Source organism: Mesorhizobium sp. AR10 (assembly GCF_024746795.1).
Lineage (GTDB): Bacteria > Pseudomonadota > Alphaproteobacteria > Rhizobiales > Rhizobiaceae > Mesorhizobium.
In genome coordinates this window covers 172,529-230,199 of the sequence record NZ_CP080524.1, presented here as the reverse complement: position 1 = coordinate 230,199, position 57,671 = coordinate 172,529, and the positions used below count along the sequence as shown (strand labels likewise).

At 62.4% G+C, this 57,671-nt stretch carries 45 protein-coding genes (2 of these 45 running past the window's edge); 23 read left to right on the top strand and 22 right to left on the bottom strand.

Translation table 11 applies throughout. The features are described 5' to 3' along the window. A protein-coding gene (locus LHFGNBLO_RS04570) for a DUF6460 domain-containing protein (protein WP_258604741.1) crosses the window boundary here: on the top strand, positions 1 to 30 show its 3' end. 234 nt of this gene lie to the left of the window's left edge; the window shows 30 of its 264 coding nt (coding positions 235–264); the start codon falls outside the window, past its left edge; it ends in the stop codon at positions 28 to 30. A gap of 1 nt (position 31) precedes the next feature. Here the strand turns inward: LHFGNBLO_RS04570 and LHFGNBLO_RS04565 are convergent, their stop codons facing one another. Then, the gene (locus tag LHFGNBLO_RS04565) at positions 32 to 937 is read right to left on the bottom strand and encodes a histone deacetylase (protein WP_258604739.1); all 906 of its coding nucleotides are present in this window, start codon (positions 935 to 937) and stop codon (positions 32 to 34) included. Between the two features lie 120 nt (positions 938 to 1,057). On the opposite strand from LHFGNBLO_RS04565, the gene LHFGNBLO_RS04560 reads away from it, so the two are divergent. After that, complete coding sequence (locus LHFGNBLO_RS04560; RefSeq protein ID WP_258604737.1) at positions 1,058 to 2,395, top strand: MATE family efflux transporter; 1,338 nt, start codon at positions 1,058 to 1,060, stop codon at positions 2,393 to 2,395. On the opposite strand, the gene LHFGNBLO_RS04555 is transcribed toward LHFGNBLO_RS04560, so the two are convergent. Together LHFGNBLO_RS04555 and LHFGNBLO_RS04550 are read right to left on the bottom strand one after the other, a co-directional pair. Beyond that, positions 2,392 to 3,468, bottom strand: coding sequence for a quinone-dependent dihydroorotate dehydrogenase (locus LHFGNBLO_RS04555; RefSeq protein ID WP_258604735.1), 1,077 nt, complete (start codon positions 3,466 to 3,468; stop codon positions 2,392 to 2,394). The genes LHFGNBLO_RS04560 and LHFGNBLO_RS04555 overlap by 4 nt on opposite strands. Then, a complete protein-coding gene (locus tag LHFGNBLO_RS04550) occupies positions 3,465 to 3,815 on the bottom strand; it encodes a DUF952 domain-containing protein (protein WP_258604733.1) in 351 nt (116 codons plus the stop codon). The genes LHFGNBLO_RS04555 and LHFGNBLO_RS04550 overlap by 4 nt, the downstream gene beginning before the upstream one ends. A gap of 110 nt (positions 3,816 to 3,925) precedes the next feature. Between LHFGNBLO_RS04550 and LHFGNBLO_RS04545 the strand changes: the two genes are divergently transcribed. Together LHFGNBLO_RS04545 and LHFGNBLO_RS04540 are read left to right on the top strand one after the other, a co-directional pair. Then, a complete protein-coding gene (locus tag LHFGNBLO_RS04545) occupies positions 3,926 to 4,363 on the top strand; it encodes a hypothetical protein (RefSeq protein ID WP_258604732.1) in 438 nt (145 codons plus the stop codon). 165 nt (positions 4,364 to 4,528) lie between these two features. Further along, positions 4,529 to 5,188, top strand: a complete 660-nt coding sequence (locus LHFGNBLO_RS04540) for a response regulator transcription factor (RefSeq protein ID WP_258604730.1) — start codon at positions 4,529 to 4,531, stop codon at positions 5,186 to 5,188. A gap of 40 nt (positions 5,189 to 5,228) precedes the next feature. Here LHFGNBLO_RS04540 and LHFGNBLO_RS04535 read toward each other — a convergent pair whose 3' ends face one another. After that, a complete protein-coding gene (locus tag LHFGNBLO_RS04535) occupies positions 5,229 to 8,717 on the bottom strand; it encodes a PAS domain-containing hybrid sensor histidine kinase/response regulator (RefSeq protein ID WP_258604728.1) in 3,489 nt (1,162 codons plus the stop codon). 251 nt (positions 8,718 to 8,968) lie between these two features. Here LHFGNBLO_RS04535 and mscL point away from each other — a divergent pair, with 251 nt between their 5' ends. Both mscL and LHFGNBLO_RS04525 read left to right on the top strand, forming a co-directional pair. Then, positions 8,969 to 9,391 (top strand): large conductance mechanosensitive channel protein MscL, encoded by a 423-nt coding sequence (gene mscL, locus LHFGNBLO_RS04530; RefSeq protein ID WP_258604726.1) that lies wholly within the window; start codon positions 8,969 to 8,971, stop codon positions 9,389 to 9,391. Between the two features lie 109 nt (positions 9,392 to 9,500). Beyond that, positions 9,501 to 10,667 (top strand): pyridoxal phosphate-dependent aminotransferase, encoded by a 1,167-nt coding sequence (locus LHFGNBLO_RS04525; RefSeq protein WP_258604724.1) that lies wholly within the window; start codon positions 9,501 to 9,503, stop codon positions 10,665 to 10,667. A gap of 150 nt (positions 10,668 to 10,817) precedes the next feature. On the opposite strand, the gene hemA is transcribed toward LHFGNBLO_RS04525, so the two are convergent. Further along, a complete protein-coding gene (gene hemA / locus LHFGNBLO_RS04520) occupies positions 10,818 to 12,095 on the bottom strand; it encodes a 5-aminolevulinate synthase (protein WP_258604723.1) in 1,278 nt (425 codons plus the stop codon). A gap of 278 nt (positions 12,096 to 12,373) precedes the next feature. Between hemA and galE the strand changes: the two genes are divergently transcribed. From galE to LHFGNBLO_RS04505, 3 genes are all read left to right on the top strand, one after another. Continuing rightward, complete coding sequence (gene galE, locus LHFGNBLO_RS04515; RefSeq protein WP_258604722.1) at positions 12,374 to 13,369, top strand: UDP-glucose 4-epimerase GalE; 996 nt, start codon at positions 12,374 to 12,376, stop codon at positions 13,367 to 13,369. Positions 13,370 to 13,482: 113 nt separating this feature from the next. Then, entirely contained in the window at positions 13,483 to 14,733 is a 1,251-nt protein-coding gene (locus LHFGNBLO_RS04510; RefSeq protein WP_258604720.1) for a D-amino acid dehydrogenase, read from the top strand. Positions 14,734 to 14,736: 3 nt separating this feature from the next. After that, a complete protein-coding gene (locus tag LHFGNBLO_RS04505) occupies positions 14,737 to 16,563 on the top strand; it encodes an alanine racemase (RefSeq protein ID WP_258604718.1) in 1,827 nt (608 codons plus the stop codon). Between the two features lies 1 nt (position 16,564). On the opposite strand, the gene LHFGNBLO_RS04500 is transcribed toward LHFGNBLO_RS04505, so the two are convergent. The 7 genes from LHFGNBLO_RS04500 to LHFGNBLO_RS04470 form a co-directional block, all read right to left on the bottom strand. Then, positions 16,565 to 17,941: an FGGY-family carbohydrate kinase gene (locus tag LHFGNBLO_RS04500; protein ID WP_258604716.1), complete on the bottom strand. Its 1,377-nt coding sequence runs from the start codon at positions 17,939 to 17,941 to the stop codon at positions 16,565 to 16,567. Continuing rightward, positions 17,938 to 18,255, bottom strand: a complete 318-nt coding sequence (gene rhaM, locus LHFGNBLO_RS04495; RefSeq protein ID WP_258604715.1) for an L-rhamnose mutarotase — start codon at positions 18,253 to 18,255, stop codon at positions 17,938 to 17,940. The genes LHFGNBLO_RS04500 and rhaM overlap by 4 nt, the downstream gene beginning before the upstream one ends. After that, on the bottom strand, positions 18,255 to 19,256 hold the full coding sequence (locus tag LHFGNBLO_RS04490) for an ABC transporter permease (RefSeq protein WP_258604714.1): 1,002 nt from the start codon (positions 19,254 to 19,256) through the stop codon (positions 18,255 to 18,257). Before LHFGNBLO_RS04490 ends, rhaM begins: the two co-directional genes overlap by 1 nt. Next, complete coding sequence (locus LHFGNBLO_RS04485; RefSeq protein WP_258604712.1) at positions 19,253 to 20,230, bottom strand: ABC transporter permease; 978 nt, start codon at positions 20,228 to 20,230, stop codon at positions 19,253 to 19,255. The genes LHFGNBLO_RS04490 and LHFGNBLO_RS04485 overlap by 4 nt, the downstream gene beginning before the upstream one ends. Beyond that, positions 20,227 to 21,768, bottom strand: a complete 1,542-nt coding sequence (locus LHFGNBLO_RS04480) for a sugar ABC transporter ATP-binding protein (protein ID WP_258604711.1) — start codon at positions 21,766 to 21,768, stop codon at positions 20,227 to 20,229. The genes LHFGNBLO_RS04485 and LHFGNBLO_RS04480 overlap by 4 nt, the downstream gene beginning before the upstream one ends. A gap of 83 nt (positions 21,769 to 21,851) precedes the next feature. Continuing rightward, the gene (gene rhaS / locus LHFGNBLO_RS04475) at positions 21,852 to 22,847 is read right to left on the bottom strand and encodes a rhamnose ABC transporter substrate-binding protein (RefSeq protein ID WP_258604709.1); all 996 of its coding nucleotides are present in this window, start codon (positions 22,845 to 22,847) and stop codon (positions 21,852 to 21,854) included. A 53-nt stretch (positions 22,848 to 22,900) separates the two neighbouring features. Next, the gene (locus LHFGNBLO_RS04470; protein WP_258604708.1) at positions 22,901 to 23,710 is read right to left on the bottom strand and encodes a DeoR/GlpR family DNA-binding transcription regulator; all 810 of its coding nucleotides are present in this window, start codon (positions 23,708 to 23,710) and stop codon (positions 22,901 to 22,903) included. A gap of 187 nt (positions 23,711 to 23,897) precedes the next feature. Here LHFGNBLO_RS04470 and LHFGNBLO_RS04465 point away from each other — a divergent pair, with 187 nt between their 5' ends. The 3 genes from LHFGNBLO_RS04465 (at position 23,898) to ggt (ending at position 29,137) form a co-directional block, all read left to right on the top strand. Further along, positions 23,898 to 26,000, top strand: a complete 2,103-nt coding sequence (locus tag LHFGNBLO_RS04465) for a bifunctional rhamnulose-1-phosphate aldolase/short-chain dehydrogenase (protein WP_258604706.1) — start codon at positions 23,898 to 23,900, stop codon at positions 25,998 to 26,000. Between the two features lie 11 nt (positions 26,001 to 26,011). Then, positions 26,012 to 27,301: an L-rhamnose catabolism isomerase gene (gene rhaI, locus LHFGNBLO_RS04460; protein WP_258604704.1), complete on the top strand. Its 1,290-nt coding sequence runs from the start codon at positions 26,012 to 26,014 to the stop codon at positions 27,299 to 27,301. Positions 27,302 to 27,397: 96 nt separating this feature from the next. Continuing rightward, positions 27,398 to 29,137 carry a gamma-glutamyltransferase gene (gene ggt, locus LHFGNBLO_RS04455; protein WP_258604703.1) on the top strand — a complete coding sequence of 580 codons (1,740 nt, stop codon included), beginning with the start codon at positions 27,398 to 27,400 and terminating at the stop codon, positions 29,135 to 29,137. Positions 29,138 to 29,153: 16 nt separating this feature from the next. Here ggt and LHFGNBLO_RS04450 read toward each other — a convergent pair whose 3' ends face one another. The 3 genes from LHFGNBLO_RS04450 to LHFGNBLO_RS04440 form a co-directional block, all read right to left on the bottom strand. Then, the gene (locus tag LHFGNBLO_RS04450) at positions 29,154 to 29,498 is read right to left on the bottom strand and encodes a hypothetical protein (RefSeq protein WP_319944210.1); all 345 of its coding nucleotides are present in this window, start codon (positions 29,496 to 29,498) and stop codon (positions 29,154 to 29,156) included. A 169-nt stretch (positions 29,499 to 29,667) separates the two neighbouring features. Beyond that, a complete protein-coding gene (locus LHFGNBLO_RS04445) occupies positions 29,668 to 31,023 on the bottom strand; it encodes a sigma-54-dependent transcriptional regulator (protein WP_258604700.1) in 1,356 nt (451 codons plus the stop codon). Further along, a complete protein-coding gene (locus LHFGNBLO_RS04440) occupies positions 31,020 to 32,879 on the bottom strand; it encodes a sensor histidine kinase (RefSeq protein ID WP_258604697.1) in 1,860 nt (619 codons plus the stop codon). The genes LHFGNBLO_RS04445 and LHFGNBLO_RS04440 overlap by 4 nt, the downstream gene beginning before the upstream one ends. A gap of 230 nt (positions 32,880 to 33,109) precedes the next feature. On the opposite strand from LHFGNBLO_RS04440, the gene LHFGNBLO_RS04435 reads away from it, so the two are divergent. Beyond that, the gene (locus tag LHFGNBLO_RS04435; protein WP_258604695.1) at positions 33,110 to 34,441 is read left to right on the top strand and encodes a dicarboxylate/amino acid:cation symporter; all 1,332 of its coding nucleotides are present in this window, start codon (positions 33,110 to 33,112) and stop codon (positions 34,439 to 34,441) included. 150 nt (positions 34,442 to 34,591) lie between these two features. Further along, complete coding sequence (locus tag LHFGNBLO_RS04430) at positions 34,592 to 35,167, top strand: histidine phosphatase family protein (RefSeq protein WP_258604694.1); 576 nt, start codon at positions 34,592 to 34,594, stop codon at positions 35,165 to 35,167. A 23-nt stretch (positions 35,168 to 35,190) separates the two neighbouring features. Here LHFGNBLO_RS04430 and LHFGNBLO_RS04425 read toward each other — a convergent pair whose 3' ends face one another. After that, positions 35,191 to 35,943, bottom strand: coding sequence for a pseudouridine synthase (locus LHFGNBLO_RS04425; protein WP_258604692.1), 753 nt, complete (start codon positions 35,941 to 35,943; stop codon positions 35,191 to 35,193). Between the two features lie 1,692 nt (positions 35,944 to 37,635). Further along, complete coding sequence (locus LHFGNBLO_RS04420; protein ID WP_258604690.1) at positions 37,636 to 38,622, bottom strand: aldo/keto reductase; 987 nt, start codon at positions 38,620 to 38,622, stop codon at positions 37,636 to 37,638. A 310-nt stretch (positions 38,623 to 38,932) separates the two neighbouring features. Between LHFGNBLO_RS04420 and LHFGNBLO_RS04415 the strand changes: the two genes are divergently transcribed. From LHFGNBLO_RS04415 to LHFGNBLO_RS04395, 5 genes are all read left to right on the top strand, one after another. Next, the gene (locus tag LHFGNBLO_RS04415) at positions 38,933 to 39,955 is read left to right on the top strand and encodes a substrate-binding domain-containing protein (RefSeq protein WP_258604689.1); all 1,023 of its coding nucleotides are present in this window, start codon (positions 38,933 to 38,935) and stop codon (positions 39,953 to 39,955) included. A gap of 139 nt (positions 39,956 to 40,094) precedes the next feature. Then, positions 40,095 to 41,633, top strand: coding sequence for a sugar ABC transporter ATP-binding protein (locus LHFGNBLO_RS04410; RefSeq protein WP_258604688.1), 1,539 nt, complete (start codon positions 40,095 to 40,097; stop codon positions 41,631 to 41,633). Next, positions 41,630 to 42,619, top strand: coding sequence for an ABC transporter permease (locus LHFGNBLO_RS04405; protein ID WP_258604687.1), 990 nt, complete (start codon positions 41,630 to 41,632; stop codon positions 42,617 to 42,619). Before LHFGNBLO_RS04410 ends, LHFGNBLO_RS04405 begins: the two co-directional genes overlap by 4 nt. Then, a complete protein-coding gene (locus tag LHFGNBLO_RS04400; RefSeq protein WP_258604686.1) occupies positions 42,616 to 43,593 on the top strand; it encodes an ABC transporter permease in 978 nt (325 codons plus the stop codon). The genes LHFGNBLO_RS04405 and LHFGNBLO_RS04400 overlap by 4 nt, the downstream gene beginning before the upstream one ends. Before the next feature lie 11 nt (positions 43,594 to 43,604). Then, positions 43,605 to 44,624: an aldo/keto reductase gene (locus LHFGNBLO_RS04395; RefSeq protein ID WP_258604684.1), complete on the top strand. Its 1,020-nt coding sequence runs from the start codon at positions 43,605 to 43,607 to the stop codon at positions 44,622 to 44,624. On the opposite strand, the gene LHFGNBLO_RS04390 is transcribed toward LHFGNBLO_RS04395, so the two are convergent. The 5 genes from LHFGNBLO_RS04390 to LHFGNBLO_RS04370 form a co-directional block, all read right to left on the bottom strand. Beyond that, positions 44,617 to 45,648, bottom strand: a complete 1,032-nt coding sequence (locus LHFGNBLO_RS04390) for an L-idonate 5-dehydrogenase (RefSeq protein ID WP_258604682.1) — start codon at positions 45,646 to 45,648, stop codon at positions 44,617 to 44,619. The genes LHFGNBLO_RS04395 and LHFGNBLO_RS04390 overlap by 8 nt on opposite strands. A 10-nt stretch (positions 45,649 to 45,658) precedes the next feature. Continuing rightward, entirely contained in the window at positions 45,659 to 46,606 is a 948-nt protein-coding gene (locus LHFGNBLO_RS04385) for a 2-hydroxyacid dehydrogenase (protein ID WP_258604681.1), read from the bottom strand. Positions 46,607 to 46,622: 16 nt separating this feature from the next. Continuing rightward, the gene (locus LHFGNBLO_RS04380; protein WP_258604680.1) at positions 46,623 to 47,195 is read right to left on the bottom strand and encodes a gluconokinase; all 573 of its coding nucleotides are present in this window, start codon (positions 47,193 to 47,195) and stop codon (positions 46,623 to 46,625) included. Next, on the bottom strand, positions 47,164 to 47,931 hold the full coding sequence (locus LHFGNBLO_RS04375; RefSeq protein WP_258604678.1) for an SDR family oxidoreductase: 768 nt from the start codon (positions 47,929 to 47,931) through the stop codon (positions 47,164 to 47,166). Before LHFGNBLO_RS04375 ends, LHFGNBLO_RS04380 begins: the two co-directional genes overlap by 32 nt. An 89-nt stretch (positions 47,932 to 48,020) precedes the next feature. Continuing rightward, positions 48,021 to 49,013: a LacI family DNA-binding transcriptional regulator gene (locus LHFGNBLO_RS04370; RefSeq protein WP_258604676.1), complete on the bottom strand. Its 993-nt coding sequence runs from the start codon at positions 49,011 to 49,013 to the stop codon at positions 48,021 to 48,023. A 1,533-nt stretch (positions 49,014 to 50,546) separates the two neighbouring features. Here LHFGNBLO_RS04370 and LHFGNBLO_RS04365 point away from each other — a divergent pair. The 4 genes from LHFGNBLO_RS04365 to LHFGNBLO_RS04350 form a co-directional block, all read left to right on the top strand. Beyond that, entirely contained in the window at positions 50,547 to 50,816 is a 270-nt protein-coding gene (locus LHFGNBLO_RS04365; protein ID WP_258604674.1) for a DUF680 domain-containing protein, read from the top strand. A 201-nt stretch (positions 50,817 to 51,017) separates the two neighbouring features. Beyond that, the gene (locus LHFGNBLO_RS04360; protein WP_413774664.1) at positions 51,018 to 52,073 is read left to right on the top strand and encodes a DMT family transporter; all 1,056 of its coding nucleotides are present in this window, start codon (positions 51,018 to 51,020) and stop codon (positions 52,071 to 52,073) included. Further along, positions 52,036 to 52,719 (top strand): DUF1194 domain-containing protein, encoded by a 684-nt coding sequence (locus LHFGNBLO_RS04355; protein ID WP_319944209.1) that lies wholly within the window; start codon positions 52,036 to 52,038, stop codon positions 52,717 to 52,719. The genes LHFGNBLO_RS04360 and LHFGNBLO_RS04355 overlap by 38 nt, the downstream gene beginning before the upstream one ends. A gap of 507 nt (positions 52,720 to 53,226) precedes the next feature. After that, positions 53,227 to 57,671, top strand: the 5' portion of a protein-coding gene (locus tag LHFGNBLO_RS04350; RefSeq protein ID WP_258604670.1) for an AAA family ATPase. The gene runs 1,918 nt beyond the window's last position; only the first 4,445 of its 6,363 coding nucleotides appear in the window; it begins with the start codon at positions 53,227 to 53,229; its stop codon lies beyond the right edge, outside the window.

Here is a 57,671-nt window from a genome sequence, read left to right as displayed (position 1 = left end):
CTGCTGAGGATCGCCAGCTACCGGAAATGAGCTATCGGGCGTAACCGGCGGCGATCTCGAACAGGATGGCGTGGCGCGCGGCAAGTGCCGCCACATCCGTCGAATAGCCGCCGCCGATGACGCCGCACAGCGGGATGCCGAGCGCCCGGAAATGACGGATAACCATCTCGTCGCGGGCGCGCAGACCATCATCCGACAGCGACAGTCGGCCGAGCCGGTCCTCGGCATGGACGTCGACCCCGGCATTGTAGAAAACCAGGTCCCAGTGAGCCCTGGCACCGAGGTCCGGCAAGATGTCGCCCAACCGCTCGAGATAGGCCGCATCGCCGGTGCCGTCAGGCAGCGCGACATCGAGGTCGGACGCGATCTTGCGCACGGGGTAGTTGCGGTCGCCATGCATGGAAAAGGTGAACACGCGCGGCTCGTCCCTCAGTATGTCCGCCGTGCCGTCGCCCTGATGCACATCGAGATCGACGACCAGGATGTTTTGGACTGCGCCCTCGGCAAGCAGCACCAGCGAGGCGACGGCCACGTCGTTGAAGGTGCAGAAGCCCGCACCTTGCGCGCGCCGCGCATGATGGCTGCCGCCGGCACTGTTGCAAGCAATGCCGTTGAGCAGAGCCAGCCGGGCCGCCAGCACCGTGCCGGCGGTGGCAAGCTGCGCCCTAAGCGAAACGCGTGGGCTGATGGGAAAACCAATCTCGCGCTCGATCTTTTCGGGCACCGCGCAGGCGATCACCTGATCGACATAGTCGGCCGCATGGGCAAGCTTCAGCCATGATGCCGGCGCCGGCTCAGGGAGGTTGAGCGCATCGCGCCGGGCCAGTCCGCGTGCGCTCAAAGCCTCCATCAGCAAGGGATACTTGCTCATCGGGAAGCGATGATTGACCGCAAAACCGGCGTCATAGTCGGGATGATGGACGATCTGCAGGGGCATGAGAGTTCGCGCCACGGTCAGCAATTCGATTGGCCGTCATGGGATGAATGATTGCGCGGCGTCCAGAAAATGGGGCACATCGGGTGCTCGATCAAGCCGCAATCAGCAAGGCAGCAATCCTTGGACACGGGTGCATCCCCAGCCGACGCCAGATCCTTCGTCGTCACCAACCGCTCGGTGCTGGCCATCGCGGTTCCGATGACGCTTGCCTATCTGACGACGCCGCTGCTCGGCATTGTCGACACGGCCGTGGTCGGCCAGTTGGGCGATGCAGCCCTGCTCGGCGGCCTGGCGGCTGGCGCGTTGATATTCGACGTCGTCTTCACAACTTTCAATTTCCTGCGCTCCGGCACCACCGGCCTCGTCGCCCAGGCTTTCGGGCGCGGCGACGAACTGGAGGAACAGGCGGTGTTCTGGCGCGCCGTGCTGATCGCGGTCGTCGCCGGTATCGTGTTTGCAGCCCTCGCACCCTTGATCGCCATTGCCGGCCAATGGTTCATGGGCGCCGAACCGCGCGTCAGCGAAGCGATGGGCGTCTACATCCGTATCAGACTGCTGGCCGCACCCTTCTCGCTGATCAACTACGCCATCCTCGGCTATGTCCTGGGGCGCGGCGAGGGCGGGCTGGGGCTGATGCTGCAGCTGGTGCTCAACGGCATCAACATCGCGCTCTGTATCCTGCTGGGCCTGGAGCTCGGCTGGGGCGTTGCCGGCGTCGCCTGGGCAACCGTCACCGGCGAGTTCGTCGCCATGCTGCTTGGCCTGGCGATCGTCGGTCGGCGGTTTTGGAAAGCGCCCCGGCTGCCGCGCCATCGCGTCCTCGACCTGCCGGCATTCCTGCGCATGATGTCCCTCAACCGCGACATCATGATCCGGTCGTTCTCGCTGCTTGCCGCCTTCGCCCTGTTCACCCGACAAGGCGCGCAGTTCGGCATGGTGACGCTGGCCGCCAACGCCGTGCTGATGAACTTCTTCCTCGTCGCCGGCTATTTCCTCGATGGCTTCGCCACCGCCGCCGAACAGCTCGTCGGACGCGCTGTCGGTGCGCGCGCCGCAGCACCGTTCAGGCAGGCGGTGCGACTGACCCTGTTCTGGGGTTTTGGGCTGGCAGGTGCTGCCACGCTCATCCTGTTGCTCGGCGGCGCCGATCTGGTCGCCGTGATAACGACCTCACAGGACGTTCGCGATGTGGCCGACATCTATCTGCCCTGGGCAGCCTTCACCGCGCTGAGCGGCGTGCTGGCCTTCCAGATGGACGGCGTCTTCATCGGCGCAACCTGGTCGCGCGATATGCGCAACATGATGCTGTTGTCATTCCTCGCCTTTAGCGCCGCGCTGCTGATCCTGGCGCCCGCCTTCGGCAATCACGGCCTGTGGGCGTCGCTGCATGTCTTCCTGCTGGTGCGCGGCTTCAGCCTGCTGGCGATTCTGCGGCTCAGGGTGCGGACTGCTTTTTAAAGCGGCTTCGCTGCCCATTTGTCGAGGCTGACATCGCGCAACTCCCGCAGCGACGTAAGCCGCTCCTTTTCCACGAAACGGACCATGCCTTCGAGAATGCGGCCCGGCAGCGCCGGTCCGGCATAGATCATGCCGGTATAGAACTGGACGAGATCGGCGCCGGCGCGGATCTTTTCCAGCGCTGTCTCGGTGGAATCGACGCCGCCGACGCCAATGATGGCGCGGTCGGGGCCGAGCAGTTTGCGCATCTTGGCCAGCACGATGGTCGAACGCTCGAACAGCGGCTTTCCTGACAGCCCGCCGGTCTCCGTGGCAACGTCGGCGCTGCGCAGGCCCAGCCGCGCGATGGTGGTGTTGGAGACGATGACGCCGTCTATCTGCTTCTCGGTCACTTCGGCGGCGATATCCGCCAGCTCGGCCTCGACCAGATCCGGCGCGATCTTGAGGAAGATCGGCGGCTGTGCCGATGCTGCCGCGCGCGCAGCGATGACGCGGGACAGCAGTTCGCCGAGCTGTTCGCGCGCCTGCATGTTGCGCAGGCCGGGCGTGTTCGGTGACGAAATGTTGACCGTCAGATAGCTGGCGTATGGCGCAAACCGGATGATGCCGCGTTCATAATCGCCGATGCGGTCGGCAGTATCCTTGTTGGCGCCGATATTGACGCCGACGATGCCGGCGCGGCCCTTGCGGGCGGCAAGCCGCTTTTCGGCGGCGTCGTGGCCCTCATTGTTGAAGCCGAGGCGATTGATTACCGCTTCGTCCTGGATCAGCCGGAAGATGCGCGGCTTCGGGTTGCCCGCCTGCGGCAGCGGCGTGATCGTGCCGACCTCGGCAAAGCCGAAACCGAGGCCAAGCAGCGCATCCGGCACCTCGGCGTTCTTGTCGTAGCCGGCGGCCATGCCGAGCGGATTGGGGAAGGTGATGCCGCAGACGCTGACCTTCAGCCTCGCGTCGCGCGGTGGACGCCCGGCGACCGGTAGCCCACATTTCAGCGCGGCGATCGACAGGCCGTGTGCGGTCTCCGGATCGAATGTGAACAGGACTTTCTGGCCGAGGGTGTCGAGCAGGCTCATTCGGCCTCCAGCGCGGGAAATTCATGGCTGCCATCGGCACCGAGTGGTAACGGACGCACCCACAGCACGGCCTTGAGATCGAGCGGCCCGTAGAGATGCGGGAACAGCGCCCCGCCGCGCGAGACCTCATATTTCAGCGCGTTGCCCAGGTCGGCGCCGTCGATGGCGACCAGCAGCAGCCCGGTCTGGCCGGAAAAGTGTTTGGCGGCCGTTTCCCGGACTTGCCCGGCAGTGGAAAAATGGATGAAGCCGTCGGCGACATCGATCGGCGCGCCGGTGAAACGGCCGTTTCCTTCGGCCTCGCGCCACAGCGCTTCAGGGGCTATCTTGTAGATAATCTGAGACATTGTTGCGCTATAGTCCGAACCAACCAAGCGGGGAAGGGTGCTCCCAAACTCTTCCCCATTTCCGGCGCAAACATGTGATAAATTGCGCCAACTGGCCCATGGAGGACAACATGCGTCTGCAGCACGTCTTGATCCCCGCAGCACTGGTCTCGCTGGTTGCGGCATCCGCCTTTTCCGAAGAGACCGATCGCTACCGGCTGGAAAAATCGGCCAACGGCTATGTCCGCCTGGACACGCAAACCGGTGCGATGTCGATTTGCGAGGAACGCTCCGGCCAGCTCGTCTGCAAGATGGCGGCCGATGAACGGGCCGCCTTCCAGGACGAGGTCGACCGTCTTCAGAGCTCGATGAAGGCTATGGATGAACGCGTCGCCAAGCTGGAAAACTCGCTGTCCGCGCGCCTCGAATCGAAGCTGCCGAGCGAAGAGGATTTCAACAAGACGATGACCTACATGGAGCGTTTCCTGCGTGGCTTCATGGGCATCGTCAAGGATATGGACAAGGAAAACGGCGGCGACGGCGCCCAGCTCAATTCGCAAAAGACCTGAGTGCCGCCTATAGCGCCGCGCGTCCGATTCCGTTTTCGGGGTCATGCGCGGGGGAAAAATCCGTGCATGGTCTTTCCTGCCTTGAAAACAGCTGGCAACGCCGCATAATTGTTCGACTGATCCCGTAAAAGCAGAAAATCAGCAAAGGGATTCGGGGAGGGATATTTGCCGTCGGGTTACACGTTCGTCATCGCCGACGACCATCCGCTTTTCCGTGGCGCCTTGAGAGAGGCGCTTGCCGGCATCGGCAACGTTGCCGCCATTCATGAGGCCGGCGATTTCGAGGGCGCCAAGGCGTTGGTCGTGGCCAACGAGGATGTCGATCTGGTGCTGCTCGATCTCTCGATGCCGGGCGCGAGCGGGCTTTCCGGCCTGATTTCGCTGCGCGGCATCCACCCGGCGGTGCCGATGGTGGTGGTGTCGGCGCATGACGACCCGGTGACCATCCGGCGCGCTCTCGATCTCGGCGCCTCGGGTTTCATCTCCAAGTCGGCCAGCATGGAGGAAATCCGCAGCGCCGTGCAGTCGGTTCTTGCCGGCGACATCGCCGCACCCATCGGCATCGATCTCGGTGTCGAGCGCGATCCCGAAATTTCCGACCTGATCAAGCGCCTGCAGACGCTGACGCCGCAACAGACGCGCGTGCTTGGCATGCTGGCGGAAGGGCTGCTCAACAAGCAGATCGCCTACGAACTCGGCGTGTCCGAAGCGACGATCAAGGCCCATGTCTCGGCGATCCTGCAGAAACTTGGCGTCGACAGCCGTACCCAGGCGGTGATCCTGCTGTCCAAGATCGGCAGCGATCCGCTGCCGGCAGCCAGTTGACCTTCAGTTCGCAATCAGGGTCAAAATAAAGAACTGACCATTACTCGGCCGCTGACGCGAGCGGCCTGACCCTGGCCATCATCGAGCGCAGCATTGCCGGCTTCAGCGGCTTGTTGATCACCGGAACGTCGAGCCTTCCGGCAGCGGCGCGCACCTCGCTGGAACGGTCGGCGGTAACCAGCACGGCCGGCATGTCCTGACCATGGATCGCACGCAGTTTCACGATCACGTCGAGGCCTGTCTCGCCGTCGAGATGGTAGTCGGCAAGAACGATGTCCGGACGGCGCATCCCGGATCTCTCGAAATCCTCCGAGCCGGAAAGAATGTCGACGCTGCAGCCCCAGCCTTCGAGCAAGAGCCGCATGCCATCGAGGATGCGGGCGTCGTTGTCGATGCACAGCACGTGCAGGCCGGCAAGCGAAGCGGCGGCGCGGGCAGGCGCCTTGGTTTCGATCTCGCGCTGCGGCGCTTGCACCGCCACCACCGGCAGCAGGACGGAAAAGCGCGTGCCCTTGCCGAGGTTCGAAAAGATCCGGATTTCAAGCCGCAGGACCCGCGCGATGCGGTCGACGATGGAGAGGCCAAGGCCGAGGCCCTCGGCCTCCCGCGCGCCTTCGTCGAGCCGGGTGAACTCGTGAAACACCGTGTTCAGCTTGTCGCCGGCGATGCCGATGCCGGTGTCGATCACCTGTATCTCGGCCAGCTCGCCGCGCCGCCGCACGCCGACCAGGATGCGGCCGTGACGCGTGTACTTGATGGCATTGGAGACCAGATTCTGGATCAGTCGGCGCAGCAGATTGCGATCGGTCATCACGCTGAGCGACGACGGCATGATTGTCAGCTCGAGCTTCTTTTCGGCGGCAAGCGGCTGGAAGTCGTTGCCGATCTGGCGCAGCAGTCCGTCCAGGCGGAAGGCGGTATCGTCAGGCCTCATCGCGCCGGCGTCGAGACGGGAAATGTCGAGCACCGCGCCCAAAATGGTCTCGACCGATTCCAGCGAGGATTCGATGTTGATCGCGGCCTTGCCGGCGGGTCCCTTGCCGGCCTTTTCGATCAGCGACGAGCAATAGAGCCGGGCAGCGTTCAAGGGTTGCAGAATGTCGTGGCCGGCGGCGGCGAGAAAGCGCGTCTTGCCGAGATTGGCCTCCTCGGCCAGCATCTGCGCCTGCGCCAGTTCTTCGTTGACGCGGGTCAGTTCGACGGTGCGGTGCTTGACGCGCTGCTCCAGCGATTCATTGGCGCGCTTCAGCGCCAGATCCTGCTCGACGCGCCCGGAAATGTCGGCGTAGGTGGCGACGATGCCGCCGTCGGGCATCGGGTTGGAGCGCAATTCCAGAATGCGGCCGCTGGTCTTCAGCTCCATCTGCCACGGGCTGACGAAACTGGTGAGCCGGTTGAGCATCGCCACGCGCTGGTCCGCCGGAATGTCGCCGCGCTCGGCAAGGTGGTGCAGGATGCGGTCGAGCGAGACGCCGACCTGGCCCATCTCGTCGGGCAGGTCGAACAGCGCCCGGTACTGGCGGTTCCAGCAAATCAGGCGGAAATCCCGGTCGAAGACGGTGATGCCCTGTTCCATCTGGTCGAGCGCGATCTGCAGCAGGTCGCGGTTGTGCTGCAGCGCCTCGGTGGCGTCGTCAAGCAGGCGAAAGGCATCCTTGGATTCGCGGTCGTTGCGGCGCAACAGCAGCGACAGGATCAATCGCGCCGAGGAGGAGCCGACCGCGCTGGCCAACAGCTGTTCGGAAAAGCGGATGACATCCATGCTGGCCTGCTCGTTGCCATGCAGCGCCGCACCATTGTCCTTTTCGAACGACTGGAAGGAGCGTTCGGTGCGTTCGACGCCGAGATAGCGCGAGATGGTGTCCTTGAGGTCGTTGACGGTGATGGCGGTGCGGAAGCGGCGCAGGCTCGGCATCGGACCGGCCTCACGGGGCACGAAGATCGATGCCTGGATGCGTTCCAGCGGAACCGACGCGCGTGACAGCGAGCCAAGCACGAAAAACAGCGTGTTGATGGACAGGCTCCACAGCACGCCATGGTTCAACGGCTCGGCGCTGGTGCCGAACAGCGCTTGCGGCCGCAACGCCTCGAAGCCGAACACGCCATGGACCAGGATGCCGGTATCGGGTGCGGCGAGCGAAGGCAAAAGCAGCGTATAGCTCCAGACGACGATGCCGGCGACCATGCCGAGTGCAGCGCCCCTGCCGTTGGCGCCGCGCCAGATCAGCCCGCCGATCAAGGCCGGTGCGAATTGGGCGATTGCCGCGAAGGACATCAGGCCGATGGAGGAGAGCCGCGCACTGTTGGTGCTTTCGCGATAGTAGAGGAAGGCGATGAACAGCAGGATGAAGATCGCCGCCCGCCGCACATTGAGGATGAGCGTCGACCAGTCTTCGTTCTCGGAGGTCGTGGTCTTGAGTAGCCGGCGCACGAACAGCGGGATGACGAGGTCGTTGGAGATCATGATCGACAGCGCAACGCTTTCGACGATCACCATCGCGGTTGCCGCCGAAAGGCCGCCGATGAAGGCCGCCATGGCCAGCACGTCATGGCCGCTGAACAAGGGCAGCGACAACACATAGAGGTCGCTGCTGGTCCTGGTGCCGACCAGCGACAGGCCGGCGAGGGCAATCGGCAGCACGAACAGGTTGATGGCCACCAGATAGAGCGGGAACACCCATGTCGCGGTGCGCAATTCGGCCTCGCCGCGGTTCTCGACGATGGTGACGTAGAACTGGCGCGGCAGCATGATGATAGCAAAGCCGCTCAGGCCGGTCAGCACCAGCCAGGTGGCGAGCGACGTCGAGTAGCCCATCGCTTGCTGCACTTGGCGGTTCTCCGCCAGCTTGTCGACCATATCGCCCGGCCCGCCGAAGAGCAGGAATGTGACCATCAGGCCGATCGCCAGGAAGGCCGCGAGCTTGACCACGGTTTCGACCGCCACGGCCAGCACCAGCCCGTCCTGGTGCTCGGTGGCGTCGGCGTGGCGGGTGCCGAACAGCACCGCAAACAGCGCCAGCAGCATGGCGACGACCAGCGAGATGTCGCTGACGAACGGATCGAACGAGGGTGGCGAGCCGGTATAGTGTTCGACCATCAGGCTGACCGAGCCGGAGATCGCCTTCAACTGCAGCGCGATATAGGGCACCGCGCCTATCGTCGCGATCAGCGTGGCGATAGCCGAGACGGTGAAGCTCTTGCCATAGCGGGCGCCGAGGAAGTCGGCGATCGAGGTGATCTTCTCGGTCTTGGCCAGCTTGACGATGCGCTGAAGCAGCGGAAAGCCGAACACGAACACCAGCACCGGGCCGATATAGATGCCGAGGAACTCGAGGCCGCGCTCGGAGGAGAGCCCGACCGAACCGAAAAAGGTCCATGAGGTGCAGTAGATGGCGAGGCTGAGCGCGTAGATGAAGGGGCGGGCGCGGTCAGGCCCCGATGTCGCCGAACGTCGGTCGCCAAGGCTGGCGATGGCGAACAGCAACGTCACATAGGCAATCGCAATAATGACGATGAACCAGCCTTGCACGCCCGAAAGAATCCTCCCTGCGCCGGTTTTCCGTCCGGCCTACCCTGACGCAATCACAGCTTGGGGACCAAGTCCATCGCGGCTTTCGGCGCATGCTGGCTGTGGCCTCGGGCAACCTTGGCCGGTGGAGACTGTTTGTTTTCTGCCTTTTGCGCCTGTTGCAACCGGGGGTTTTTGTTATGTTGCCTGCGGGCCGGCGCCGAAAGAGGCGGTTGGGACGGCTGCCCGGCACGTCATGACAGGAGGGTCGAATGCTGAAAGAATTCCAGGAATTCATTTCCAGGGGCAATGTGATGGACTTGGCCGTCGGCGTCATCATCGGCGCTGCCTTCGGCAAGATCGTCACTTCGCTGGTCGACGACGTCATCATGCCGATCGTCGGAGCGATCTTCGGCGGACTGGATTTCAACAACTATTTCATAGGGCTTTCCTCGGTCGTCAACGCCCCGACACTGGACGCTGCCAAAGGGCAGGGCGCGGTCCTGGCCTATGGCAGCTTCATCACCGCTGGGCTGAACTTCCTCATCCTTGCCTTCATCATCTTTCTGATGGTCAAGGCGGTGAACAATCTGCGCAAGCGGTTGGAGCGCGAGAAACCCGCAGCGCCCGCGGCGCCGCCACCGGCCGACGTCGCACTGCTCACAGAAATTCGCGATCTCCTCGCCAGGAAATAGCGCAAGACAGATTCCTGGACCAAAACCCCGGCCGTTCGCGGCCGGGGTTTTCTGTTTTCGCCTGTCGCAAAACACGCTAGCACTCGCCGAGACGAAAACGGACTTATCCATGACCATGATCGAGAGTTTGCGCGCCGAGGCTCTGGCCGCGCCCGAAAGCGGCATTGTCGCCGTCGTCAACCACGGCCGCCTGCGCGACGGACTGATCCCGCTCTGGGCCGGCGAGGGTGACTTGCCGACGCCTGCCTTCATCAGCGATGCCGCCGCCCGGGGACTGGCCGCAGGCGAGACCTTCTACACCTGGCAGAAGGGCATTCCGGACTTGAGACAAGCGCTGGCCCGCTACTATGCCAGGCATTTCGGCAAGACATTTGCCGAGGAAGAATTCATCGTCACCGCTTCGGGCATGCATGCCATCCAGCTGGCGCTCGACGCGGTTGCCGGCCCGGGCGACGAGGTCGTCTACCTGTCGCCGGCCTGGCCGAACTTCGCCGCCGCCGCCGGTGTGGCGGGCGCCGTGCCGGTTGCGGTCAAGCTCGACCAGTCCGGCAACGGCTGGTCGTGCGATGTCGACAAGATCGCGGCCGCGATCACACCCAGGACAAAGGCGCTGTTCGTCAACACGCCGTCCAACCCGACCGGCTGGACCGCCGATCACGAGACGCAGCAGGCGATCCTCGACCTCGCCCGCGAAAGGAACCTGTGGATCATCGCCGACGAGATCTATTCGCATTTCCACTACGGCCATGGCCGTGCGCCGTCTTTCCTCGACATCGCAACGGGGGAAGACCGCATCCTGTTCGTCAACAGCTTCTCCAAGAACTGGGCGATGACCGGTTGGCGCGTTGGCTGGATCAAGACCCATCCCGCCTTGCAGCAGGTGTTCGAAAACCTGATCCAGTATTCGACGTCAGGCGTTGCCCAGTTCATGCAGCGCGGCGCCGTCGCGGCGCTGGACGAAGGCGATGCTTTCATCATCGAGCAGGTGGAACGGGCGCGAGCGGCGCGTGACCTCGTCTGCGACATCCTTGGCGCAACCGGCAAGGCGCGGTTTACTGTGCCGCAGGGCGCATTCTATCTGTTCTTCACCGTCGACGGCATCACCGATTCCCGCACTGCCGCCTTCGACATCGTCGATCGCGCCAATGTCGGCCTGGCGCCCGGCACCGCCTTCGGTCCCGGTGGCGAAGCCTTCCTCAGACTGTGCTTCCACCGCCGCCTCGATCAGCTCGAGGAAGCCGCGCACCGGTTGGCTAAGTGGATGAAAACTGTCTGAGCTGCCGCGAAGCCCGAGTTGAAAATCGCTCCGGCGAGTCAGCTGGCGCGGATTTCGAGAACCGGAGCGCAGCGGACATTTGGGTCCGTGAGCACCGGAAGCGCAGAAAGCTGCGTCAGATGGCCGTCGGAGTAGAGTTTCAAACGGGCTTCAGCCGCCGGACTTGGGCACTAGCAACGGAATGATGCGGTCGCTCTTGGCGACCGAGGGACGTCCTGCCGAACCATAGGGGATGCCAAGCGCATCCCAGGTCTCGACCAGCGCATCCTGCAGCGACGCGATCAATGCATCGGAATGGAACGGCGTCGGCGTGATGCGCAGCCGCTCGGTGCCGCGCGGCACGGTCGGATAGTTGATCGGCTGGATGTAGATGCCGTGGACGCCGAGCAGGCGGTCGCTGGCCATCTTGCACAGCTCCGGGTCGCCGACCAGCAGCGGAACGATATGGGTGGGGGATTCCAGCACCGGCAGGCCGGCCGCAGTGAGAACCTCCTTGGTCCGAGTCGCCTGGCGCAATTGCGCATCGCGCTCGGCCTGCGAGCGCTTCAGATGGCGGATGGAGGTGGTGGCGGCAGCAGCGACGGCCGGCGGCAGCGCCGTGGTGAAGATGAAGCCCGGCGCGTAGGAGCGCACTGCGTCAATCACCGCGCTGGTGCCGGTGATGTAGCCGCCAAGCGTGCCGAACGCCTTGGCCAGCGTGCCTTCGATGATGTCGATGCGGTCGGCCAGCCCCTCGCGCTCGGTGATGCCGCCACCGCGCGGTCCGTACATGCCGACGGCATGGACCTCATCGATATAGGTCATGGCGTTGTGGCGCTCGGCCAGCTCGACGATCTGCCTGATCGGCGCAATGTCGCCATCCATCGAATAGACGCTCTCGAAAACGATAAGCTTGGCGCGCTCGCGGCCCGCTGCCTGCAGCAGGCTCTCGAGGTGGGCGACGTCATTGTGGCGAAAAATCTTCTTCTCGGCGCCCGAGCGTCGAACGCCCTCGATCATCGAGGCATGGTTCAGCTCGTCCGAGATGATCAGGCAGTTGGGCAAAAGCCGCGCAATGGTCGAGATCGACGCCTCGTTGGAGACGAAGCCGGAGGTGAAGACCAGTGCGGCCTCCTTGTCGTGCAGGTCGGCCAGTTCAAGTTCCAGTTCGACCAGCGGGTTGCTGGTGCCGGAAATGTTGCGGGTGCCGCCGGCGCCCGATCCCATCTTGCCGGCCGCGTTCTGGAACGCGGCAATGACGTCGGGATGTTGGCCCATGCCGAGGTAGTCGTTGGAGCACCAGACGGTGATTTCCTCGGCGCGGCCATTGGCACGCCAGATGGCGCGCGGAAATTTTCCGACGATGCGCTCGAGGTCGGCGAAGACGCGGTAGCGACGCTCGGCATGGAGCTGGTCGATCGCTTCCTCGAAGAACCGCTGATAATTCATGTCGACTTTCCAATTTTGGGCGGGATCATAATCATTGCCTCATTCGGCGTCCACCGGACCTTTTTGGTCAAAATGCCACGCCCTCGGCCTGTTCCTAACGATCCCGGATCGTGGCCTATTCCCTTGATGTGGATCAATTTTGTTTCAGTACGATGCCGCAGGCCGGTGAGACTGTTACGGATTTAACATTCAGGAGTTTCTAATGGCCTTGCCGCAGGCTTTCCAGTAAGGCGGTCGTTGAGACAGTTTCCGATAAATCACGAGTAAAGAGGACGCGGATGACGGTTTTGGTAACGGGCGGCGCCGGCTATATCGGCAGCCATATGGTCTGGGAATTGCTGGATGCGGGTGAGAGCGTCGTCGTTCTCGACCGGCTTTCGACAGGTTTTGAATGGGCGGTGGCGCCCGAGGCCAAGCTCGTCGTCGGCGATGTCGCCGACAGGGAGCTGGTCGGCGGGATCATCCGCGACAACAAGGTCGACGCAATCATCCATTTCGCCGGCTCGATCGTGGTTCCCGAATCGGTTGCCGACCCGCTTGGCTACTACGAGAACAACACCTGCAAGACGCGCACGCTGATCGAGACGGCGGTGCGCGAGGGCGTGCCCAATTTCATCTTTTCCTCGACGGCCGCCGTCTATGGCGGCGCCGGGCTGGAACCGGTGCGCGAGGACGCCCGTCTTGCGCCCGAATCGCCCTACGGCCTGTCCAAGCTGATGAGCGAATGGATGCTGCGCGACGCCGCCATAGCCCATGGGCTGCGTTACACGGCGCTGCGTTACTTCAACGTTGCCGGCGCCGATCCAAAGGGCCGCACCGGCCAGTCGACGCCGGGCGCCACGCATCTGATCAAGGTCGCTTGCGAGACGGCGCTCGGCAAGCGCCCGTTCATGCAGGTGTTCGGCACCGACTATCCGACGCCGGACGGCACCTGCATGCGCGACTACATCCATGTCAGCGACCTGGCCGCGGCGCATCGGCTGGCGCTGGAGCGGCTGCGAGCCGGAGGGGCAAGCATGGTCGCCAATTGCGGCTACAGCCACGGCTATTCGGTGCTCGAAGTCATCGACAGCGTGCGCCGCGCCTTCGGCCATGATTTCGAGGTGCGCATGGGCGATCGCCGCCCGGGCGACGCCGCCGCGGTGGTCGCCAATTCCGAGCTGGCGCGCAGCGAATTCGGCTGGACCCCACAGCGCGACGATCTCGACCAGATCGTCGCCGACGCGCTGGCCTGGGAGCGCATCCTGACCAGCAAGAATTCCGCACGGGGCTGACGACAGGTACTTTCATCCAAGGGCTCGTCGGCTGAGCGCTTAAGCGCTATTGAAGGAGCGTCGCGGCGAAGCGTGGAGGCGCTTCCGCCGTATCTGGTCTTTTGGGGGATGGCATGAAGATCGTGGTGCTTGGGGCCGGTGTTGTCGGCACGGCAGCGGCCTACTATCTGGCCAGCGATGGCCACGAGGTGACCGTCATCGAGCGCCATCCGGCGGCGGCGCGCGGCACCAGCCAGTCGAATGCCGGCCTGGTATCGCCAGGGGACGCCACCGCCTGGGCCTCGCCCGCTGCGCTCAAGACATTCCTGCGTGCGCTCTACAACCATGATCTCGGCATCAAGGTGCGGCTGCGCTTCGATCCCTATTTTCTCGCCTGGAGCCTGCGCTTCCTCAGGCAGTGCACAAAGGCTCGCCTGCGTGCAAACAGCCAGGTCAAGTTGCGCTTGGCGCTGTATTCCCGCGATTGCATCAACGCCATCTCGGCCGACGCCGGCATTCACTATGACGAACGCAAGAAGGGCATTCTCTATTTCTTCCGCTCGCAGCACAGTCTCGATACCGGCACCGACAACTACCGCTTTCTCGCCGAGCATGGCCTGCCGATCGAGATCGTTGGCCGCGACCGGCTGATCGAGATCGAACCGGGTCTCGCCGGTGTGAAAGACAAGATCGCCGGCGGCGTCTATTCGCCGATCGATCAGACCGGCGACTCCAGCCAGTTCACGCAGAATCTCGCCGCCTACGCCGCCGACAAACGCGGCGTGAAGTTTCTCTATGGCACGACGGTCGAAGGCCTCGACATCGAGGGCGACCGCGTGCGCGCGGTGATGACCTCGGCCGGCCCGATCACCGGCGACGCGGTGGTGATTTCGATGGGGCCGGAAAGCGGCCTGCTCGGCCGCCGCTACGGCATCGACCTGCCCGTCTATCCGGTGAAGGGCTACACCGCGACGATCCCGCTGGAAGACGAAAGCAAGGGGCCGACCATGGGCGGCGCCGACGAGGACCAATTGATCGGCTACTCCAGGCTCGGCAACCGGCTGCGGCTTGCCTCGACTGCCGAATTCACCGGCTTCGACCGCACCCATAAGCCAAGCGATTTCGCCACTATGTTCAGAACCGGAAAGGATCTTTTCCCCGGCGCCTTCGACGAGAAGAAGGCCGTGCTCTGGGCTGGACTCAGGCCGATGATGCCGAACTCGGTGCCGGTCATTGGCCGGGCGCGCTACACGAACCTCTACCTCGACACCGGCCATGGCCATGTCGGCTGGACCATGGCCTGCGGTTCGGGAAAATTCCTTGCCGATCTGGTCGCCGGTCGCAAGCCGGAGATCGACCCGCAAGGGCTGGTCTACAGGAACTGAACGATGTCGGGACCGCAAGTCGCCATCGACCTTGGCCGTATCGAACGCAACGCGCGCACCATCGTCGAACGCTGCTCGCTGTCCGGCATCAAGATCTTCGGCGTCACCAAGGGCACTTGCGGCATGCCGCAGGTGGCGCGCGCCATGCTGCGTGGTGGCGTCGCTGGCATCGCCGAATCGCGCTTCGAAAACATCCGCCGGCTGCGTGACAGCGGCATCAATGCCCCGATCATGCTGCTGCGCAGCCCGCCCATGGCACGCATCGAGGAGGTGGTGAGAACCGTCGACGTCAGCCTGCAATCCGAACTCACCACCATCCGCGAACTGTCGCGCATCGCCGAGCGCATGGGCCGTGTCCACGACATCATGCTGATGATCGATCTCGGCGATCTCAGGGAAGGCATCTGGCCGAAGGATCTGGTGCCGACGGTCGAGCAGATCCTCGCACTCAAGGGCGTGCGCATCGCCGGCATCGGCACCAATCTCGGCTGTTTCGGCGCCATCATGCCGACCGAGGAAAATCTCGGGCAACTCGTCGCCCATGCCTACAAGGCCGAGCGCCTTGCCGGCGGTCGCCTCGACTGGATTTCCGGCGGGGCGTCATCGTCGCTGACGCTGCTGCTCGAAGGCAAATTGCCCGCCGGCATCAACAATCTGCGTGTCGGCGAGGCGATCCTGCAAGGCGGCGTCGAAACCTTCCGCGACACGCCGTGGGCCGAGCTCGAACCCGATGCGTGCCGCCTGACCTGCGACATCATCGAGGTCAAGCTGAAGCCGTCGCGGCCGATCGGCCAATCCGGCTACGACGCTTTCGGCAACCAGCCGGTGTTTCCCGACGAGGGCGACAGGCTGCGCGCCATCGCCAATATCGGCCGCGAGGACGTGTTGATCGAAGGGCTGACGCCGATCGCCAAGGGGGTGCGGGTGCTCGGCGCCTCCAGCGATCATCTGCTTCTCGACGTGGCCGATGCAGATCCGCCACCGGCTGTCGGCGATCGCGTCGCCTTCCGCATGAGCTATGGCGCCATGCTGATGGCGATGACCTCGGAATATGTCGAAAAGGCCCCGATGCACGATGTCGAGGATTTTTCCGGCCGCAAGATGGTGTCGATATCAGCCGAACCGGCCGCCGGCGGCATCCTGGCCAGGGAAGCGACCGGTGCACGGCTGGAGGCGATGAACTTCGATGTCGTCGAGTTGGCCGATGTCGAGCGGCCGCCTTCCGGGCTAATCCGGCTCACCGCCGGCAGTGACCGCCGCATCGCCCACAAGGCACTGACCACGACCGCGCGGGCGACCCATTCGTTCGGTTTGATCTGGATCGATTCCATCGCCGCACTGATGCCCGAAGACGAGGACGGTATCGACCTGCCGGAGGCTTCGGTGCTGGCGCGGACGCTCGGCCTCGATCACAAGCCCGGGGCGCTGCAGCCGCAGCTGTCGCCGGAAAATGTCGTCATCGTCGGTCTGCGTCATGCCGACCCGGCCGAGGCGCGGGTGCTGAAGGATTCGCGCGTGTCGGCCTTCACCATGACCGATATCGACGCCATGGGCATGCGCGACCTGATGCATGAGGCGATCCGCATCGCCACCTCCGGCACGCAAGGCTTCCACGTCAGCTATTCGCCTGATGTCACCGAATTCGCTGGCTGGGGGCCAGGCTCCGGCGGCCTCACCGTGCGCGAAACGCATCAGGCGATGGAGGCGATCTCACTATCCGGTGGGCTGTTGTCGATGGACGTTTCCGGCCTGACCGCGGAGCTCGAGTCGCGGATCGCTACTGATACGGTCAACTTCGTCATGTCGGCTTTCGGCAAGCGGATTCTGTAGATCAGCCCTGCGCGTCGACTGCGATACGCCAGGAGCGCACGTAATTCGCCCAGGCTGGATCGGTTGGCGGTTCGGTCTTCTCGCCTTTGCCCTGGGTCATTCCCTGATCGGATGCCAGCAACGCGGCGCCGATGCTGGTACCGGTCGCGGCCTCCGACGCAATCACGGCACGCACCGTCGCCGCCGCCAGCATGCTGACAAACAGCCGGTTGCGGGCGAAGGGACCTTCGACGGTGGTCGGACCGTCTGCGCCGATCAGCTCGAGGCAGGTCGCGGTCATCAGCGCCAGATAGAACGAGATCGCGGCAAAGCGCTGACCAGCGTTGATGCCTTCGGCATCGAGCCATGTGGCGGCCTGATGCGGAAACGGCCCCGAGCCCTGCTGGGTCGAGGGCAGCAGGAATGCCTTTCGCGCCAGCACCGCGGCAATATCGGCTTCGGTCCAGTCTTCCGACTGGCCTTCCGTCAGAACAGAAAATTCGCGGCCGCCCATGAAGCGGGCCGACAGCACAGGATTGCCGAGTGCGTTGACATTGACCAGCGTGTCGCGCGCCGGGTCGAGCGTGACCTGCCTGCCGCCGACCGCCATCGACACCACCCAGGTGCCGGTCGACACGACCGAGAAAGGCGGCGTGTCTGATAGAAGATGTGGCAGCAGCGAGGCGTTGGAATCGTGCAGGCCGCAGAGAACCGGCATTTGCGGATCGAGCCCGCTTTGCCGGGCAAGGGCGGGCAGGATCGGGCCTAGCTGGTCCTTTGCCAACCGCACTGGCGCCATCAGGTGACGCCAACCCAATCTGTCGACCATTGATGAAAAGTCGGCCTTCCACGGGTTCCAAAGGTCCGTGTGGCAGCCGAGCGAAGTCACCTCATTGGCGGCGACGCCGGTCAGGCGCAAGGCCCAATATTGCGGATACATCAGCATCGCGGCGGCCTTGGCAAACTCAGCCGGAAAGCGCCTCTGCTGCCAGAAGTACTGCGCACCGAGATTGAGACCGATCGGCAGGCGCGGCGTGCCGGTTTCGACAAAGGCCGAGCGGATCGCGTCATAGTCCGCAGCCAGGGTGTCCGGGCCGGTGAACTCATAGTCGAGCACCGGTAGCGCCAGCTCGCCCGACGCGTCGACCAGAACTCCCGTCGCACCATGCGTGGTGATCGATATCGCATCGATGCGCTGCTCGCGATTGATCCCGGCGAGGCTGTCGAGGATGAACGACCACAACCGTTCGACATCGTGGTGCGGGTAGGGGCCGTCGGTCGCGGGCGCATTTGCCATGCGGCGCAGCGCGACTTCGCTCAATGAAGCAAGGTCGACCAGCGCCACCTTGGCGTTGGTCTTGCCGATATCGATGACGGCGATATGGCGACGCATCGTCATTCCATATGGAACACGGTTTCCAGCGGCACTGCCACCGGCTCATTGTCCGGCCTGGTCTCCATGATGTCGGCCATGTGTGCCCACCAGCGCTGCATCACCGGATGCTTCGGCAGGTCGGCCATGCCGTGATCGTCTCGCCGCCACAGCACACCGAACAAGGTGTTGGTCTCCTCGTCGAGATGGATCGAATAATCGGAAACGCCGGCCTGCTTGAGCAGCGCGACAAGCGACGGCCAGATCTCGTCGTGGCGCTTCTTGTACTCGGCCTTCATGCCCGGCTTGAGCTTCATCTTGAACGCGGATTTCTCAGCCATCAGGCGAAGCGCTCCGGGCGCAGCCGCCGCCAGACGATCGGCAGCGCGATGACGACGATCAGCAGCAGGCCGATGAAGATCGACATGACGATGCCGGGCACGTTGAGCAGGCCAAGGCCGAAGGTCACCAGACCCATGATGAAGGCGGCCAGCACGACACCCGCGATGCTGCCGGCACCGCCGAGGATGCTGACGCCGCCGAGCACCACCATGGTGATGACCTCCAATTCGTAGCCTTGCGCGATCGACGGCCGCGTCGAGCCGAGCCGCGAGGTGATCAGCACCGAGGCAATACCCGCCATCAGCCCGGTCAGGCAAAACAGGATGAATTTGATACGGCCGACGCGCACGCCGGAAAACTGTGCGGCGACCGGGTTGTTGCCGATGGCAAAGACGCGGCGGCCGAAACTCGTCCGGTGCAGGAGGAACCAGTAGATAACAGCCGCAACGAGGAAGAGCACCAGTTCAAACGACACCACCCACCAGACATAGCCCTGGCCGAAGAAGGCAAAGCTCGGCGGGTAGCCCTTGTAGGCCTGGTCGCCGAGGATGATGAAGGCAATGCCGCGAAACAGGCTCATCGTGCCGATGGTGACGACGATTGAGGGGAGTCCGAGCCTTGTGACGAGCAATCCGTTGAAGGCGCCGCAGCCGAGCCCGACCACAATGCCGATCACCACCAGCACCGGCGTGCCGGCGCCGGCCTGCACGGCCATGCCCATCATGGTCGAGGCGAGTGCCACAATGGCGGCGACCGACAGGTCGATCTCGCCGGAAATGATCAGCAGCGCCATGGCCAGCGCAATCAGCGCCTTTTCGGTGAAGTTGAAGGTCAGGTCCGACAGCGACCACGGGTCGAGGAAATAGGGCGAGGCGAAGCTGTTGACGGCAAAGATGGCGACCGCGACCACGATCAGCAGAGCCTCCCAGGAGAAGATTGCCGAACGCAGCGGCTTGTCGAGCCGGTTGGGGATGTGGCGCGGGGCAGAGGTATCGGTCATGCCGCTTCCGCCTTTCTGAGGATGATGCGGCCCTGCCGGCGTTCGCCACGCGCGTTGAGCACCACGGCCAGGATGATGGCACTGCCCGAAATCGCCATCTGCCAGAAGGGCGAGATATTGATGACCGGCAGGGCGTTGGAGATGATGCCGAGGAACAGCGCACCGAGCACGGCGCCGCCGACCGAGCCGATGCCGCCGGCAATCGAGATGCCGCCGATGACGCAGGCGGCGATGATGTTGAGCTCATAGCCATTGGCGACCTCGACCGACGCGATGACGTAACGCGAGATCCAGAGGTAGCCGCAGAGACCACCGATCATCCCCGAGATGCAGAAGACGATGAATTTCGTGCGGCCGACATCGATGCCGGCGTAGACGGAGGCCGTCGGGTTGACGCCGATGGCATAGATCGAGCGGCCGAGCGCGGTGCGCGTCATCAAGAGGAAGAACAGGGCAATGACCAGGATGGCGATCCACGACAGCACCGGAATACCCAAGAACGCCGCGCGCTGCAGGCCGATGAATTCCGGGCTCATCTGGTCGGCATTGACCCAGGCGCCGCCTGATATAACGAAGGTGGCGCCGCGATAGATGGTCAGTGTGCCGAGCGTCACCACAATCGAAGGGATGTTCAGCTTCCATACCAGGAAGCCATTGATCGCGCCGAGCACCAGCCCGACAAGTAGGGCAATCGCAATCAAGAACGGGATCGGGATCGCCGGATGCGCGGCGTTCAGCATCGCCACCACCATGCCGGTGAAGCACAGGTTCGAGGCCATCGACAGGTCGATTGAGCGGGTCAGGATCACCACCATCTGACCCAGCGCCAGGATCATCAGGATAGAGGTGTCGTTGAACACCTGGCGCAGATTGGTCGGGTCGGCAAAGCCTGGAAAGCGCGTCGAGATCAGCCCGATCAGCACCACTATTGCCGCCAGCAGCCAGACCTCGCGATATTTGAGAAAAGACTTCATGCCGCAATCCCCGCTGCCGTCTTGACCAGCGTCTCGGCGTCAAGCCCCTTGTTGTCGTAGACCGATGCGATGCGGCCCTCGCGCATGACCACGACCCGGTCCGACATGCCGAGGATTTCAGGCAGTTCGGAAGACACCATGATCACCGACAGGCCCTGCGCGACGAGCTCGGCCATGAAGCCGTGCACCGCGGCCTTGGAGCCGATGTCGATGCCCTTGGTCGGTTCGTCGAGGATGATCACCTTGGGCGCGGTCGCTAGCCATTTGGCGATGACGATCTTCTGCTGGTTCCCGCCCGATAGCGTGCCGACATCCTGGCTGAGCGAAGAGGCGCGCAGGTCGAGCCGCTCGGTGTAGGAGCGGGCCAGCGCAAACTCCTCCGCCAGCCGCAACATGCCGGACTTGGACGTGCGCTTGAGCGACGGCAGCGAGACATTCTGGAAGATCGGCAGACCGATCACCACACCTTGCTTGCCGCGCTCTTCCGGCACGTAGACGATGCCGGCGTCAATCGAGTCCGCCGCCGATTTCGGCGTGATGGCCTTGCCTTCCAGCGTGATCGTGCCGCTTCTGGTGCGAGTGATGCCGGCAATCGCCTGCATCACCTCGCTGCGCCCGGCGCCGACAAGGCCGTAGAAGCCGAGGATTTCGCGTCGGTGCAATTCGAAGCCGATGTCGTCGAATTCGGTCGGATGCGACAGGCCGGAGACAGCGAGCACCGGCGCGCCGATTTCGGCCTTTCGCTGCGGAAAGATGTGGTCGACGGAGCGGCCGACCATCATGCGCACGATCTGGCTCTGGCCGGCGTCCTTGATCAGGCCTTCGCCGATCATCTCACCGTCGCGGAACACCGTATAGCGATCGGCAATGCGGTAGATCTCGTCGAACTTATGGCTGATGAACAGGATCGCCTTGCCTTCGCTCTTGAGGAATTCGATCAGCAAGAAAAGCTCTTCGATCTCCTTCAGCGAAAGTGCCGCGGTCGGCTCGTCCATGATGACGATCTGCGCGTCGATCGACATGGCGCGGGCGACGGCAACCAGGTGCTTGTTGGCGATGCCGAGATCCTTCAGCCGCGCGTCGGCGTCGATATGGCTGGCGCCCATTGTGCCGAGCACTTCCATGGCGTTCTTGCGCATCGTGCGCCAGTCGATGGTGCGCAAGCGCGTGCGCGGCGCGTGGCCGAGAAAGATGTTTTCGGCAACCGTCAAGTCGTCGAACAGCACGGTTTCCTGATGGATGGCAGTGATGCCATGCCCGAAAGCGGCGTGGGCGCTGGGCAAGGTGACGGTCTGGCCGTCGATGCTGATGGTGCCCGCATCCGGCTGGTAGATGCCGGTCATGATCTTAACCAGCGTCGACTTGCCGGCGCCGTTCTCGCCGATCAGCGCGGTGACCTGTCCGGGGTAAAGCGACAGGCTGACATCGTGCAGCGCGCGCACGCCGGGAAAGCTCTTCGAGATGCCGGCCAGCGTCAACCGCGGGCCGGAAGGCAAAGGCCGTTCCTTTGCCAAGTCGTGCTGGGCTGTCGTGTCCATATCCGTATCAAGCCCTGAAATAAGGTCCGTTTAAAGCCGCGGCGGGATTTTGGTCCCGCCGCGCCAGGCCGAATGCGCCAGGATCAATAGATCTTGGAGAACTTTTCGATGTTGCTCTTGTCGAACTGGAAGGGCGGAGCCATCGCAGCCGAGTTGGTGTCGTCGAGCGTGACCTTGCCGACGCGGCCGATCGACAGCGTTGCGCCCGGCTTGGCTTCTTCCTTCTTCACCGCCAGGTCATGGGCGAGATAGACGGCCGAGTAGCCGAGGTCGATCGGGTTCCACAGCGCGACCGCTTGGCTGGAACCGTTGTCGATGAACTTCTTGAACTCGGACGGCAGCGCCAGGCCGGTGACATTGACCTTGCCGATCAGGCCTTCGTCGGTCACCACCTGGGCAGCGGCAACGACGCCGACGGTGGTCGGTGCGATAATCGCCTTGAGGTTCGGATAGGACTTCAAGAGGCCCTTGGCTTCGTCCGTGCTCTTGGCCGAGTCGTCATCGCCATAGACAGTGGCGACGAGTTTGATCTTGGGGAATTTCTCCGGCAGGATTTTCTTCGCCGCATCGATCCAGGCGTTCTGGTTGGTCGCGGTGGACGAAGCCGACAGGATGGCGACTTCGCCGCCTTCCGGCAGGTAGTCTGCGGCAAGCTTGATGATGGTCTCGCCGATCAGGCCGGTGTCGGACGGGTTGAGGTGGAGCTGGCGGCCTTCCGGGGCGACGCCCGAATCCCACGAGATGACAGTGATGCCGCGTTCCATGGCCTTCTTCAGCGCGGGAACCAGCGCGTCGGCGTCATTGGCCGAAATGGCGATGGCGTTGACCTTCTGGGCGATCAGCGAATTGACCACCTCGATCTGCGCTTCGGCGGTGGCCTTGGTCGGGCCGGTGTAGATGATGTCGACATCGCCGAGTTCCTTGGCCGCCTCTTCGGCGCCCTTGTTGGCGGCGTCGAAGAAGCCATTGCCGAGCGACTTGACCACCAGTGCGATCTTGACGTTCTCGGCATAGGCGGCATTCACGAACATGGCGGCCGAAAACGCCGCCGTAACCATCAGTTTTTTCAGAAAGCTCATCGAATATCCTCCCTTGAGCGTTGCATTCCATCGCCGCTGCGGCGTGAGTTGTCTCAGGCCTGCAGTGAAGATTCTTCCTTGTTGCTAGTCTGTTTGCTGGCGACGATCAGCGTCACGCCTGCGGTCTCCAACATCTTGGCTTCCCGGTCCTCGATGCCGTCATCGGTGATGACGGTGGCGATGCGCGACAGGCCGCACAGGATCAGGCTGGAGCGTTTGCGGAATTTCGAGGAGTCGACCAGCACCACCAACTCGTCGGCCTGGTCGATCAGTTTCTGCTCGGCCTGAATCAGCAGCGGGTCGCCTTCCATCAGGCCGAGTGGTCCGAGCCCTTGTGCACCCATGAACATGCGGCGTGCGTAGAAATTGCGCGTCACGTCATTGTCGAAGGGCGACAGGATGATGTTCTGCTCGCGGTAGATGGTGCCGCCCGACAGCATCACCGTGTTTTTGGAGTGCTTGAGCAGGTGCTCTGCGATCGGGAAGGAATTGGTGAAGATCGGCATGCGGCGTCCCGTCAGGAAATGCACCATCTGGAAGGTGGTGGTGCCGCCATTGATGATGATCGGCTCGCCGTCCTTGCACAATTCCACCGCTTCCCGCGCGATCGCCCGCTTCTGCGAGGCGTTCAGCGTCTCGTTGACGGAGAATGGCCGGCCGGCAAGGCCGATGAACTGCGGCGGCGAGATTGCCTCGGCGCCGCCACGCACGCGGCGCAGCCGCTTTTGCACATGCAAGGCCGCGATGTCACGCCGGATCGTCGCTTCGGACGAGTCCGTCAGGTCGACCATCTCCTGCACCGTCACCACAGGCTTTTCCTGGACGGCGGACAGAATGATCCTGTGGCGTTCTTTCTCGTGCATGGTTCCTCCCTGCCTGCACATCTAGGCACCCAAAACGCGCAGTGTCAATCATTTCCAATCATATAATTTCATTGTGCAGTGCAATATGATCGATATTGATCGTTTGTGATTGACAAATCGGACGCTTCCGTGGACATTCAGCCTAAATTGGCGGCATCGTTTGCGCGTCTCACGGGAGGATTCATCAATGCTCGACAAGCGCTCCGGCACGCGCCTCGCCAATTTGTGGGATGACGCCAAGGCAGCTCCGATGAGCGAGCCGGAACGCCTCGTCTATCGCTCGAATGTGCTTGGTTCCGACAAGCGCGTCACCAATTACGGTGGCGGCAACACCTCCTCCAAGATCTGGCAAAAGGACCCGCTCTCCGGCGAGAGCGTGGAGGTGCTGTGGGTGAAAGGCTCGGGTGGCGACAGCGCCTCGATCAAGCTTGACGGTTTTGCCACGCTCTACATGGACAAGCTGCGCGCCCTGAAGGGTCTTTATCGCGGCGTCGAGCATGAGGACGAGATGGTAGGCTATCTGCCTCACTGCACCTTCAACCTCAATCCGCGCGCGGCCTCTATCGACACGCCGTTGCACGCCTTCGTGCCGAGACCCTATGTCGACCACATGCACCCCGACGCCATCATCGCCATTGCCGCGGCCAAGGATTCGAAGGCGCTGACCAAGGAGATCTTCGGCGAGGCCATCGGTTGGCTGCCGTGGAAGCGTCCGGGCTTCGAACTCGGCCTGTGGCTGGAAAAATTCTGCCTCGAACATCCCACCGCCAAGGGCGTCATTCTTGAAAGCCACGGCCTGTTCACCTGGGGCGACACCCCTAAGGAGTGCTACGAAACGACGATCTCGGTGATCAACCAGGCGATCGAATGGTTCGAGCGCCGGTCCGATGGCGTGGCGATCTTCGGTGGCGAAGTGGTCAAATCGCTTGATGCGCCGACACGTCGCGCCGTGGCAGCAAAACTGATGCCGAGGATTCGCGGCCTGATCTCGGAAAAGAGCCACAAGCTCGGCCATTTCGACGATTCGCCCGCCGTGCTCGAATTCGTCAATTCCAGGGATTTGCGCCCGCTGGCAGCACTTGGCACGTCCTGCCCGGACCATTTCCTGCGCACCAAGATCCGGCCGCTGGTCATCGAATTCGATCCCGCCAAGCCGGACGTCGATGCCGCCATCGCCCGTCTCCCTGACGATGTCGCCGCCTATCGCGTTGGCTACCAAGCCTACTACGACAGCTGCAAGCATGCGGATTCGCCCGCCATCCGCGACCCGAATGCCGTGGTCTACCTGATGCCCGGCGTCGGCATGTTCACTTTCGCCGGCGACAGGGCGACGGCGCGCATTTCGGCCGAGTTCTATGTCAATGCCATCAATGTCATGCGCGGCGCCTCGACCGTCTCGTCCTATGTCGGCCTGCCCGCACAGGAGGCCTTCGACATCGAATACTGGCTGCTCGAGGATCTGAAGCTGCAGCGCATGCCCAAGCCAAAGGCGCTGGCCGGCCGAATCGCGCTGGTCACCGGCGGCGCCGGTGGCATCGGCCGGGCGACGGCCAACCGGCTGCTGCGCGAAGGCGCCTGCGTGGTGCTGGCCGACATCGATGAGACCGCACTCGCCAGCGCCAATGACGAGCTGGCCAAGGCCTATGGCAAGGATTTCGTGCGCCCGGTGCTGATCAACGTCACATCGGAGGACCAGGTCATCTCTGGCTTCGCCGAGACGGCGGTCGAATTCGGCGGCATCGACATCCTGGTGTCCAACGCCGGCCTGGCCTCATCCGCTCCCATCGAGGAAACCACGCTGGCGCTGTGGAACAAGAACATGGACATCCTGTCGACCGGTTATTTCCTGGTGTCGCGGGAAGCCTTCCGGCTGTTTCGCGCGCAGAAGATCGGCGGCAACGTCATTTTCGTCGCTTCCAAGAACGGGCTTGCCGCATCGCCCAACGCCGCTGCCTATTGCACCGCCAAAGCAGCCGAAATCCATCTGGCGCGCTGCCTGGCGCTGGAAGGCGCGGAAGCGCAGATCAGGGTCAACGTCGTCAATCCCGACGCCGTTTTGCGCGGCTCGAAGATATGGACCGGCGAGTGGAAGGAACAGCGCGCTGCCGCCTACAAGATGTCGACCGACGATCTCGAGGAGCACTATCGCGCGCGCTCGATGCTGAAGCGCTCGGTCTTTCCGGAAGACATCGCCGAGGCGATCTATTTCTTCGCCTCCGACATGTCGGCCAAGTCCACCGGCAACATCATCAATGTCGACGCGGGCAACGCCCAGTCGTTCACGCGCTGAGCGGGGTCGCCATGGAACGGATCATCTCGGCCGATGTCGTGGACAAGGACAATGCCGCCCGCAAGGCCGACCTTGAGCGCGACTACCATTCGCTTGGCGAGCGGCTCGACCGCCGCGGCATCGCCATCGACGCTATCAGGGACAAGGTCGAAAAATTCGCCGTGGCCATCCCCTCCTGGGGCGTTGGCACCGGGGGCACGCGTTTTGCCCGCTTTCCCGGTGCCGGTGAGCCGCGCGATATCTTCGACAAGATCGAGGATTGCGCCGTTATCCGGCAATTGACGCAGGCGACGCCGACCGTCTCGCTGCACATTCCCTGGGACAAGGCCGATCCGAACCGGCTGAAACAGGCGGCGTCGCGCTTCGGCCTCGGCTTTGATGCCATGAACTCCAACACCTTCTCCGACGCCAGGGACCAGACGCTGTCCTACAAGTTCGGCTCATTGTCGCATGCCGATGCCGGCACGCGCCGTCAGGCGGTCGAGCACAATCTCGAATGCATCGAGATCGGCAGGACACTGGGTTCCAAGGCACTGACGGTATGGATCGGCGATGGCTCGAACTTTCCCGGCCAGGTGAATTTCGCCAAGGCGTTCGAGCGCTATCTCGATGCCATGAAGGAGATTTACGCCGGGCTGCCCGCGGACTGGAAGCTGTTTTCCGAGCACAAGATGTACGAGCCGGCCTTCTACTCCACCGTCGTGCAGGATTGGGGCACCAACTACATGATCGCGCAGGAATTGGGTGACAAGGCGTTCTGCCTGGTCGACCTCGGCCATCACGCGCCCAACGTCAACATCGAGATGATCGTGTCGCGGCTGATCCAGTTCAAAAAGCTCGGCGGCTTCCATTTCAACGATTCGAAATATGGCGATGACGACCTCGACGCCGGTTCGATCGATCCCTACCGGCTGTTCCTCGTCTTCAATGAACTGGTCGATGCCGAGCTTTCAGGCGCCGAAGGTTTTGATCCGGCCCACATGCTCGACCAGAGCCACAATGTCACCGATCCGATCGAAAGCCTGATGCTGTCGGCGGTCGAGGTGCAGCGTGCCTATGCGCAGGCGTTGCTGGTCAACCGCAAGGCGCTGGAAGGCTTCCAGGACGCCAATGACGCGCTGATGGCGACGCAGGCGCTGAAAATCGCCTACCGCACCGATGTCGAGCCGATCCTGGCCATGACGCGGCTGAAGACAGGCGGCGCCATCGATCCGGTCGCTGCCTACCGCGCGGCTGGGTATCGGGCGAAGGTTGCGGCGGAACGGCCCGCGGTTGCCGGCGGGAGCGGCGGCATCGTCTGACGCGCCTGACATCTGAATTGATGCGCCTGGTCGCCATTGATGGTGGACTCGGCCGCTGCGACGGGTTCTTCTAGGCGCACCCCCAGGAGCACCGCCATGCGCCACGTCAGTCGAACCCTGATCGCCGTCAGTCTCTCGCTTGCTTTCGCGCTCGTCCCGCTGCAGGCGACTTTTGCCGCCTCGCCGGCGCCAGCGAAGGGCGAGCATGGCATGGTGGTGACCGCCCAGCACCTGGCGTCGGAAGTCGGCGTCGAGGTGCTCAGGAAAGGCGGCAACGCCGTCGATGCGGCGGTCGCTGTCGGCTACGCGCTGGCCGTTGTCTACCCCAATGCCGGCAATATCGGTGGTGGCGGCTTCATGACCATCCGCTTCAAGGACGGCAAATCGACCTTTCTCGATTTCCGCGAACGGGCGCCGCTTGCGGCGACCAAGACCATGTATCTCGACAAGGACGGCAAGCCGGTGAAGGGCGCCAGCCTTGACGGCTATCTCGCCGTCGGCGTGCCCGGTTCCGTCGCCGGCTTCGAGACCGCGCGTGAAAAATACGGCACGCTGACCCGGCAGGACTTGATGGAACCGGCCATCCGCTTCGCCAAGGACGGCTTCGTCCTGGAGCAGGGCGATGTCGCCTCGCTCGAGCGCAGCGCGGAGCGGCTGGCGAAGGACCCTGCCGCCGCTGCCATTTTCCTGAAGCCGGATGGCAAGACCTACGCCATTGGCGATCGGCTCATCCAGCCCGACCTTGCCGCCTCGCTCGCCGCTATTTCCGAAAGGGGCCCTGATGCCTTCTACAAGGGCGCGATCGCTGACGCTATCGTCAAGGCGAGCGGCGCCAAGGGCGGTATTCTGGCCAAGCCGGATTTCGAACAATATGCGGTCCGCGAACTCAAGCCGGTGACCTGCAGCTATCGCGGCTACGAGATCACATCTTCGCCGCCGCCGAGTTCCGGCGGCGTCATCATCTGCGAAATCCTCAACGTGCTGGAAGGTTACCCGCTGTCCTATCTCGGCGCCGGATCGGCCGAGACGGTCCACGTCATGGTCGAGGCGATGCGCTATGCCTATGTCGACCGCAATTCGGCGCTCGGCGACCCTGATTTCGTCGACAACCCAGTCTCGAAACTGCTGGACAAGAGCTATGCCAAGGATATCCGTGAAAAGATCGACCCGTTCCGGGCAGGCGTGTCGCAGGACCTGATGCCGAAGGGTTTTGGCGAGAGCAAGGAGACGACGCACTATTCGATCATCGACAATGACGGCAATGCGGTTGCGGTGACCTATACGCTGAACGGCTCCTTCGGTGCCGGCGTCGTTGCCGGCGGCACCGGCATCCTGCTCAACAACGAGATGGATGATTTCACCCTGAAGCCGGGCGTGCCCAATCTCTACGGCCTGGTCCAGGGCGAGGCGAATGCCATCCAGCCGAGGAAGACGCCGCTGTCGTCGATGAGCCCGACAGTGGTGGCCAAGGACGGCAAGCCGTTCATGGTCATCGGCAGCCCAGGCGGCTCGCGCATCATCACCATCACGCTGGAGGCCATCGTCAACGTCATCGACCATGGCATGAACATCCAGGAGGCCATTGACGCGCCGCGCATTCATCACCAGTGGCTGCCCGACACGGTCTATGTCGAGCCATTCGGACTTTCGCCGGATACCGAAAGATTGCTGGCCGGCATGGGCTACCACCTTGATCTGGGAGATACGACCTGGGGCCAGGCTGCCGGCATCCTGGTCGGCGGCAAGAGCCTGGCGGAAATCGAGAAGGGCGGCGGCGCACGCTACAACGGCGCCATCGACAGCCGCGCCGCATCCGGCGAGGCACTTGGCTATTAGACTTCGCTCGACTTGCTCAGGTGACCAGCGTGATGGTGGATGCAACCAACATCAAGGCCGCAATGCCGACGAACAAGGCGTAGAGGCGGGGCCGGTCAAGCAACAGCGCATTGCCCGATATCCAGGCCGACGTGGCGCCGCCAAGCGCGAAGAGGAAACCGTTGCGGTGCCCGAAGGTCATCGAAGCGGCCATCAGCCCGCCGATGATCAGGGCGCCGAACACGATGATCACAGCGACAGCGTATTTCTCGAAGTCGTTGCCTCCCAGACCCGGACCGATCGCGTTCAATCTCGACAGATCGTCCGGATCGAAGGGGCTGGTCGACCCATACTCATCTTGACCAACAGGCTCTCGCATCATTCATTCTCCGCTAACTGGCAACAAATCACCTAGACTTGCCGAGCGCAACAGATCACGTCCCGCCGAAGGCATTCGATGCGATCTTCAACACCTTCTGATGCTGACTCGCCACTGTTTTTTGGTTCGGCTTCAACGGTTGTGGCATACTCCTGACCCCAACTGCGTCGAACTATCTGGAAAAATCGCTGCGCACGATGCCGTGCCGCTGGAGCTTGTCGTAGAAGGTCTTGCGCGGAATCCCCAGCGCGTCGATCGTGCGCCTGACGTCGCCGTCATTGCGGCCAAGTGTCTCGCGGATGATGTCGGCCTCGTAGCGGTCCAGGCGCTCCGGCAACGGCATGGCGCCATCGGTCGAAGTCGGGGCAGGGGATGGCGCCTGCGTTCCTTCTTCCAGACCCAGCACGAATCGCTCGGCAAAATGCGCCAGTTCGCGCACGTTGCCCGGCCAGTCATGGTCGTGAAGATGACGGTGGACAGTGGCGGGCACGGTGGGCACCGAACGCCGGAAGCGGCCAGCGGCGCGCTCGGCGAAATAGAAGAAGAGCAGGGAAACGTCGTCGCGCCGTTCGCGCAGCGGCGGAATGGAAATCGTCACCACGTTGAGCCGGTAGTAGAGATCCTCGCGGAAGGCGCCGCGCTGGCGCGGATCGCCGAGATCGACCTTGGCGGCAGCGACGACGCGCAGATCCACGGGCCGCAACTCATTGGTGCCGAGCGGCGTGACCTCGCGCATTTCCAGCACCCGCAGCATCTGCACCTGGGTCGACGGCGGCATGCTTTCGATCTCGTCGAGAAACAACGTGCCACCGCTGGCATGCTCGATGCGGCCGATCCGCTTTTTCTGCGCACCGGTGAAGGCGCCCGCCTCATGGCCGAACAATTCACTCTCGATGACGGTTTCGGGCAGCGTACCGCAATTCAGCGCCACGAAATTGCCCTTGGCGCGGCGGCTCCAGCGATGCAGCAGGCTCGCCACCACCTCCTTGCCGGAGCCGGTTTCGCCGGTCACCAGCACGTCGACATCGGTGTCGGCGATCTGCCGCAGCGTTCGGCGCAGCCGCTCGATAGCCGGTGTCTGGCCGATCAGCGGTAGGCCGTCCTGCGCTTGCTCGGCTCCCTCGCGCAAGGCCCGATTCTCTATCACCAGGCGGCGCTTCTCCACTGCCCGCCGCACACTCTGGACCAGCCGGTCGGCGGCGAAGGGTTTTGTGATGTAGTCGTAGACGCCGTCCTTGATCGCCTTGACCGCCATGGCGATGTCGCCATGCCCGGTGACGAGGATGACCGGAATGTCGGCGTCGAGCCGCAGGATGCGGTTGAAAAGCTGCAGGCCGTCGATCTCGGGCATGCGGATGTCGGATACCACCACGCCGGCAAAACCGGCGTCGAGGGTTGCCAGCGCCTCTGCCGCCACGGCAAAGGCCGACACCGAAAAGCCGGCAAGCTCCAGTGTCTGCGCGGTGGCCTTGAGAAGATCGCTGTCGTCATCGATCAGGATGATTGGCGCCGTGTCGTGGTCCATCATGCTGCCTTGGAGAGATGTACGGTGAATCGCGTGCCGCTTTTTCGGCTCGAAACCTCGATCCGCCCGCCATAGTCGGCGACGATGTCCTTCGAGATGACGAGTCCGAGTCCGAGGCCTTTTTCCTTCGAGGTGTTGAATGGCGTGAACAGCGATTTGAGGATCGCAGCCGGAATGCCGGGTCCATTGTCGGAGACGACGACCGTGACCCCTTCCACCGTCTCCTCGACGCAAACCTGTACCTTGGCGTCGCCGCGGCCCTCCAGTGCTTCCAGCGCGTTCTGGAACAGATTGATCAGCACCTGTTCGAGCCGGATGCGGTTTCCCATGACCTTGAGGCTTGGCGGCGGCAGCGCAATGGTCAGTGCCTCGAGCCGGCCGGCGAAGCGGCTTCGCAGCAGCACCACGGCGCCCTCGATGACGCTGAGCAGCTCCACCGGCTCGGCGGCGGTGCGGCCCTTGCGGGCAAAGGCCTTCAGTTCTTCGGTGATGGTGCCGATGCGTTCGGTCAGCGCCGCGATGGCGCCGAGATTTTCCGCGGCCGGCGCGGTCTGCTTCCGGTCGAGGAATACGCGGGCATTGTCGGCATAGGCGCGTATGGTGGCAACCGGCTGATTGATCTCGTGGGCGACGCCGGCTGCGACCTGGCCGAGGATGGCGAGGCGGTTGGCCTGAACCAGCTCCTGCTGCACCACCTGCAGCTTGGCTTCCGTGCTGCGGTGCCCGGTGATCTCGGCCTGCAGCCGGTCGCGGGCGCGGCTCAGATCCTCGGTGCGCTCGACGACGCGGCGTTCGAGCTCGACGCGCGCCGCCTGTTCTGCGGCGATCCGCATCTGCGCCGACTGCCGGCGCCAGAGCAAGTAGGCGGCGAGGCCGAGCAGCGGAATGACGACGCCGAGCGCCAGAAGCCGCATTTCGCGGATCGCTGCGGCAATCGGCGCCTCGGCCGGAACGAGATAGTCGAGCCGCCACGGCGTCGAAGGGATCAAGGTGGAAAGCCTGAGATATTCCGCGTCACTGCCGCCCGGTGTCACCGCATGGACGATCGACACATCCGGGCTCAGTGCCTCAGGACGCGTGATCGGCAACGGCACCAGCGGTGCATCGCCGAACTGCTGGCTGTCGCGGATGGCGGCAACCACCGGTCCGGCCAGCGGCGCCGTCGTCATGAAGCGCCAGGACGGTACGCTGGTGATCAGGACGACGCCGTGTTCGTCGCTGACATAGGCCGGGCGGTTCGCCTCGTGCCAGTCGGCCTCGAGCTGGTCGAACTCCATCTTGACCACGACGACGCCAAGCGGTGCGGCAGCATCGCCGACACGCCGCGAGATATAGAGGCCGGGGCGCTTGCTGACATTGCCAAGCGCGAAATATTCCGCCGTTCCGGTCTGCATTGCCCCGGAGACATAGGCGCGGAACCCGTAGTCGTTGCCGACGAAGCTTGTCGGCTCGCGCCAGTTGCTGGAGGCGATCGCCAGCCCGTCGATACCGGTGACATAGAGCACCGAGGCCTTGGTGCCGGAGACCAGCCCCTCGAGCTTTCGGTTCAGCACATCGGTCGCCGCGGCACTTTTCTGCAGCAGGGCATCATGCACCTGCTGGTCCTCCGACAAAAGCAGAGGCAGCGCGCGCGGGCTTTCCAGCACGGCGCGCAGCAGCGCGACCTTCAGGTTGGCATCGGTGCGCCCTTGCGTCGCCAAGGTCCCGACCTCGGCGGTGCGGCCATAGAGACCGGCGCCATAGAGCGTCGCCGCGGTGATCGCAAACGCTATCGTCGCAAACAGCAGCCAGGCACGGCGCGCCCGCCTGCGGAGTTGCTCAGGCGTCGAAGACAAGGCAGCGGCAGGGCGTTGCAGCATCGCCTATTTGTGCCTGATTTCGCACAAAGCACAATTCGACCATGCGGATAGTCGCACGTTCCGCACGCGAAAAGCGTCCGCCGTATCGAAATTAGTCAACGGAATCAAGGGAAGAGTCCCTCCGGCAAGATCTGGCACGGCAGTTGCAAATCCCAATACGGCAGTCGCGAGGCTGCTGGAGGTCAATGCAATTGCCCCGGGAGGTCGATCGGGGCGCTATGGAGGACGTCATGCAGCCAGCATTCGCTGCCGCCGAACCGCGCGGCAAGGTACCCTTTTACCGGCATCTCTATGTGCAGGTGCTGGCGGCGATCGCCGCCGGCGTGCTGCTCGGTCATTTCTATCCCGAAATCGGCACGGCGATGAAGCCGTTCGGTGACGCCTTCATCAAGCTGGTCAAGATGGTCATCGCGCCGGTTATTTTCCTGACGGTGGCGACCGGCATCGCTGGCGTTTCCGATCTGCAGAAGGTCGGCCGTGTCGCCGGCAAGGCGATGATCTACTTCCTGGTGTTCTCGACGCTGGCGCTTGTCGTCGGCCTCGTCGTCTCCAACGTCGTCCAGCCGGGCGCCGGCATGCATATCAATCCGGCCACGCTCGACGCCACGAAGGTGACGGCCTTTGCCGAGAAGGCGCATGACACCACCATCGTCGGCTTTCTGCTGAACATCATCCCCGACACGATCACCGGTGCTTTTGCCGAGGGCGACATCCTGCAGGTGCTGTTCTTCTCCGTGCTGTTCGGCATCGCCCTGGCGATGGTCGGCGATCGCGGTCGTCCGGTCGTCGATTTCCTGCAGGCGCTGACCACTCCGATCTTCCGCCTGGTCGCCATCCTGATGAAGGCAGCCCCTATCGGCGCTTTCGGCGCCATGGCCTTCACCATCGGCAAATACGGCATTGGCTCGATCGCCAACCTCGCCATGCTGATCGGCACATTCTATCTGACCGCGCTGTTTTTCGTGGTGGTCGTGCTCGGCGCCGTCGCCCGCTACAACGGCTTCTCGATCCTGGCGCTGATCCGCTACATCAAGGAAGAGTTGCTGCTGGTTCTCGGGACCTCGTCCTCGGAAGCGGCACTGCCCGGTCTGATGGCCAAGATGGAGCGTGCCGGCTGCAACCGCTCGGTGGTCGGCCTGGTCATCCCGACCGGCTATTCCTTCAACCTTGACGGCACCAACATCTACATGACGCTTGCCGCGCTGTTCATCGCCCAGGCGACCGACACGCCACTCACCTATGGCGACCAGATCCTGCTGCTGGCCGTCGCCATGCTGAGCTCCAAGGGCGCTGCCGGCATCACCGGCGCCGGCTTCATCACGCTGGCGGCGACGCTCTCGGTCGTTCCCTCAGTGCCGGTTGCCGGCATGGCGCTGATCCTCGGCGTCGACCGCTTCATGTCGGAGTGCCGGGCGCTGACCAACTTCGTCGGCAACGCGGTTGCGACCGTGGTCGTGGCGCGCTGGGAAGGCGAACTCGACCAGACCAAGTTCGCCGCCGCGATGGCCGGTGATCTGCCTGAGGAAGTCGACCTCTCGCTGCCCGGGCTGCAGCCCGCCTGATAGCAGGCCTTTCGATTGCTGTTCAGGCCGCAGCCGGTTCGCCGGTTGCGGCCTGTTTTTCTTACCAACCGACGCGCTCGCTCGGCTGGTGCTGGCCGGGTCTTCCCGGCTAGGGTGCAGGCGGTTGCAAAAAAATCGAAAGGCCCGCGAATGAGCAGCTTGTTTCCCGAAATCTACCTGGTTCGCCATGGCGAAACGGAATGGAGCGCTTTGGGAAAGCATACCGGCCGAACCGACATACCGTTGACAGCGGTGGGCGAAGCCGCCGCTCGCGGCGTGGCGGACAGGCTCAAGGGCCTGACCTTTTCGGCGATCTGGTCGAGCCCGTCGCAGCGCGCCTTCAACACCTGTACGCTGGCCGGGTTCTCCGGCGTCAAGAAGGCCGATCTGGCGGAGTGGGACTATGGCGCCTACGAGGGGCTGACCACCAAGCAGATTCTTGTTGAGCGGCCCGGTTGGAACGTGTTTCGCGATGGCTGTCCGAGTGGCGAGATGGCAGCGGATGTCGGCGCGCGAGCCGATGCGATCATTGGCCAGCTTCGCGGCATCGATGGCAGCGTCCTGGTATTTTCGAGCGCGCATTTCCTCAGGGTGCTGGCAGCGCGCTGGCTCGGCCTGCCGCCTGAAGACGGCGCGCTGCTTGTTCTCGACACCGCAAGCCTGAGCGTACTCGGCTACGAGCATGACCTGACTGAACCGGTCATCCGCCGATGGAACCAGAGATAGCCAGCGCGCCGGCTGCGTGTCGCTCAAGCCGCAAACAGCGCCAGTTCATCCGCGGTGAGATGCCGCGCCTTGCCTTTGGCGAGATCGCCGAGCTGCAAGGCGCCGATGGCAACCCGCACAAGGCGAAGCACTTCGATGTCATGCCCCCCGAGCAGCCGGCGGATATGGCGGTTGCGGCCTTCGTCGAGCACGACTTCAAGCCAGGCGGTGCGGGTGCCGCTGCGCAGGATCTCGATCGACTGCGCCGTCAGCAGCTCGCCGTCGACGGTAACGCCGGCGCGCAGTCGCGCCCGCATTGCCTCGTCGGGCACAGCACCGATCTGCACGTGATAGACCTTGGCAACGTGAGAGACGGGATCGAGCAGGCGCTGCGCGAAGCGCGTGTCGTTGGTCATCAGCAGCAGGCCTTCGCTGGCCTTGTCGAGGCGACCGACCGGCGACACGAAAGGCAGGTCGAGCCCCGTGAGGCAGTCATAGACGGTCCCGCGCCCCTCGGGGTCGTCTCGTGTGGTGACCAGCCCGCGCGGCTTGTTGATCATCAGGTAGACCTTGGCCTCGGCAACGACGCGCCGGTCGTCGACGATGATGCGGTCGCGATTAAGGTCGACCCGCATGGCAGCATTGCGCACCACCTTGCCACCGACCCGAACGCGCCCTTCGGCAATCAGCACTTCCGCCTGCGTGCGCGAGCAAAGGCCGAGTTTCGACAGGGCGCGGTTGAGACTGACCCCGGCGGTGGTGGGTCGGGCGATGTTTGGTGGTTGTCGTGGTACCATGATCTTGCGTTGTTGCCCTGGATTGATCCATCGAGGCGATGACAGATGCCATGCGCCGCAATGGCTTCGCAACCTGCCCTCGCGCCGTAGCAATCGACGCACTCTTCAGCGCAGCAGCTGTCTAAGGCCTGCCTCGAACGAACCGCAGGAAACCTCTGACAGTGCGTGACTCAAACGTTCCCCTTTCATGCGGCCAGGAGTGAGGTAGAGGCAGCAGAATTTACAATAGGTCGGCAAAATGCTCCAAATCTATGCCAAAATCTGGCAATCTGCTTACCAGAGCATACAATATTGACAATGTGTCCCTACCGGGCGGATGCAGACCGATTTCAGACTTCAAGGACGCCCACCTGTGGCCTGCGCCATTGGCCGGGCCGGCGAAGGGGAATGATGGTAACGCCGGTGCTGCTCATCAAGGTGTTGCTAATATACAGCACATACAGCCCTTAAGAGCAGCCTCGCATGGAACGGCTACCTCCGTCTGTCCGTTAGTGTCAAAATGACACAAGACAAAAGAGAGGGCTGCACGATGGATGCGCGGCAAAATACGACCTTGGAGATGTGCTGTCTTCTAGCAGTTCCGGTGTCACTACTCGTTACGGTGTTCCTGGCAGGATTGATGCTCAGTTGAACCAATCTCTACGCTGGCTTGGCGGGACCGGCTGCTCTCCCCATATGGCCACCAATGGCGAAGGGTAGACGTTCCAATCTCTGATGGCGGGACGGCGCATTGCCGGACGACTGCGTGTCATCATCGCCAAGCGATCGGAAGCGAACGGATCATTCCGTAACCGAAACAATCGAGCCGCTGCCTGCCGGTGGCGGGCCTTTTGATGGCTACATGGGAACAAGAAAAGAGCGATCCGGTTAACTGGACATGCCAGACAAAATCAAAGAACCACCACCGAAACCCGACCCGAAGAAGACACCTGTACGTCGTCGCGACAAGGAAGCATCGCCGAAGCCAGCGATCCGCCACCGCGAGACGTGAGAGAGGCACCGGCACCAAATCCAAACGGCGACAAGAAGTCCTAACCGCCGGAACGCGCAACCGAAGGGTTCTCTCACAGTGGCGGGTTTTCATTTCGGAAGCGGAATAGGTCGTGGTTTGCAACACGGCGCGACGGAAACGGGTTTGGCGGGAGCCCGTGTCTGCACCAACGTCTTTTGATTTGCTCAGGAAAGAGTTGGTGCCCAGAGGCGGATTGGTCCACCTTCTCCGGTCGGTGTTGATTTTGTTAGAGAATTTCCACTCAACTTGGTTAAGATGTATCACACATTGTATGACAATTGCAACATCCATGCGGCTGGCCGACTACCGAGAGAGATCGCCGTTGCAGAACAAATATTTGTTTCTGCGTCGGCACCAAAGTCTCAACTGCGCCAAAAGCTGTCATCCGCCGCCAGTTCTCGAATGACCGCACTGGGCCGGATGCTGCCAGTCCGCTACCAGGATGAACGTATCAATAAGCAGCCGTTCCGCTCCCGGCCCAGAAAGCCGTCGGTGGGACTCTAGACGCCAGCCGCGACGTCATCGCCACGGAAGAGGAAGCTGTCACCAAACGCCTTCCGGATGCCGTGGTCTTTGCCGCTACGCAGCGGCCGAACGCACGCATCATACAGATCGCCCTCGAGGAAGGGCTTTGGGGTTTTCAGGCGGGGCCGCACCATGGCAGCCCCGCCGCACCCTGCTCACCAACGCTGATGCACGAACGGTTTCACGTCAGTCTCATAGATTTTCTTCAACTGCGCCATTACCTCAGGCGACAATGCCGGGAGCGCGGCTGCCTGCGAATTCGATCTGGCCTGTTCGGCAGTCCTCGCGCCTGGAATGACGACCGTGACGGCATCGAACATCAGGATCCAGCGCAGCGCGAACTGCGCCATGCTGACACTGCCGACGAGCGGCCGGATGCGTTCGATCACCTCGAGCCCCTTGTCGTAGGGCATGCCCGAAAAGGTCTCGCCGACATCGAAGGCTTCGCCATTGCGATTGAAGTTGCGGTGGTCCGCCTTGTCGAATTGACTGTCCGGCTTGAACTTGCCCGACAGCAACCCGCTCGCCAGCGGGACGCGTGCGATGACGGCAACATTCTTATTCCTGGCCTGCTCGAAAAACAGATCGATCGGTCGCTGGCGCAGAATGTTGAAGATGATCTGCACGCTCGCCACATTGGGAAACTCGATCGCCTTGAGCGCTTCCTCGATGCGCTCGACGCTGACGCCATAGGCCTTCAGCCTGCCGCTGGCGACGATCTCATCGAGCGCGGCGAAAACCTCCTGATGGTAATAGAGATCGGTTGGAGGACAATGCAGTTGCACTAGATCGAGCGCGTCGGTCTCCAGAAAATCCAGGCTGCGCTGCACCCAGCCTTTCATGTTCTCAAGCGTGTATCCCGACACCACCTGGCTCGGCAGCCGTTTGCCGAGTTTGGTCGCGATGAACGGACGCGGACCGCCTCGCCTCTTGAGCACCTTGGCGATGAGCTTTTCGGAACGGCCGTCGCCATAGACGTCAGCGGTGTCGATGAATGTCACGCCCAGATCAAGTGCCGCATCAAGCGCAGCCAGCGCCTGGTTCTCCTCGACCTCGACCCATTGGCCGCCGCCGATGCCCCAGGAACCAAATCCGATCTCGCTGACGTTGCGGCCCAAACGGCCAAATGGACGATTTTTCATGACGATGCGTCTCCTCGTAAAGGTCAATCTTCTTCGCAGATATCGGTAACATAATTCTAAGGACCGCTGCCAGATGAATCTGCTCCGGAATCACCACTATTTCGGCAGAAACGAGCCTTATCACCGAGCGTTTGCTTGACTTGATATCGATAACATGTAACGACTATCCACATCGATCGTGCCGCGTCAACCAGGGAGGTTGGCGCCAGTCTTCCGTCTGGCGTGGAGGCACATCGGAGAGAGCAACGAGGCTGGCCTTCACGCGAAAGCGGGGTCGGAACTGAACTGCAACAACAAGGGAGGAATTGAGATGTCCAGAAGGCTTATGCGGACTTTTGCCGCGGGTGCGCTGGCCGCGATGACGGCCATTCCCGGCGGCTTGATGATGAGTGGAGCGGTGCAGGCCGCCGACTTCGAGTTGGCCATGGTGATCAAATCGACCACCAATCCTTATTACAACGCGACGCTGGCCGGCGCGAAGATCGCGGCCGAAGAGGCCGGCGGCAGCGTCAAGAACTATGGTCCCACCGAAGCCAGCGCCAAGGCGCAGGTCGATATCATCAACAGCCTGGCCGATCGCCATATTCCGGCCATCGCCGTCGCACCGAACGATCCCGACGCAGTGGTGCCGGCAATGAAGCGCGCGGCAAAATTGGGCGCCAAGGTGATCACCTTCGACGCTGACGCCAGCGGCGGTCGCACCGTGTTCGTCAACCAGGCGACGAGTGACTCGATCGGACGCTTCGGCGCCGAACTCCTGATCCGTGAACTTGGGCCGGACCCGAAGGGCCAGGTCGCGGTGGTTTCGGCACAGCCGACCGCGGCGAACCAGAACCTGTGGATCGAGGCCTTCAAGGATGAGGTTTCAAAACACCCAGGCCTTGAACTGGTGGACACCGTTTACGGCTACGACAACGAGCAGAAGGCATTTGATGCGACCGTTGCCTTGACGACCAAATATCCCGACCTCAAGGGCATTTTTGCGCCGACCTGCCCCGGCCTGCCCGCGGTGGCGCGAGCGCTGGAATCCGTCAACAAGGGCAAGGGCGTGATCAAGCTTTCTGGCAATTGCGTGCCCAGCATCACCGCTGACTACATGCTCGATGGCACCATCGGCGGTTTCTACCTCTGGGATCCGAGCAAGCTCGGCTATGTGTCCTACTATGTTGCCAAGGCTCTCGCCGAAGGCAAGATCGAAGGCAAGCCCGGCGACTCGGTAACGGTGAGCAAGGGCAAGTGGCCAGGCACCTACACCATCGGCGACAACGGCCAGATCATTACCGGTACGCCCGTCGAATTCACCGCAAAGAACTACAAGGATTATCCCTTCTAGGCGATATTCGCGCCAGACTATCGGCGTGGCGGCTTTGCTGCACCGATAGTCTGGAGCATGGTATCGATTCGAGCCGAGCGAAACCCGCTCCAGACTTGGCGCTCATGCCGTGCGCGCCGACCAACAGAGCTGTTTGCCCATGGTTGCCGCCTCCATTGTTGCCGCCCTTGAGTTGCACGACATTCACAAGCGCTTTGGCACGGTCAATGTTCTGAGCGGCGTCGGACTGTCTCTCGAAGCGGGCCGGGTGCATGCACTTGCCGGCGAGAACGGTGCCGGCAAGAGCACGCTGGTCAAGGTCATCGGCGGCGTCCATCGGCCGGACAGCGGCCGCGTCGTAATCAATGGCCAGGACGCTCATTTGCTCGGCCCGCTCGACAGCCAGAAGCGTGGCGTTGCGGTTGTTCACCAGCATCCCGCGCTCTTCCCCGACCTGACGGTTGCCGAGAACGTGTTCATCGGCCGCCAGCCTCGCCGGCTGGGTGGTATCGACTGGCGACAGATGATCGAGCGTTCGCGCGAATTGCTGGCCCGGTTGAGCGTCGATATCGATGTGCTTTCGCCGGTAAAACTACTCGGCGTTGCCGAGCGGCAGGCAATCGAGATCGCCCGGGCCCTTGCCATCGACGCGCGCGTCCTGGTCCTGGATGAGCCGACATCAGCCTTGTCGAGTCGGGAAGTCGCTCGCCTCTTCGACGTGGTGGGACGGCTGAAAGCCGACGGTGTCGCGGTTTTGTTCGTGACCCATTTCATCGATGAGATCCTCGACTTCTCGGACGACACCACTGTGTTGCGATCCGGCCGGCATGTCGTCACGGCACCGACCAAGGATTTCACCGCCGAAACCATTGTCCGCGCGATGATCGGCACGAAACTGGAATCCTTCTATCCCAAGCAGGAAGCAACGATCGGCGATCCCGTCCTGAGCGTTCGCGGTCTCAAAGGCGCCGATCTGGTCGAGGACGTGAGTTTCGAGGTCCGGTCGGGTGAGATTCTCGGTTTCTTCGGCCTGGTCGGCGCCGGCCGCTCGGAAGTCGCCAACATGCTTTTTGGCATGATCAAGCCGGATGCCGGAACCTTCACCATGGTTGGCGAGACGATCGCCCCGAAGTCAGCCAGGGAAGCGGTGGCGCATGGCATTTCGCTGGTTCCCGAAGACCGGCACAAGCAAGGACTGGTGCTGCAGTTTCCCATTCGCGCCAACGAGACCATGCCGATCCTGCGCAAGCTGTCGGGGCGGTTTGGCTTTATCGATCGTGGTCGCGAACGCCAGATCGCCAGTCAATATGCCGAGCGCATGCGCGTGGTCTCCTCCGGCATCGAGCAGGTGACCGGCACCTTGTCGGGAGGCAATCAGCAGAAGGTGCTGTTGGCCAAATGGCTGATGCCATCGCCGAAACTGTTGATCCTCGATGAACCGACGCGCGGCATTGACGTCGGCGCCAAGTCGGAAATCCACCGTGTCATATCGCAGCTTGCGACAGAAGGTTTGTCGATCATCATGATCAGTGACGATGCAGGCGAACTGATCGGCATGGCCGATCGGATCCTCGTGTTCCGCAATGGCCGCATCGCCACGGAGCTCGCACGTCCCGAATTCGACCGGCAGCGTATGCTGCTGGCTGCCGCCCATGCCCCGCAGACCACCCATGCCCGCGTGGCGGAGCGGAAGGCATGAGTGCGCTGGTCGCCCTGACAAGATCGCGCGAACTCAAGCTGCTGCTTGTCCTCATCATCATCTGCATCGGCATCGCCTTGCGCGAGCCGCGTTTTCTCGGCCTTCAGAATCTTGAACAGATCGCGCTTTCGGGAACGCTTTTGTGCATTGTGGCGCTCGGACAGGCGCTTCTGATCATCGGCCGCCAGATCGATCTTTCGGTTGGAGCCATCGTCGCCGGCAGCGCTTTCGTCGCAACCGAATGGCTGTCGGGAAATCCGGACAGCCCGCTTGTGCTGGTCTTTCTGGTCGGCATCGGTGTCGGGTTGCTGCTCGGTGCCGGCAACGCCCTGCTGGTCGCGGGGCTGAGGATCCCGGCGATCGTCGCGACGCTCGGCACACTCGCCATCTATCGCGGCGGCGCCATCGTCTATGCTGGAGGCCGCCAGATCTCGGCGACCATCTTGCCTCCAGATTATGGCGCCTTCGCCCAGAAGACCATCGCCGGTCTGTCGCCGCTTATCTGGATTGCCATTGGCTTGACCCTGCTCCTTGGCATTCTGGCGCACTACACCCGCACCGGGCGCAACATCTACGCTGTGGGCAGCAACAGCGAGGGCGCCGAATTTGCCGGCATCAGCGTCAGATGGCACAGCGCCTATCTGTTCTTGTTGTCGGGTGGCCTGTGTGGCTTGACCGGCGTGCTCTGGGGCGCTCGTTTCGGCACGATCGACGCGGTTATCGCGCCAGACCTGCAACTGCAAACCATATCCGCCGCCGTCGTTGGCGGCGTCAGCATCTTTGGCGGCAGCGGCTCGGTCTATGGAGCGGCCATAGGTGCCGCGATCTTTGTCGTGCTGCAGAACGGGGTTCAACTTCTCGGCATGGATCAGTTCTGGCTTCAGGCCATGATCGGCGCCGCGATCCTGGTTACGGTGATCCTGTACAGCCGCATTACCCTTCGTGATGGAAGGACGCCCAGACAGAAGCGAGGAGATGCGCGATGAAAGCATGGACGCGCCTGCTGCGTTGGGAAAGCTTCCTGCTGGTGATCCTGATCGCCACGCTGATCATGGGTGCACAGGTGTCGCCCTATTTCGCCACATCCTCCAACATCTCGATCGCCCTGGCCGGAATGGCGCCCACGGCAATCGTCGCGTTGCCGATGACGCTGATCATCATCACCGGTGAGATCGACATCTCGGTCGGATCGATGGTCGGCCTTTGCGCATCCATCATGGCCATCTGCCTCGAGCAGCATTTGCCGATCGAAACCGCCATGCTGGTCGGCGTCGCGGTAGGCGCCCTGGCGGGCCTGTTCAATGGCCTGATCATCGTCGGCTTCGGGCTGCCCTCGCTGGTGGTCACCATCGGTACCTTGGCGCTCTACCGAGGCATCGCGCAAATCCTGCTCAAGGAGCGTGGCGTGAGCGACTTCCCGGACTGGTACCAGGAGCTTGGCTTCGGCACGGTGCCAGGCACGCCGGTGCCCTGGAGTGTTCTGGTGTTCCTCGTGCTTTTCGCGGGGTTTGCCCTCTACCTCCACCGCACGTATGGCGGCAGGGCCATCTACGCCATCGGAAACAACAAGGTCGCGGTCGAATATTCCGGCATCAATGTGCGGCAAAAGATGCTCGTCATCTTCATCCTCTCGGGGATCATCTGCTCGGTCGCGGCAATCATCTTCACCGCCTATCTCGCAAGCGCCCGTTCCGACACGGCGATCGGGCTGGAACTGCCTGTCATCACTGCGGTCGTGCTGGGTGGCGTGAACATCTTCGGCGGGTCGGGCAGCCTGTTTGGCGTTCTGGTGGCGCTTTTGGTGCTAGCGTTCGTCAAGAACATCCTTGGCCTCATCGGCATGACACCGGAACAGCAGGATATCGTCACCGGTGCCGTGCTCGTCGGCACACTGGTGGTGTTCGGCGGGATTCGAAATCTCAATGACCTGCGCGTGTTCATGCGATCGCGCCATCTCTAGGGAAGAAGCAGATGGCCGGAACTCTTTCCCGATCGAACAAAATCGGCCGCTCCGCCGTCGAGGTGTCGCCGCTCGGCGTCGGCGGGGGACCCTTCGGCAATCTGTTCAGCAAGGTCGAGGATTCCGACGTCGACGCCGTGATCCGGAATGCGGCGGCGGCAGGCGTGGCTTTCTTCGACACCTCGCCATTTTATGGTTTTGGCCTGAGCGAGCGCCGCATGGGAGATGCGCTGCGCAACCTGCCGCGTGACAGCTTTGCCCTTTCCACCAAGGTGGGCAGGCTGTTGTACCCGCTTGCCGGCGGCGTCAGCCAACGCGCGCCTTCGGCCTTCGACAGCCCGATGCCATTCGATTTCGTGTTCGACTATAGCTATGACGGGATCATGCGCTCATATGAAGCGAGCCTGCATCGCCTCGGGCTCGGCAGGATCGACATCCTGCTGATCCATGACCTGTCACGCGACATGCATGCTCCGGACGAGTATGCGAGACATTTCAAGATCGCGATGGAAAGCGGCCTGAAAGCCGCGAGCGAACTGCGCTCCAGCGGGGATATCAAGGCGATCGGGCTTGGCGTCAATACGGTCGAACCTTGCCTCGAATCCTTGCAGTATGGCGATATGGACGTGTTCCTGCTGGCAAGCAGATACACCTTGCTCGAACAGTCCAACACCGACGTGCTTTTCGACGAGTGTGTCAAACGTGACATTTCGATAATTGCCGGCGCGCCATTCAACTCCGGCATCTTGGTGACCGGCTCACGCGTCACCACCACGTATGATCATGCGCCAGCCACCGGAGCGGTGCTTGAGCGGGTCGCTGCCCTGGAAGATATCTGCCGGTCTCACGGTGTTGCCCTGCCCGCCGCCGCCTTGCAATTCCCGCTTCGACACAAGGCGGTTGCAGTCGTGCTTCCTGGCCTGCGCAACGGCAAGGAACTGTCATCAGCGCTGTCCTGGTTCGGCGCCGAAATTTCCGAAGCCTTTTGGGATGAGCTTGCGGCGAACAACGCTCTCGCCGAGATTAGTTGAAGTCTATCTGGACCTTCATGGCCTGCGAACGGTCGCCGGCCAGATCGAACGCCTCGACCGCCCGGTCGAGCGCCAGCGTGTGGCTGATCATCGGTTTCAGATCGACAAGACCCGAGCGCATGAATTCGACGGCAAGCGGGAATTCCTCGTGAAACCGGAATGTGCCATGAAGCCGCAATTCCTTGGCCGTCAGCAACTGCACAGGAACCTTCATGTCACCGCCAAGACCAACCTGAACCACGACGCCGCGCGGCCGTACCCCCGCCATGCCCTGCGCGAGCGCAGCTGCCGAGCCTGAACATTCGAACATGGCATCGAAGTAACCCTTGTTCGGCAGGTAGGACTCGAGAGCGTCGGGGTCTGATGCGACATTGATGGTACGGTCGGCGCCAAGCCGGCCGGCCAGCGTCAGGGCGGCATCGGCGATATCGGTGGCGACGATCTCGATCGCGCCAGCCCGCCGCGCTTCTGCGATGGCGAGAACCCCTATGGGACCGCAACCGGTCACCAGCACCCGGCCACCCATCAAGTCACCCGCCTGACGCGCCGCGTGGAGAATGACGGAGAACGGTTCGGCCAGCGCCGCTTCGCCAGGGCTCAGACCGGCTGCCGGCACACACTGGGCGGCGTCGCAGTTCAGCAGCTCACGGAAGGCTCCCTGGATATGGGGAAAAGGCATGGCCGAGCCATAGAACCGCATATTCAGGCACTGATTTCGCATACCCGAGGCGCAATAGCGGCAATGGCCGCACGGGCGCGACGGCGAGATGGCGACAAGGTCGCCCATCGACAACCCCGAAACGCCTTCGCCCAGGGCCGCGATGTGCCCAGACACCTCATGGCCGAGGATCATCGGTTCCTTGAGCCGGACGGTACCGAAGCCGCCATGCTGATAGTAATGCAGGTCGGATCCACATATGCCGCCGACGGCAAGCCTAACCTGCACTTCGCCCGGACCAGGGGGAGAAATCTCCCGCTCGTCGATCCGCAGATCCATCTTCTGGTGAATGACGACAGCACGCATGGCTTTGGCCTTACAAGACTGGAGTGGGAAGTGCATGTCCATCGAAATGGGCGGCCAGATTATCAAACACCAGTTTGCCCATCGCCCTGCGGGTTTCAGCCGTGCCTGATGCCTGATGCGGCTGGATCAGCACATTTTCGAGCGCAAGGAAGCGGGGATTGATCTTCGGTTCGCCGTCAAAGACATCGAGAGCAGCCGAGCCAAGCATCCGGCCCTCCAACGCGTCCAGCAAGGCGACCTCATCGATATTGGCGGCGCGTGAAATGTTGATCAGCATGCCTTCGGGCCCAAGCGCCTCGATCACCCCGCGCCCGACGATATGGCGGGTTTTCGCCGATGCCGCCAGAGTGACAAAGAAGATATCGGACCGCGCAGCCAGTTCGACCGGATCTTTCACATAGGCCCATTCGCCGGCATGCGCCTTGGGCTCGGGACTGGAGTAGGCAATGTCCATATCGAATGCCGCTAGCCGCCGCGCGACCTCGTAGCCGATCCGGCCGAGGCCGAGGATACCTGCACGTTTGCCATGGACCCGCCGCTGCAGCGGATAGCCACCCTTGCGCGCCCAGTCGCCAGACCTCACCCAGTCCTGGCCGCCGATGATGCCGCGGGCGAGTGCAAGCATCATGGCAACGCCGAAATCGGCGACATCCTTGGTCAGCACGTCGGGAGTGTTGGTAACCCGGATGCCGCGATCGCGCGCCGCCGCGAGATCAACCGCGTCATAGCCAACGCCATAGATCGAGATGATCTCGAGTTTTGGCAGCGCGGCAATCATTTCACGGCTGGCGCCAAGTTCGCCGCGCGTTGCGATCGCCCTGACATTGGCGCCGTTTCTTTCGAGAAACTCCGCCTTGTCGGCAGCCTCGAAATAGCGATGCGTGATGAACCGTTGGTTGAGCGCCTCCTCGTCTGCGGGGGGATAACCGCCAACCTGTAGAATTTCCACCTTGGTCAAAGTCTCACCTCCAAAATCAATCCAGGACGCCCCGCGCGCTGATCATATTTGGCGCCTGAAGGTCACTCAGGAAACGCGCCGCGCGTGCGACAATCGCCTCGGGCGGAGGGCCGATGTCGATATCGATCATGCGCAATTCGCCGCGCGTGGATTCCAGCGTCGCCAACTGGCTGGCCAGAAGATGCGCCGGCATGAAATGGCCGGTGCGGCTCCCAAGACGCTCCGCAAGCAGTGTCTCGCTTCCGGTGAGATGGATGAAGGCGAGCCCTTCGGCGGTGTCCCGCAGACGCTCGCGATAGCTGCGCTTCAACGCCGAGCAGGAAACAATCAAACCGCCGCCTTGCCTTGCCGCATCACGCAGCGCGTTGCCGATGCGATCGAGCCACGGCCAGCGATCATCATCGGTCAGTGGAATACCCCTCGACATTTTATCGACGTTGGAACGCGGATGCAGGCTGTCGCCTTCGAGGAAGCGGACGCCAAGTTGCCAGGCCAGGGGCGCGCCGACGCAGGTCTTTCCCGAGCCGGACACGCCCATCACCACGGCCAGTGCCGGCTCAGAGCGAGATCGAGATGCCGCCATCGACATAGAGCGTATGTCCATTGACAAAGGATGACGCAGCGCTGGCGAGGAACACAGCGGCGCCGACCAGTTCTTCGACTTCGCCCCAGCGTCCCGCGGGTGTGCGTCCCTGCAGCCAAGTGGAAAACACCGCGTCATCCACCAAGGCCTGATTGAGAACGGTCTTGAAATATCCCGGAGCGATGGCGTTGACCTGCAGACCGTATCTGGCCCAGTCGGTCGCCATGCCGCGGGTCAGATTGCGCACCGCGCCTTTGGTGGCTGTATAGGGTGCGATGTTGGGGCGGGCGAGTTCGCTCTGTACCGAGCCGATATTGATGATCTTGCCCTGGCCACGCTTGATCATGTGGCGGGCAACCGCCTGACCGACATTGAACACGCTCGACACATTGGTGCGAAACAGTTCATCCCAGCGCTCTGCAGGAAACTCCTCCAGCGGCGCGCGATGCTGCATGCCGGCATTGTTGACCAAGATGTCGATCGGCCCGATGTCACGCTCGATCTCGTCGACGCCCTGCCGCGAAGCTGAATGATCCGTAACATCGAAAGGCACTGACACCACCGAATAACCATCGGCCGCCAGCCGGCCACGTGCGGACTCCAGTCCAGTCGTGTCGCGTGCATTGAGCACAACGGCCGAGCCATGCCGCGCCAGTCCCTCGGCGATGGCAAAACCGATGCCACGGCTGGATCCGGTCACCAATGCTCTTTTGCCGCTGAGATCGAAAAGTGGGGGTCGCAATGGCTTCCTCGTTCATCACAATCGAGCGTCCCAGCCAGTGTTTATGTTATCGATAACACTATCAAGCGGCTTTTGCAGTATCGAACGCTCTAGGTGCTTTCGCGCTCGACAACCCGGAACGACGTGAGCACGATTTCCTGGTGGCGCGAGGTCTCCTTGCCGCCAAGGATTTGCACCACCCGCGCCGCGGCCTGCTGGCCGATGCCGTAGCAATCGACATTGACGCTGGTGATCCGCGGAAAGCAAAAAGCTCCGACCTCGTAGTCGCCAAAGCCGGCGATTGCGATATCGCCGGGTACGGCCAAACCACGGCGCTTGCATTCCATGAGGGCGCCGAATGCGGACAGATCGGAAACGCAGATGGCGACTTCCGTGTCGGGCCAGCGCTCCAGCATCATTGCAATCGCCTGACCGCCCTGCTCGATGGATATTGGCGGAACGCCGAAGGACGCCAGTCGGCCAGGTGGCAATCCCAACTCATCGAGAGCGCGGATGAAGCCCCTGCGCCGCTGGTCGCCGCGCTGGTCTCGCGCCGACGTCCCGCCAATGAAGCCGAACCGTTGGTAGCCACGTCCGGCAAGCGTGCGAGTCAACAGCGCCATGGCCTCTTCATTCGAAAAGCCCACAACCTGGTCAATCGGATCAGCTGGCAAATCCCATGTCTCCACGACAGGAATTGCCGCCATCTTGAGCATGCGCCGAGCGCGTTCGGTATGGACACCCCCGGTGAGAATGATGCCCTCGGGCCGACGGCGCAGCATCGTCTCGATCAATTCCTCTTCTTTTTGTTCCGAGTAGTCCGTGTATCCAAGCATAAGCTGCAAACCGGCGCGCTGGAGCTCTTCGGTGATCCCGCGTGCGGTGTCGGAAAAGTTGGAATTGTTGATGGATGGAACCAGAGCAGCGATAAAGCCCGTACGCCTCGACGACAGAGTGCCGGCAGAATGGTCAAGCACATAACCGAGTTCGTTGACCGCCTTGATGATTTTCTCTCGGGTCGGTCCGGAGACCTGGCCATTCTGCTTGAGCGCCCGGGAAACAGTCATGGTCGAAACGCCGGCAAGGCGGGCGACATCCGCCATCGTTGGCGCTTCCTGATCCGCCGCCTTTGAAATGGACCCCTTGGCCAATTTTTTCACCCGCCACAATTTCGAATATCTTGTTACCGATATCAGCGCTGCGTGGCAACAGCTTCCAAACAAGAACACGGTGATTCGGAAGCACATTCCGCTAGCATTCCCCTAGGCAGGCTTTTCTTCGAGGCAGGCCAAGGAGGCCATGCGAAAGCATTGGTGCCATTACGAAGACAGAGTAGTCAGTCGAGCTTGTCGAGTCCGGCGGGATGGTGACCAAGTCCGCGGTTCGACGCTTTCAAGCCTCGACCCGAAAGGCCCATTCAAACCTGGCCGCCTGCTGCCGTCGGCGCAGTGAATTCCGAGGGCGTAAGCCAGACAGGTAAGCGTTCGGAATCTGTTGTTGATCAGGACGTCAGAGCGAATGTGATCATGCCCAAGCGTGGAAGGTCACAAGTAGTCACTTTCTACATACCCCAATTAGCCACCCCAGATCGCCACCACTTGAACGCAAGTATTTAACTAAAATACGATTCTGGCCCGGGTCTTTTAATGCACAACAATCCCGCTCGACACCCTACGACCATTGTGGATCACGACTCGTCAGGCTCGATCCAATTTCACCTGACACCAGGGATTTGCGAGTTTCACTTTGGCCTGCCGAATCGTCATGCGACGGTTGATAGAAAGCAAATGTAGGTAGTGTCCTGCGAGGGCGTGGTCGGGGCACATGCGCCCTTCCCTGCCCCACATGCAGCGCCGATTTTGCGCATCGACGCGATCTGGACCCTTCTCAGACATTCAGGCTGTTACTGTCGAAGGGCTGCAACTGGCGCTTTGCCGAAACTGACGTGCGAAAATAAAAAGAAGGCGCAACCACGACCTCCAGCGTGATCGCCGGCGATGTCTGCTTTCAGGATGCTGCAAAGCTGATCTCTACGGCCGACATTAGGCGCATTGCGGTCCGGCCGCATTTGGCCGTCAGCGGAATGGCAGTTTTCTGGCTAGTTCGTTCCAGAACCGGACCGTCTGCTTCCGGCAATTGCCCTCTTTTCAGATCTCGTGCCCGTTTGGCCGCTTCGGGCGCGGTCGCGACTCTTCGGCTGGGGGACGCGGCTTGGGCAGGCAATGTTTGCCTACTCACGCTCTTGACCCAAAACGGCCATTCCGATCCGCCTTACCAAAGATCTGAAAACCGGGCGCAAGCGGACCTGTATTCTCATGGATCGGGCAGGCAGTTGGCCAAGGGACAGATAACTGCGAGGCCTGCCGGCTTGGCGCTGGGTGAGAGCTTCGCTCGCTCGCAAATCAGGGAGGACCCATAGTTACTCGGCTTGGCTGGTACCAGACTGAGAACGTCAACTTCTGCGTTGACGCAAGCGCGCTCCAAACTCGCAATGTCGTCCGGATCGAACCTCCGAACAAACCGCTGATCGCCCTCGGGGTCGTAAGTTTGTGAATAACGTCACAGACGTTAGCTGGTCGTGGATCGTATGAACGGCGCTGAGGCCTAATGCTAACCGTCAAATATGGAGAATTGAAATGAAGAAGATCGTTCTTACCACTGCCGCGTTCTTGTTTGTCTCCGGCCTAGCTGTTGCCGGCAGCGACCACTATGGCTCGGATTACAACTATGGCTCCGGTCACGACTATCCGATGGTCAAACCTTCTGCCGCGTCGGACCACTCCTACTCGGTCGACCTAAGCGGTACAGCGAGTATCAGCACTGTCAACAGCGCACCGACCGTGGGGGGGAATTCGAGCTTCGATATTCCCGCACCCGGTTATGGCCAGGGTATCTGGGGGCGCTGATAACAAAAGTCGGCCAGCACGATCGACATCCGACTTCCAGGCGGCGGGGCTCGCCCGCCGCTTTTCGATCGCCTCGCGGCCACTGGAGAAAGATCCTCGCTGATCTCGAACCTGGCTGGCTGCTCCAGGAGGGGCGAGCCGAGAGCGCGCTGGCGTCGCCCTCCGGGAACCACCGAGATGGAGTGTGACGGCCGCATCGATATGTCGAAGATACAGGCCAACTATCTGCTTCTGCTTGCCGCCGCCTTTTGGGGGTTCGGCAATGTCGCGCAGAAGACCGTGCTGGATCATCTCGATCCGCTCAGCGCCGTAGGCTTGCGCTGCCTGATCGCGCGGCTCATGGCCGCGCCGCTGACGATGCTCGAACAAGGAAGGAAGTTCGGACCCGGCTGCTGGATGAGTCTTATCAAGGTCAGCGCGCTGTTTTCAATTTCCATTGCCATCCAGCAGGTCGCCTATCTCGGCACCTCGGTTACCAATGCGAGTTTCCTGGTGAGCACGGCAACGGTAATGACACCGCTCGCAGCCTGGTTCCTGATCGGCGAGCGACCGACCGCGGTCGTCGGACTTGCGGCGGGCGGGACATTGGTCGGCGTGCTGCTGCTGTCCGGCGGCTTGGCCACCAGCTTCAGCCAGGGCGATCTCGCGGCGATACTTTCGGCCGCATGCTACGCGCTTTGGATGGTGGAGCTTGGCCGCCACATGCGGACCCACGGCGCGCCGGTCACAACGGCTGCCGCTCAATTTCTCGGCGCGGCCGTCATCACGCTGCCGATCGGCGCCCTTCAGGGCAATTTATCGATGGCTGCCATCAGCGACGCGGCTCCGGAACTCGCGGTGCTCGGCATCTTCTCGACCGCGGCCGCCTTCGGCATCCAGACGATCGCCCAACGGTTTACCTCGGCCAGCCATGCCGCCGTGATCGTCAGCGCAGAGAGCGTGTTCGGAGCGATTGGCGCGGCCATGTTTCTTGGGGAGCGGTTGTCGTCGGTCGGGGCTCTCGGTGCCGCGATCGTGCTTGGAGCTATCATCTTGCTGTCGCTGTCAGTGGATCCGAAATTGCCAAGCCGATGGCGGCGGACTGAAGATAAATCCCTTGGCAGTTCAAGTGGGGTGGTCGTGAGCGACGTATCTGGACCGTCACGGATTGAGGATCGAGCAAGGGTGGGAAATGGGCACGAACTCGCGTTTGGGACTGATTGGTACGCTTGCGGCTTCGATGATATGGGGCCTCCAGGCACACGCCGCAGACGTTGACGCGGCGATAGTATTCGCGGTCGATTTCTCGTCGTCGGTTGATCCCGATACCGCCGACCTGCAGCGTGATGGGCATGCCGCGGCAATCACTTCGCCAGAGATCATTGCGGCCATTGCCCGCAACCATGTCGGCTGCATTTCCATCATCTATTTCGAATGGTCAAGTTCGGGGCGTATGCGGAAAGTGCTACCATGGACAAGCATCTGCGGACTTGAAGATGCAGAGGCCGCTGCATCGGTGATAAGAAAGAAGGGAGACAGGGGCTATGGGCGCCGGGGTCGGGGTGGAACCTCGATCTCTTATGCCATCGACGTCGGAAGTCTGCTCCTCGACCAGTTCCCCGGAACGGCTGACAGGAAAATCATCGATATTTCTGCCAATGGCGAAAACAATAACGGCCCTCCTGTCCAGCAGAGTCGGCTGAAGGCGATTGCCAAGGGCTACACTGTCAACGCGATTTCGCTGCCGTCAACTGACGGCTCCAGTCATAGCTTGGCATCATATTTCACCGAGAATGTCATTGGCGGCCCTCTAGCCTTCGTTATCACGCCAACGGGCGCAAGCGACTATGCTGTAGCCCTCCGCCGGAAATTGGTGATTGAAATAGGCATGGACATGGATGCGCGAGGCCCATCAGACAACTGACTCAAACCCGGTAGGAGGCCCAGCGAGCTCAGTCTGGGTGCGATGGGAAACGCCACCCCTGGATTTAACCACAGCCATACGACGCGTCTTGCCGAGGGCCGCAAAGGGTGGGTTCGGCCGCTCGGCCTTGATCGCTTTAACGACCGCTCCTGGCGCAAGCACGACCTCCAGCGGTCAACCGCAATGTCTGCTTCCGGGCGGAGGCAAAGTTCGCCTCTATGGCCGACACGCGGCGCATAGCCGCCCGGCAGCATTTGGGCCGGAAGCGGACTGACTGCTGCAAGGCAAACATCATAGGAAAGCTGACGTTGGTGGTTCATCGCGGGCCTTCGCGATTCCGAAGTCTGGCGTGACGTTTCAGTTCGCCGTATGCTCGCATCAAAAGGCCCTCCGTGACCTCGATCGTCCGCGGTTGCATGTTTTCGGCCTCGGTTGGATGGATTGACGAGCAGGAGCAAAACTAGTCACTGTACCAAAGGGTGAAGAGGGGGCTGACAGGAGGCCCTGGTGACGGAGCTTTCGGGGTATGTATTCTCGGCGTTGCGGAGGGGCGAGTTCACACTCTACCGCGGCTCAGGCGACGGCTTGGACCCGATCTTGCTGGTCGCGCCCATCGGGGAACACTCCGCGCGAGAGTCTGTCAAGCGGCTCGAACATGAACATGAGCTCAAGGCTGAATTGAATCCCGACTGGGCAGTCCGGCCGGTCGACTTGTCCCGCCACGAGGGCCGCACCGCGTTGGTGCTGGAGGATCCCGGCGGCGAGCCGCTCGATCAGACGCTCGGCCAGCCGATGGATGTGACACAGTTCCTGCGCATAGCCATCCCGCTCGCGGCCGCAGTCGGCCAGGTGCACGTGCGCGGGCTGATCCATAAGGACATCAAGCCGGCCAACATCCTGGTGGACTCTGCAAGCGGCGGCGTCTGGCTCACGGGCTTTGGCATCGCCTCGCGTCTCCCACGCGAGCGCCAGGCGCCCGCGCCGCCGGAGGTGATCGCCGGAACGCTCGCCTACATGGCCCCCGAACAGACGGGCCGGATGAACCGCTCGATCGATGCGCGCAGCGATCTCTATGCCCTTGGGGTCACCCTCTACGAGATGCTGACGGGCGCGCTTCCCTTCACCGCCTCCGATCCGATGGAATGGGTGCACTGCCACATTGCCCGCCAACCGACACCGCCCGACGAGCGGGTATCGGGCATCCCGGGACCGGTCTCGGCAATGGTGATGAAGCTTCTCGCCAAGACCGCCGAGGACCGCTACCAGACCGCCGCCGGGCTCTCGGTCGATCTGCGCACGTGCCTGGCACAATGGCAGTCGCAACATCGCTTAGAGCCGTTCCCGCTCGGCGTTAGCGATGTGTCGGACCGTCTGGTGACGCCGGAGACGCTCTACGGCCGGGAGCATGAGATCGGGACGCTGCTTCGCGCCTTCGACCGGGTCGTGGCAAATGGCACAACCGAACTGGTGCTCGTCTCAGGGTATGCCGGCATCGGCAAGTCGTCGCTGGTGAACGAACTCCAGAAGGCGCTCGTCCCGCCACGCGGGCGGTTCGCCTCTGGCAAGTTCGACCAGTACAAGCGCGACATCCCGTATGCCACCCTGGCTCAGGGCTTCCGGAGTCTCGTGCGGCCCCTTCTTGGCGAGAGCGAAACCGAACTTGGCCGTTGGCGGGACTCGCTGAGCGAGGCACTCGGCCCCAACGGCCAGCTTATCGTCAACCTCGTTCCCGAATTGGAACTCGTGATCGGGAAACAACCGCCGGTCGCGGACTTGCCTCCACAAGATGCACAGAACCGCTTCCAGATGGTTTTCCGGCGCTTCCTCGCTGTGTTCGCGCGGGCAGAGCACCCACTGGCGCTGTTCCTCGATGATTTGCAATGGCTGGATGCCGCGACGCTCGACCTCCTCGAGCATCTGGTCACCCATACGGAGGTAGGGCATCTGCTGCTGGTCGGGGCTTACAGGGACAATGAGGTCGACCCCGCGCATCCGCTCATGCGGACGCTCGGCGCGATACGCGAGACAGGAGCAAGGATCGAGGAGATCGTGCTGACACCTCTGGAACTCCACGATATCGGCCGGCTCATCATGGACGCAGTGCATTGCGAGCCGGAACGCGCACGACCGCTGGCGCAACTGGTGTACGAGAAGACCAGCGGCAATCCATTCTTTGCGATCCAGTTCCTGACCGCGCTGAACGAGGACGGGCTCCTCGTGTTCGACCCCGCCGCGCCAGCCTGGCGATGGGACATTGATCGCATCCACGCCAGGAGTTACACCGACAACGTCGCGGATCTCCTGGTCGAAAAGATGAAGCGGCTCTCCATCCCCACCCAGGAAGGGATGAAACAGTTCGCCTGCCTTGGCAACGCCTCCGATGTCGCCACCCTGGCTTTGGTTTACGAGGAAACGGAGGCGGGGGTGCATGCAGCGCTCTGGGATGCCGTCTGCGCAGGGCTCGTCATGCGGCAGGAGACCGGTTACACCTTCCTGCACGATCGGATCCAGCAGGCGGCCTATTCGCTGATCCCGCAAGAGCACCGTGCCGATGTTCACTTGCGAATCGGCCGTGCCCTGCTGACGAGCATGGCGGCGGACCAGCTCGCCGAGCATTTGTTCGATGTCGCAAGCCAGCTAAGTCGAGGCGCCGCACGGCTGATCGACCGGAACGAGAGAGCGCAGGTGGCGGCGATCGATCTGCGCGCCGGGCGAAAAGCCAAGGCGTCGGCTGCCTATGCGTCGGCGCGCGCCTATTTTGCGGCAGGCATGGCGCTGTTGGGCGAAAGCGACTGGGGCAGCCAGTACGAGTTAACATTCAGCCTGTGGCTCGAACGCGCGGAGTGCGAGTTTCTAACCGGTGACTTCGACAGGGGCGCGCAATTGATTGGTGAACTGCTGCAGCGCGCCACTTTGAAAGTCGACCGGGCGGCTGTCTACGTTCTCAACGTTTCGCTCTTTACCGCGAGGTCTGAAACCGCGCAAGCTGTGGACAGCGCGCTCATCGGCCTGCGATTGCTGGACATTGATCTGCCTGCACACCCGACCTGGGAGCAGGTGCAGGCCGAGTACGAGTCGGTCTGGCAGACCCTGGACGGGCGGCCAATCGAGAGCCTGATCGACCTGCCGCCGATGACCAATCCTGAACTGCAGGCCGGCATGCGGGTGCTCTCGGCCCTAACCCCGGCCGCCTACTTTACCGACCTTCACTTATATTGCCTGATTGCTTGTCGAATGGCGAAGTTGGGGATACAGCACGGAATTAGCGACGCATCCCCACTCGGCTATGCCCTTCTAGGACAAATCCTCGGCCCGTTGTTTCACCGTTACCCCGATGCGCACCGTTTCGCCAACCTCGCCTGCGCCCTCGTCGACAAGCACGGCTTTATCGCCTCGCGAGCGAAAGTCTACGAGACGGCGGGAATCGCCGCGCTCTGGACTCAGCCGATCGGGACCGCGATCGATTTCATGCGTGTTACTTTTCGCGCTGCGATTGAGACGGGGGATCTGACTTATGCCTGCTTCAGCATGGTCGAAAGTATCACAGATTTTCTTCTGCGAAACGATCCGCTCGACGCGGTGTGGCGCGAGACGGAGGAGAGCCTGCACTTCGTCCGGAAGGCCCGGTACCAAGACGTCGCCGCCGTCATTGTGAGCCAGCAACGCTTCATCGCAACCATGCAGGGACGGACTGCGAGCTTCTCCACCTTCAGCGATGCGCAATTCGACGAGACGGCGTTCGAAGCGGAGCTGGGGGGGAACTCACCCACAACCGTCTGCTTTTATTGGATCCTTAAGCTGAAGGCGCGCTTCCTCTCAGGCGACTACGCTGAGGCGCTCGCGTCAGCCGACAAGGCCAAGGCGCTGCTTTGGGCCTCAGCCATCCATATTCAGCGGCTCGACTATTTTTATTACGCCGCGCTGACGGTGGCGGCATGCTACGAGAATGGGTCGGCCAACCAGCAGCAAGAGTGGCGCGAAGTCTTGACAGCGCACCAGGAACAGCTGCGCGAATGGGCTGAAAACTATCCGCCGACATTCGCCGAAAAGCACGCGCTCGTGTCAGCCGAGATCGCCCGCCTGGAAGGGCGAGACGCCGATGCGATGCGCTTGTACGAGCATGCGATTCAGTCGGCTCGGGAAAACGGTTTCGTGCAGAACGAGGGGCTGGCCCACGAGCTGGCCGCGCAGTTCTATGCCGCGCGAGGCTTCGAGAGGTTCGCGCACGTCTGTCTGCGGGACGCCCGGCACTGCTACCTCCGATGGGGCGCGCTCGGCAAGGTCAAGCAACTCGAAGAACGCTACCCGCACTTGCGGGAGGAAAGGACCCCGACCTCGCACGCCGCAACCATTGGCGCGCCCGTCGCGCAGCTGGATGTCGAGACGGCGGTCAAGGCTTCGCAGGCGGTGTCGGGCGAGATCGAACTCAACAAGCTTATTGAAACCCTCATGACGATCACGCTCGAGCATGCGGGCGCCGAGCGCGGCCTGCTCATCACTTTCAGGGACGACGAGCCGCAGATCGTGGCGGAGGCCACCGCCGGCCAAGGCAGAATCGAGGTCTCTGTTCGAGAGGTGGTCCTAAATCCGTTGGCACTCCCCCAATCCGCGCTTCACTACGTGATCCGGACGCGGGAGATCGTGGTGCTTGATGACGCTTCGGTGAGGAACTTGTATTCGGACGACGAGTATGTCCGGCAAAAGCACCCGAGATCCGTCCTGTGCCTGCCCATCGTCAAACAGACGAAGCTGGTCGGCGCACTCTATCTTGAGAACAACCTGACGCCGTACGCGTTCACGTCGAGCCGGGTGGCGGTGTTGGAATTGCTGGCCTCGCAGGCCGCGATTTCGCTAGAAAATGCCCGCCTCTATTCTGAACGCAAGCGAGCGGAGGAGGAACTGCGACGCAGCGAGGCCTATCTGGCGGAGGCGCAGCGATTGAGCCGCACTGG

Coding starts and splice junctions, on each gene's coding strand:
- LHFGNBLO_RS04565 (WP_258604739.1), bottom strand. CDS start 937: ATGCCCCTGCAGATCGTCCATCATCCCGACTATGACGCCGGTTTTGCG.
- rhaS (WP_258604709.1), bottom strand. CDS start 22,847: ATGAGCTTTCTGAAAAAACTGATGGTTACGGCGGCGTTTTCGGCCGCC.
- LHFGNBLO_RS04355 (WP_319944209.1), top strand. CDS start 52,036: ATGATATGGGGCCTCCAGGCACACGCCGCAGACGTTGACGCGGCGATA.
- LHFGNBLO_RS04370 (WP_258604676.1), bottom strand. CDS start 49,013: ATGGCGGATGTCGCCCGCCTTGCCGGCGTTTCGACCATGACTGTTTCC.
- LHFGNBLO_RS04480 (WP_258604711.1), bottom strand. CDS start 21,768: ATGGACACGACAGCCCAGCACGACTTGGCAAAGGAACGGCCTTTGCCT.
- mscL (WP_258604726.1), top strand. CDS start 8,969: ATGCTGAAAGAATTCCAGGAATTCATTTCCAGGGGCAATGTGATGGAC.
- LHFGNBLO_RS04405 (WP_258604687.1), top strand. CDS start 41,630: ATGAGTGCGCTGGTCGCCCTGACAAGATCGCGCGAACTCAAGCTGCTG.
- LHFGNBLO_RS04545 (WP_258604732.1), top strand. CDS start 3,926: ATGCGTCTGCAGCACGTCTTGATCCCCGCAGCACTGGTCTCGCTGGTT.
- LHFGNBLO_RS04425 (WP_258604692.1), bottom strand. CDS start 35,943: ATGGTACCACGACAACCACCAAACATCGCCCGACCCACCACCGCCGGG.
- LHFGNBLO_RS04395 (WP_258604684.1), top strand. CDS start 43,605: ATGGCCGGAACTCTTTCCCGATCGAACAAAATCGGCCGCTCCGCCGTC.
- LHFGNBLO_RS04430 (WP_258604694.1), top strand. CDS start 34,592: ATGAGCAGCTTGTTTCCCGAAATCTACCTGGTTCGCCATGGCGAAACG.
- LHFGNBLO_RS04445 (WP_258604700.1), bottom strand. CDS start 31,023: ATGATGGACCACGACACGGCGCCAATCATCCTGATCGATGACGACAGC.
- LHFGNBLO_RS04500 (WP_258604716.1), bottom strand. CDS start 17,941: ATGACGATGCGTCGCCATATCGCCGTCATCGATATCGGCAAGACCAAC.
- LHFGNBLO_RS04490 (WP_258604714.1), bottom strand. CDS start 19,256: ATGACCGATACCTCTGCCCCGCGCCACATCCCCAACCGGCTCGACAAG.
- LHFGNBLO_RS04435 (WP_258604695.1), top strand. CDS start 33,110: ATGCAGCCAGCATTCGCTGCCGCCGAACCGCGCGGCAAGGTACCCTTT.
- LHFGNBLO_RS04400 (WP_258604686.1), top strand. CDS start 42,616: ATGAAAGCATGGACGCGCCTGCTGCGTTGGGAAAGCTTCCTGCTGGTG.
- LHFGNBLO_RS04550 (WP_258604733.1), bottom strand. CDS start 3,815: ATGTCTCAGATTATCTACAAGATAGCCCCTGAAGCGCTGTGGCGCGAG.
- ggt (WP_258604703.1), top strand. CDS start 27,398: ATGCGCCACGTCAGTCGAACCCTGATCGCCGTCAGTCTCTCGCTTGCT.
- LHFGNBLO_RS04525 (WP_258604724.1), top strand. CDS start 9,501: ATGACCATGATCGAGAGTTTGCGCGCCGAGGCTCTGGCCGCGCCCGAA.
- LHFGNBLO_RS04360 (WP_413774664.1), top strand. CDS start 51,018: ATGTCGAAGATACAGGCCAACTATCTGCTTCTGCTTGCCGCCGCCTTT.
- LHFGNBLO_RS04465 (WP_258604706.1), top strand. CDS start 23,898: ATGCTCGACAAGCGCTCCGGCACGCGCCTCGCCAATTTGTGGGATGAC.
- LHFGNBLO_RS04470 (WP_258604708.1), bottom strand. CDS start 23,710: ATGCACGAGAAAGAACGCCACAGGATCATTCTGTCCGCCGTCCAGGAA.
- LHFGNBLO_RS04380 (WP_258604680.1), bottom strand. CDS start 47,195: ATGTCGATGGCGGCATCTCGATCTCGCTCTGAGCCGGCACTGGCCGTG.
- LHFGNBLO_RS04485 (WP_258604712.1), bottom strand. CDS start 20,230: ATGAAGTCTTTTCTCAAATATCGCGAGGTCTGGCTGCTGGCGGCAATA.
- LHFGNBLO_RS04365 (WP_258604674.1), top strand. CDS start 50,547: ATGAAGAAGATCGTTCTTACCACTGCCGCGTTCTTGTTTGTCTCCGGC.
- galE (WP_258604722.1), top strand. CDS start 12,374: ATGACGGTTTTGGTAACGGGCGGCGCCGGCTATATCGGCAGCCATATG.
- LHFGNBLO_RS04410 (WP_258604688.1), top strand. CDS start 40,095: ATGGTTGCCGCCTCCATTGTTGCCGCCCTTGAGTTGCACGACATTCAC.
- LHFGNBLO_RS04420 (WP_258604690.1), bottom strand. CDS start 38,622: ATGAAAAATCGTCCATTTGGCCGTTTGGGCCGCAACGTCAGCGAGATC.
- rhaM (WP_258604715.1), bottom strand. CDS start 18,255: ATGGCTGAGAAATCCGCGTTCAAGATGAAGCTCAAGCCGGGCATGAAG.
- LHFGNBLO_RS04440 (WP_258604697.1), bottom strand. CDS start 32,879: ATGCTGCAACGCCCTGCCGCTGCCTTGTCTTCGACGCCTGAGCAACTC.
- LHFGNBLO_RS04415 (WP_258604689.1), top strand. CDS start 38,933: ATGTCCAGAAGGCTTATGCGGACTTTTGCCGCGGGTGCGCTGGCCGCG.
- LHFGNBLO_RS04450 (WP_319944210.1), bottom strand. CDS start 29,498: ATGATGCGAGAGCCTGTTGGTCAAGATGAGTATGGGTCGACCAGCCCC.
- LHFGNBLO_RS04555 (WP_258604735.1), bottom strand. CDS start 3,468: ATGAGCCTGCTCGACACCCTCGGCCAGAAAGTCCTGTTCACATTCGAT.
- LHFGNBLO_RS04390 (WP_258604682.1), bottom strand. CDS start 45,648: ATGCGTGCTGTCGTCATTCACCAGAAGATGGATCTGCGGATCGACGAG.
- LHFGNBLO_RS04505 (WP_258604718.1), top strand. CDS start 14,737: ATGTCGGGACCGCAAGTCGCCATCGACCTTGGCCGTATCGAACGCAAC.
- hemA (WP_258604723.1), bottom strand. CDS start 12,095: ATGAATTATCAGCGGTTCTTCGAGGAAGCGATCGACCAGCTCCATGCC.
- rhaI (WP_258604704.1), top strand. CDS start 26,012: ATGGAACGGATCATCTCGGCCGATGTCGTGGACAAGGACAATGCCGCC.
- LHFGNBLO_RS04510 (WP_258604720.1), top strand. CDS start 13,483: ATGAAGATCGTGGTGCTTGGGGCCGGTGTTGTCGGCACGGCAGCGGCC.